At 39.1% G+C, this 56,115-nt stretch carries 55 protein-coding genes, 1 rRNA gene and 4 pseudogenes; 17 read left to right on the top strand and 43 right to left on the bottom strand.

Going from position 1 to position 56,115, the window contains the following annotated elements:
* Window positions 1–4: 4 nt before the first annotated feature.
* From GQR47_RS16680 to gmtY, 10 genes and pseudogenes are all read right to left on the bottom strand, one after another.
* The gene (locus GQR47_RS16680; RefSeq protein ID WP_165724175.1) at window positions 5–952 is read right to left on the bottom strand and encodes a hypothetical protein; all 948 of its coding nucleotides are present in this window, start codon (window positions 950–952) and stop codon (window positions 5–7) included.
* 358 nt (window positions 953–1,310) lie between these two features.
* Window positions 1,311–1,508: pseudogene (locus GQR47_RS20545) on the bottom strand (protein CapI); the annotation flags it as partial.
* Between the two features lie 15 nt (window positions 1,509–1,523).
* Window positions 1,524–1,682: pseudogene (locus tag GQR47_RS20540) on the bottom strand (UDP-glucose 6-dehydrogenase); the annotation flags it as partial.
* Window positions 1,682–3,403 (bottom strand): glycosyltransferase family 39 protein, encoded by a 1,722-nt coding sequence (locus GQR47_RS16670; RefSeq protein ID WP_024603946.1) that lies wholly within the window; start codon window positions 3,401–3,403, stop codon window positions 1,682–1,684. The pseudogene GQR47_RS20540 and the gene GQR47_RS16670, both read right to left, overlap by 1 nt.
* Before the next feature lie 12 nt (window positions 3,404–3,415).
* A complete protein-coding gene (locus GQR47_RS16665) occupies window positions 3,416–4,099 on the bottom strand; it encodes a VTT domain-containing protein (RefSeq protein ID WP_033011230.1) in 684 nt (227 codons plus the stop codon).
* A complete protein-coding gene (locus tag GQR47_RS16660; RefSeq protein WP_024603948.1) occupies window positions 4,065–4,802 on the bottom strand; it encodes a glycosyltransferase family 2 protein in 738 nt (245 codons plus the stop codon). Before GQR47_RS16660 ends, GQR47_RS16665 begins: the two co-directional genes overlap by 35 nt.
* Before the next feature lie 452 nt (window positions 4,803–5,254).
* Window positions 5,255–5,725, bottom strand: a complete 471-nt coding sequence (greB, locus tag GQR47_RS16655; protein ID WP_039489102.1) for a transcription elongation factor GreB — start codon at window positions 5,723–5,725, stop codon at window positions 5,255–5,257.
* Between the two features lie 435 nt (window positions 5,726–6,160).
* Window positions 6,161–6,766 carry a gamma-mobile-trio protein GmtX gene (gmtX, locus tag GQR47_RS16650; protein WP_039489168.1) on the bottom strand — a complete coding sequence of 202 codons (606 nt, stop codon included), beginning with the start codon at window positions 6,764–6,766 and terminating at the stop codon, window positions 6,161–6,163.
* 2 nt (window positions 6,767–6,768) lie between these two features.
* Window positions 6,769–9,501: a VPA1269 family protein gene (locus tag GQR47_RS16645; RefSeq protein ID WP_039489104.1), complete on the bottom strand. Its 2,733-nt coding sequence runs from the start codon at window positions 9,499–9,501 to the stop codon at window positions 6,769–6,771.
* Window positions 9,498–10,817, bottom strand: coding sequence for a gamma-mobile-trio recombinase GmtY (gene gmtY / locus GQR47_RS16640; RefSeq protein ID WP_039489106.1), 1,320 nt, complete (start codon window positions 10,815–10,817; stop codon window positions 9,498–9,500). The genes GQR47_RS16645 and gmtY overlap by 4 nt, the downstream gene beginning before the upstream one ends.
* Window positions 10,818–10,923: 106 nt before the next feature.
* On the opposite strand from gmtY, the pseudogene GQR47_RS16635 reads away from it, so the two are divergent.
* The 4 genes and pseudogenes from GQR47_RS16635 to GQR47_RS16620 form a co-directional block, all read left to right on the top strand.
* Window positions 10,924–11,262 (top strand): annotated as a pseudogene (locus tag GQR47_RS16635) (GreA/GreB family elongation factor); the annotation flags it as partial.
* Between the two features lie 116 nt (window positions 11,263–11,378).
* Window positions 11,379–11,690: a hypothetical protein gene (locus GQR47_RS16630; protein ID WP_024595748.1), complete on the top strand. Its 312-nt coding sequence runs from the start codon at window positions 11,379–11,381 to the stop codon at window positions 11,688–11,690.
* 50 nt (window positions 11,691–11,740) lie between these two features.
* The gene (locus tag GQR47_RS16625) at window positions 11,741–12,322 is read left to right on the top strand and encodes a CBS domain-containing protein (RefSeq protein WP_024595749.1); all 582 of its coding nucleotides are present in this window, start codon (window positions 11,741–11,743) and stop codon (window positions 12,320–12,322) included.
* A gap of 168 nt (window positions 12,323–12,490) precedes the next feature.
* Window positions 12,491–14,818 (top strand): Tex family protein, encoded by a 2,328-nt coding sequence (locus GQR47_RS16620; RefSeq protein ID WP_165724173.1) that lies wholly within the window; start codon window positions 12,491–12,493, stop codon window positions 14,816–14,818.
* A gap of 72 nt (window positions 14,819–14,890) precedes the next feature.
* On the opposite strand, the gene GQR47_RS16615 is transcribed toward GQR47_RS16620, so the two are convergent.
* From GQR47_RS16615 to bioH, 3 genes are all read right to left on the bottom strand, one after another.
* Window positions 14,891–15,745, bottom strand: a complete 855-nt coding sequence (locus GQR47_RS16615) for a putative metalloprotease CJM1_0395 family protein (RefSeq protein ID WP_024596112.1) — start codon at window positions 15,743–15,745, stop codon at window positions 14,891–14,893.
* A 4-nt stretch (window positions 15,746–15,749) separates the two neighbouring features.
* Entirely contained in the window at window positions 15,750–16,058 is a 309-nt protein-coding gene (locus GQR47_RS16610; protein ID WP_002959563.1) for a hypothetical protein, read from the bottom strand.
* 90 nt (window positions 16,059–16,148) lie between these two features.
* Window positions 16,149–16,886, bottom strand: coding sequence for a pimeloyl-ACP methyl ester esterase BioH (bioH, locus tag GQR47_RS16605; RefSeq protein WP_154904137.1), 738 nt, complete (start codon window positions 16,884–16,886; stop codon window positions 16,149–16,151).
* Window positions 16,887–16,960: 74 nt separating this feature from the next.
* On the opposite strand from bioH, the gene GQR47_RS16600 reads away from it, so the two are divergent.
* Window positions 16,961–17,638: a phosphoribosyltransferase family protein gene (locus GQR47_RS16600; RefSeq protein ID WP_154904136.1), complete on the top strand. Its 678-nt coding sequence runs from the start codon at window positions 16,961–16,963 to the stop codon at window positions 17,636–17,638.
* A 223-nt stretch (window positions 17,639–17,861) separates the two neighbouring features.
* Here GQR47_RS16600 and GQR47_RS16595 read toward each other — a convergent pair whose 3' ends face one another.
* Complete coding sequence (locus GQR47_RS16595) at window positions 17,862–20,417, bottom strand: M14 family zinc carboxypeptidase (RefSeq protein WP_154904135.1); 2,556 nt, start codon at window positions 20,415–20,417, stop codon at window positions 17,862–17,864.
* Window positions 20,418–20,563: 146 nt separating this feature from the next.
* On the opposite strand from GQR47_RS16595, the gene nfuA reads away from it, so the two are divergent.
* Window positions 20,564–21,139 carry a Fe-S biogenesis protein NfuA gene (gene nfuA, locus GQR47_RS16590; RefSeq protein WP_002959571.1) on the top strand — a complete coding sequence of 192 codons (576 nt, stop codon included), beginning with the start codon at window positions 20,564–20,566 and terminating at the stop codon, window positions 21,137–21,139.
* A gap of 9 nt (window positions 21,140–21,148) precedes the next feature.
* Entirely contained in the window at window positions 21,149–21,418 is a 270-nt protein-coding gene (locus GQR47_RS16585; RefSeq protein WP_002959572.1) for a hypothetical protein, read from the top strand.
* Between the two features lie 9 nt (window positions 21,419–21,427).
* Here GQR47_RS16585 and GQR47_RS16580 read toward each other — a convergent pair whose 3' ends face one another.
* A complete protein-coding gene (locus GQR47_RS16580; RefSeq protein ID WP_154904134.1) occupies window positions 21,428–22,699 on the bottom strand; it encodes an MATE family efflux transporter in 1,272 nt (423 codons plus the stop codon).
* Window positions 22,700–22,741: 42 nt separating this feature from the next.
* Between GQR47_RS16580 and GQR47_RS16575 the strand changes: the two genes are divergently transcribed.
* Complete coding sequence (locus GQR47_RS16575; protein ID WP_165724171.1) at window positions 22,742–23,779, top strand: polysaccharide deacetylase family protein; 1,038 nt, start codon at window positions 22,742–22,744, stop codon at window positions 23,777–23,779.
* On the opposite strand, the gene GQR47_RS16570 is transcribed toward GQR47_RS16575, so the two are convergent.
* The 13 genes from GQR47_RS16570 to GQR47_RS16510 form a co-directional block, all read right to left on the bottom strand.
* Complete coding sequence (locus GQR47_RS16570) at window positions 23,769–24,800, bottom strand: chemotaxis response regulator protein-glutamate methylesterase (RefSeq protein ID WP_024596107.1); 1,032 nt, start codon at window positions 24,798–24,800, stop codon at window positions 23,769–23,771. The two genes, GQR47_RS16575 and GQR47_RS16570, sit on opposite strands and share 11 nt — an antisense overlap.
* A gap of 8 nt (window positions 24,801–24,808) precedes the next feature.
* Entirely contained in the window at window positions 24,809–25,426 is a 618-nt protein-coding gene (gene cheD / locus GQR47_RS16565) for a chemoreceptor glutamine deamidase CheD (RefSeq protein WP_039489124.1), read from the bottom strand.
* On the bottom strand, window positions 25,416–26,240 hold the full coding sequence (locus GQR47_RS16560; RefSeq protein WP_033020851.1) for a protein-glutamate O-methyltransferase CheR: 825 nt from the start codon (window positions 26,238–26,240) through the stop codon (window positions 25,416–25,418). Before GQR47_RS16560 ends, cheD begins: the two co-directional genes overlap by 11 nt.
* Before the next feature lie 83 nt (window positions 26,241–26,323).
* On the bottom strand, window positions 26,324–28,630 hold the full coding sequence (locus tag GQR47_RS16555; protein WP_154904132.1) for a methyl-accepting chemotaxis protein: 2,307 nt from the start codon (window positions 28,628–28,630) through the stop codon (window positions 26,324–26,326).
* Window positions 28,631–28,675: 45 nt separating this feature from the next.
* Window positions 28,676–29,161, bottom strand: a complete 486-nt coding sequence (locus GQR47_RS16550; protein ID WP_002959588.1) for a chemotaxis protein CheW — start codon at window positions 29,159–29,161, stop codon at window positions 28,676–28,678.
* Window positions 29,158–31,248 (bottom strand): chemotaxis protein CheA, encoded by a 2,091-nt coding sequence (locus tag GQR47_RS16545; RefSeq protein WP_165724169.1) that lies wholly within the window; start codon window positions 31,246–31,248, stop codon window positions 29,158–29,160. The genes GQR47_RS16550 and GQR47_RS16545 overlap by 4 nt, the downstream gene beginning before the upstream one ends.
* Before the next feature lie 10 nt (window positions 31,249–31,258).
* Entirely contained in the window at window positions 31,259–31,621 is a 363-nt protein-coding gene (locus GQR47_RS16540; protein ID WP_002959593.1) for a response regulator, read from the bottom strand.
* A gap of 8 nt (window positions 31,622–31,629) precedes the next feature.
* Window positions 31,630–31,902 carry an STAS domain-containing protein gene (locus GQR47_RS16535; RefSeq protein ID WP_002959595.1) on the bottom strand — a complete coding sequence of 91 codons (273 nt, stop codon included), beginning with the start codon at window positions 31,900–31,902 and terminating at the stop codon, window positions 31,630–31,632.
* Window positions 31,903–32,053: 151 nt separating this feature from the next.
* Entirely contained in the window at window positions 32,054–32,671 is a 618-nt protein-coding gene (locus GQR47_RS16530; RefSeq protein ID WP_165724167.1) for an SCO family protein, read from the bottom strand.
* Window positions 32,668–33,597, bottom strand: coding sequence for a heme o synthase (gene cyoE, locus GQR47_RS16525; protein WP_165724165.1), 930 nt, complete (start codon window positions 33,595–33,597; stop codon window positions 32,668–32,670). The genes GQR47_RS16530 and cyoE overlap by 4 nt, the downstream gene beginning before the upstream one ends.
* A gap of 12 nt (window positions 33,598–33,609) precedes the next feature.
* A complete protein-coding gene (locus GQR47_RS16520; RefSeq protein WP_165724163.1) occupies window positions 33,610–34,599 on the bottom strand; it encodes a COX15/CtaA family protein in 990 nt (329 codons plus the stop codon).
* Window positions 34,600–34,627: 28 nt separating this feature from the next.
* Window positions 34,628–35,122 (bottom strand): hypothetical protein, encoded by a 495-nt coding sequence (locus tag GQR47_RS16515; RefSeq protein WP_002959602.1) that lies wholly within the window; start codon window positions 35,120–35,122, stop codon window positions 34,628–34,630.
* Complete coding sequence (locus GQR47_RS16510; protein ID WP_165724162.1) at window positions 35,112–35,852, bottom strand: SURF1 family protein; 741 nt, start codon at window positions 35,850–35,852, stop codon at window positions 35,112–35,114. The genes GQR47_RS16515 and GQR47_RS16510 overlap by 11 nt, the downstream gene beginning before the upstream one ends.
* Before the next feature lie 14 nt (window positions 35,853–35,866).
* Between GQR47_RS16510 and GQR47_RS20655 the strand changes: the two genes are divergently transcribed.
* Window positions 35,867–36,175 carry a DUF2909 family protein gene (locus GQR47_RS20655; RefSeq protein ID WP_076915320.1) on the top strand — a complete coding sequence of 103 codons (309 nt, stop codon included), beginning with the start codon at window positions 35,867–35,869 and terminating at the stop codon, window positions 36,173–36,175.
* On the opposite strand, the gene GQR47_RS16500 is transcribed toward GQR47_RS20655, so the two are convergent.
* From GQR47_RS16500 to lexA, 5 genes are all read right to left on the bottom strand, one after another.
* Window positions 36,078–36,953, bottom strand: a complete 876-nt coding sequence (locus tag GQR47_RS16500) for a cytochrome c oxidase subunit 3 (protein ID WP_002959610.1) — start codon at window positions 36,951–36,953, stop codon at window positions 36,078–36,080. The genes GQR47_RS20655 and GQR47_RS16500 overlap by 98 nt on opposite strands.
* 35 nt (window positions 36,954–36,988) lie before the next feature.
* Window positions 36,989–37,519 (bottom strand): cytochrome c oxidase assembly protein, encoded by a 531-nt coding sequence (locus tag GQR47_RS16495; RefSeq protein ID WP_002959612.1) that lies wholly within the window; start codon window positions 37,517–37,519, stop codon window positions 36,989–36,991.
* Window positions 37,519–39,111, bottom strand: coding sequence for a cytochrome c oxidase subunit I (gene ctaD, locus GQR47_RS16490; protein WP_007584944.1), 1,593 nt, complete (start codon window positions 39,109–39,111; stop codon window positions 37,519–37,521). Before ctaD ends, GQR47_RS16495 begins: the two co-directional genes overlap by 1 nt.
* A complete protein-coding gene (gene coxB, locus GQR47_RS16485; RefSeq protein ID WP_024595092.1) occupies window positions 39,111–40,253 on the bottom strand; it encodes a cytochrome c oxidase subunit II in 1,143 nt (380 codons plus the stop codon). The genes ctaD and coxB overlap by 1 nt, the downstream gene beginning before the upstream one ends.
* Window positions 40,254–40,737: 484 nt before the next feature.
* Window positions 40,738–41,355, bottom strand: coding sequence for a transcriptional repressor LexA (gene lexA / locus GQR47_RS16480; RefSeq protein WP_024595093.1), 618 nt, complete (start codon window positions 41,353–41,355; stop codon window positions 40,738–40,740).
* 167 nt (window positions 41,356–41,522) lie between these two features.
* Between lexA and GQR47_RS16475 the strand changes: the two genes are divergently transcribed.
* Entirely contained in the window at window positions 41,523–41,963 is a 441-nt protein-coding gene (locus tag GQR47_RS16475; protein ID WP_002959621.1) for a PaaI family thioesterase, read from the top strand.
* Here GQR47_RS16475 and GQR47_RS16470 read toward each other — a convergent pair whose 3' ends face one another.
* Window positions 41,964–42,344 (bottom strand): hypothetical protein, encoded by a 381-nt coding sequence (locus GQR47_RS16470; protein ID WP_024595094.1) that lies wholly within the window; start codon window positions 42,342–42,344, stop codon window positions 41,964–41,966.
* A gap of 313 nt (window positions 42,345–42,657) precedes the next feature.
* Between GQR47_RS16470 and GQR47_RS16465 the strand changes: the two genes are divergently transcribed.
* Window positions 42,658–43,383, top strand: coding sequence for a membrane protein (locus GQR47_RS16465; protein ID WP_024595095.1), 726 nt, complete (start codon window positions 42,658–42,660; stop codon window positions 43,381–43,383).
* Between the two features lie 62 nt (window positions 43,384–43,445).
* Here the strand turns inward: GQR47_RS16465 and GQR47_RS16460 are convergent, their stop codons facing one another.
* Entirely contained in the window at window positions 43,446–43,766 is a 321-nt protein-coding gene (locus tag GQR47_RS16460) for a chaperone modulator CbpM (protein WP_002959626.1), read from the bottom strand.
* Window positions 43,766–44,734 (bottom strand): annotated as a pseudogene (locus GQR47_RS16455) (DnaJ C-terminal domain-containing protein). Before GQR47_RS16455 ends, GQR47_RS16460 begins: the two are co-directional and overlap by 1 nt.
* 231 nt (window positions 44,735–44,965) lie before the next feature.
* On the opposite strand from GQR47_RS16455, the gene GQR47_RS16450 reads away from it, so the two are divergent.
* The 3 genes from GQR47_RS16450 to GQR47_RS16440 all read left to right on the top strand — a co-directional run bounded on the left by GQR47_RS16450 (window position 44,966) and on the right by GQR47_RS16440 (window position 47,698).
* Window positions 44,966–45,619 (top strand): endonuclease, encoded by a 654-nt coding sequence (locus tag GQR47_RS16450; RefSeq protein ID WP_029753119.1) that lies wholly within the window; start codon window positions 44,966–44,968, stop codon window positions 45,617–45,619.
* 100 nt (window positions 45,620–45,719) lie between these two features.
* Window positions 45,720–47,327 (top strand): S41 family peptidase, encoded by a 1,608-nt coding sequence (locus GQR47_RS16445; RefSeq protein ID WP_165724160.1) that lies wholly within the window; start codon window positions 45,720–45,722, stop codon window positions 47,325–47,327.
* Window positions 47,327–47,698 carry a hypothetical protein gene (locus GQR47_RS16440; protein ID WP_024594713.1) on the top strand — a complete coding sequence of 124 codons (372 nt, stop codon included), beginning with the start codon at window positions 47,327–47,329 and terminating at the stop codon, window positions 47,696–47,698. The genes GQR47_RS16445 and GQR47_RS16440 overlap by 1 nt, the downstream gene beginning before the upstream one ends.
* 69 nt (window positions 47,699–47,767) lie before the next feature.
* Here GQR47_RS16440 and hmpA read toward each other — a convergent pair whose 3' ends face one another.
* The 3 genes from hmpA to GQR47_RS16425 are packed head-to-tail and all read right to left on the bottom strand — an operon-like array spanning window position 47,768 to window position 50,471.
* On the bottom strand, window positions 47,768–48,949 hold the full coding sequence (hmpA, locus tag GQR47_RS16435; RefSeq protein WP_024594712.1) for an NO-inducible flavohemoprotein: 1,182 nt from the start codon (window positions 48,947–48,949) through the stop codon (window positions 47,768–47,770).
* Window positions 48,950–48,969: 20 nt separating this feature from the next.
* A complete protein-coding gene (locus tag GQR47_RS16430; protein ID WP_024594711.1) occupies window positions 48,970–50,202 on the bottom strand; it encodes an NnrS family protein in 1,233 nt (410 codons plus the stop codon).
* Entirely contained in the window at window positions 50,202–50,471 is a 270-nt protein-coding gene (locus GQR47_RS16425) for a hypothetical protein (protein WP_007584928.1), read from the bottom strand. The genes GQR47_RS16430 and GQR47_RS16425 overlap by 1 nt, the downstream gene beginning before the upstream one ends.
* Before the next feature lie 160 nt (window positions 50,472–50,631).
* On the opposite strand from GQR47_RS16425, the gene norR reads away from it, so the two are divergent.
* Window positions 50,632–52,188, top strand: coding sequence for a nitric oxide reductase transcriptional regulator NorR (gene norR / locus GQR47_RS16420; protein WP_024594710.1), 1,557 nt, complete (start codon window positions 50,632–50,634; stop codon window positions 52,186–52,188).
* A gap of 21 nt (window positions 52,189–52,209) precedes the next feature.
* Here norR and GQR47_RS16415 read toward each other — a convergent pair whose 3' ends face one another.
* Window positions 52,210–53,109, bottom strand: a complete 900-nt coding sequence (locus tag GQR47_RS16415; protein ID WP_024594709.1) for a LysR family transcriptional regulator — start codon at window positions 53,107–53,109, stop codon at window positions 52,210–52,212.
* Window positions 53,110–53,228: 119 nt separating this feature from the next.
* Here GQR47_RS16415 and GQR47_RS16410 point away from each other — a divergent pair, with 119 nt between their 5' ends.
* Window positions 53,229–53,795, top strand: a complete 567-nt coding sequence (locus tag GQR47_RS16410; protein WP_002959643.1) for an NAD(P)H-dependent oxidoreductase — start codon at window positions 53,229–53,231, stop codon at window positions 53,793–53,795.
* Between the two features lie 17 nt (window positions 53,796–53,812).
* Here the strand turns inward: GQR47_RS16410 and GQR47_RS16405 are convergent, their stop codons facing one another.
* Window positions 53,813–54,253: a TerB family tellurite resistance protein gene (locus GQR47_RS16405; protein ID WP_024594708.1), complete on the bottom strand. Its 441-nt coding sequence runs from the start codon at window positions 54,251–54,253 to the stop codon at window positions 53,813–53,815.
* Window positions 54,254–54,352: 99 nt separating this feature from the next.
* Here GQR47_RS16405 and GQR47_RS16400 point away from each other — a divergent pair, with 99 nt between their 5' ends.
* A complete protein-coding gene (locus GQR47_RS16400) occupies window positions 54,353–54,733 on the top strand; it encodes a hypothetical protein (RefSeq protein WP_002959647.1) in 381 nt (126 codons plus the stop codon).
* A 2-nt stretch (window positions 54,734–54,735) separates the two neighbouring features.
* Here GQR47_RS16400 and GQR47_RS16395 read toward each other — a convergent pair whose 3' ends face one another.
* Window positions 54,736–55,329 (bottom strand): hypothetical protein, encoded by a 594-nt coding sequence (locus GQR47_RS16395; protein WP_024594707.1) that lies wholly within the window; start codon window positions 55,327–55,329, stop codon window positions 54,736–54,738.
* A gap of 504 nt (window positions 55,330–55,833) precedes the next feature.
* Window positions 55,834–55,948, bottom strand: a 5S ribosomal RNA gene (gene rrf, locus GQR47_RS16390).
* Window positions 55,949–56,115 lie beyond the last annotated feature (167 nt).

The raw sequence follows: 56,115 nt of genomic DNA, 5'->3' as shown, positions 1-56,115 counted from the left end.
CAAGTTAGATTTTACTGAGGTCTACTGACAGACAAAAAAGTGATCGGCTTGAATGGTATTGAGCGATCGGCATCATGGTATTACGCAACACTGTTGATAAAAGAGGTAAGCATCCTTCATTTATATTCATTGTTACTAAACCTATTAAACAATCTCTTTTTTCGCTTGTGCCCGGCACTAGTAACTTTTCAGTAAAAGGATAAGCCTCAACGTTTTTCCACCCTTCATCAGAAATATCCCAATTCATACCATCTCCGCATTCCCTGTGTTGGTATCTTCTAAGCGCGACGCACGCTAGCTTCTCCCACTCCGGCGATGAAATCGTTATTTTTGAACTATACTCAGCCCCTTTTGGGGCGGGAATAGGACGGATTATGCATGCATTACATTCATCAAATAGTAAATTAGAAGCTTCAGTCGCATCTGATACCTTAATCTTTTCACCAAATGCGACTAGGTCAAATAACCCTGAAAGGTAGTCGTCAGCGCCATATTCATCCACGTACTTTTTCTGTGGAACATCCCCTTTTCTAGTATTCTTGTATCGCGTAACGTTCTTGTATTCAATGTCTACAATATGAAATAAGCCTGATGGTAAGTTTTCAAACGAAGTAGGGCTATCAGCTAAATAAATATAGCTTTGCTCATATCTACGCATATTTCTTATCAATGAATCACATGTACTTTCAAAATCAGTGCCGAAGAGAAAGAGGTTATGAGCCTTGAAAGAAATACCAGAATTTGGATAAATTTTCTCGCAAAAGCTCGTCAAGAGGTGAGAAATTTGATCCTTGCAAATATCATCATAGCTAGTTAAAACGATCGGCAGATCCTGACCTTCAGATTCGTTGTCAATTACACAATCGATGGCAAGGCTAAGCGCCCTTTTGTGCAGTTCATTTATGTCTATTAACTCATTTAAATAAGTTTCTTTTGATTCAATTAAGTTCATGCAACCTCCTATTGCCAACGTTAATAATATTATGCCGCCGCACGATACATAATCCTATTAAAAGTGTAGTATTTCCATTAGATTTGTTGTTCGCTATTCGCTCAATGCTGCCCGTCAACATTCAAGTTTGTAAATTGTTTCGGGGCAATGGCGAGTAAGAGGTTAACTCGCCAATGGACAAAAATGAGTTAGAGACTGAGGTCGGTTTTGTGCCATGAACGGACCTTGATGAATAGTATTGGATAATATTCCATTATCAAAGTGTCCTGTTTGATTACAGCAGATAATTACTGATATTAGAAATATAGGCGGACATCTCTAGATGTCACTATTATGCAAAAATGGATAGATAAATCACTTAACCATAAAATTCACGATACCAGTCAACAAAGTTATTAACGCCCTGTTCAACACTCATTTTAGGCTTATAGCCAGTAACATTAAATAAGTCATCAATATCTGCAAAGGTTTGGTAAACATCGCCCGCTTGCATCGGCATAAAATTTTTCTTGGCTTTAATTCCTAACGCGCTTTCAAGTGACTGAACAAAATCGAGATCATCTTTAAATAAAAAAGCTTCTATTTCTTTATCGACAAAGGGAGATTTACGACTATTAATTAAATCTACTTTCGCTGGAACGATATCGTAGATAACCACCTTATTATGCTGAGCAAGTAAAATGGCATTAGACAAACCAACAAAACCTGCTCCTACTACAGCTATTTTCATTAATACGCTTCTCTAGGAACACTAAAACGCTTAATAACTTTTGGCGCTTGGCAGTTTTCTGCCATTTGCTTAGCACTTAATAATAACCAGTGCTGCCTGTGAGCGTAGCCCATATCTTGCCCGTTAGACACATCGAAACACGTTAAGTTGGCATCATCTGGCACTAAAATAAATCGACCCGCCTTCTCGCCCATCCATAGCCATGCGTTACGCTCTTCTTCTTCATCCGTTGCTAGGTAACTAAAATGCGTTATTGGTAATTGTGAAAACAATAAAAATTGCTCTTTAAATTTCACTAACCCAAGTTCACCGCGCTCACCATGCTGACCTAAGGTGTTTTCCACTTCTTCAATAACATGTTTGGGTGTGCGCAGGGGCTCGGCTAGCCAATATCCTAAGGTACTCACTATTAACCAAGAAGCGACAATTACCATTCCTAAATTAAAAAAGGCGTTTTTCGACCGTAATCGCCATAAACTAACTAACCATATCGCTGCTAAAATAAACGCTAAACCTGCCGCCCACGGGATCATTTCAGGGTATGCGGTTAATGGTTTCACTAATTTTTTATGACCCGTTAATAAACCAATGCAAGCGACAACAAGCACAATAGCAATTAACCATAAAATGCTTTTGCTGATGCGGTTAAACCATAACGGTAGTTTAACTTCATGGTAAGCAATGGTGGTAAACAGCGACAACATCGGCAATGCAGGTAACACATAAACCCCGCGCTTGCCCGGACTAATACTGAAAAAACACACCACAAGCACAACCCAAGCAAACAATATCATCAATACTGGATCTGTTTTTAATTTGTGATAAACATGCTTTAGCGAGCTCAACAATAAAATTGGTAATGGAAACCACATCACGGGAATTACACTAACAATAAAATAATACCAAGGCTCAAGGTGATGCCAGGCATTGGCGTACCGTTCGCCCGTTTGCTTGAACAGAATATTGTTTTTGTACTGAATTAATTCAGGGGTCGCTTGCTCTGCCACCGTAATCATCATCGGTACAAACCAAGCCGCCAACACCAAGAAAAAGGGCACAAAACCTAACCAACAAGCGAAGGTGAGCCTGCCTTTAAAATAGTCTTTATTCGCCAAGCGATAAGCAATGATGGGAATAAACATGAGTACAGGTAAAAAACCTACCCCTTTAGTAATAATGCCGAGCGCCATAAATGCCCACGAAATAAAATACCAGCGCCAATTGGGCCCTAAAATGAAATGACGGATAAAGCCATAACAACCAATCGTTATCCAACACATCACCATCGCATCAATTTGGGCAGCTTTAGCTTGGATCAAAAATTGTGGTGTAATTAATAAAAGTAAAGCGGCATTGCGACCCACGCGAACACTATGGAGTTTTGCCCCAAGATCATACACCAAAAATAAAGTGATCAAGCCACAGATGGCGTTTGGCAGTAAAAATGCCAGTTTTAGGTTGCCAATAAGTGAATAAAAAAGAGCGATTGACCACATAAAAACTGGTGGTTTATCAGGATAAAATTCACCGCCACGCATTGGAAATAGCCAATTGCCAGTGGCAACCATTTCTCTGGCTACTTCAACAAATCGAGGTTCATCAGCAGGCCACGGTGAACGAATACCAATACCTAATAAAATAATAACAGCGGCAAAGGCCAGTAAGATTTTTAAGACGGCGTAATAATCATCTTGTTCGAAGGTTTTTATTATATTTTTCATAACCTAACTTCTTTATAGTTCTTGTACTTTACGACGAAATTGACTGCGATAAAGCAGTGAGCCAATTACCGATGAAACAATAAACAGCGCAATACTGATGAGTATTTTTTCGTGCTCTGATAAACCAATTCCAGCGCCAGCGTAGGCAAAAATTAAGGTTTGTGGAATGTAGCCAATAAAGCTACCAAGAAAAAACCCCTGAGCCGGTACTGTAGTTGCTCCAGCTGCGACATTAGTAAACAAGTTACTGCCGATAGGTAACAACCGAATCATCAATACCTTTAAGGTGGTATTGTCTTTAACCAAGCGTTCAAATTTCATTAAACTTTTATTAAATTTGCGTTGCAAGCTTGAGCGAAACAACCATTTGGCGGCGTAAAATGACAAAATACAACCGAGCTCTGTTGCTACTAACGCTAAAAGTGCCCCTTCAACAGCCCCAAAAGCAAAACCAAACGCAAACGCTAACAATTGGCGTGGCGCACCAAGAGCGGCATAGGCAGCCCCCATCGCCATCAATACAACAACGGCTTGTTTGCCTTGTTCTTTAACAAACTTAGCGACCCAGTTACTGTCAGCGATATGTTCAAAAAAACCTTGTTGAACTGCAAACGCTATCGCAATAAATAACGACAAACTAACAATAAATTTAGCGAGCCTGTTAATCGTCACTAGTGTTACTCGTTTGAATTTCATTAACCATTGGCACTTTGCCACGACGAATAAGCCACATCATGCCTAATACATCAACAATACCGACCCAAGCTCGATTCCAAGCCGTGTATTTTGATAGACCATGTTCACGATCGCGGTGGTTCACTTCTTGCACTTGCACTTCGCCTCCCATACGTTTGACCAAAGCAGGAATATAACGGTGCATATGGTTAAAGTGTGGTAGCCTTAGGTATGTGGCTGTGGGCACTACTTTCAAACCACAGCCGGTATCTGGCACACCATCATGTAAAATAGCATCGCGGAATTTATTAGCAAAACGCGACTGAAAACGTTTCCAAGGCGTGTCTTTTCGGTTTTTACGGTAGCCAATTACGCAAAAATTAGCGGCTTCTATTTGTTGAGCGCGCTCAACTAATTTAGGCAAATCAGCCGGATCGTTTTGTCCGTCGGCATCAAGGGTCGCCATCAAGGTGTATTTCGCCTGTAACACACCCGACACAATCGCTGTGCTTTGTCCGACACTGTAGGCATGTTTGATAGCTTTTACATCACAGCCTAATGTTCTTCCAGTTTCGAGGGCGGTTTCAAAGGTACTATCACTACAGCCATCATCGACAACGATAATCTCAAACGGGTATAAATCAGCAAGGCTGGTATGAATTTCTTCAATAAGATGGCCAATATTTTCGGCTTCGTCTTTGGCAGGAAGTACAACTGATAACATATATAAATCCCTGTTTTTTAGTTATTAGCGATAATAAATTTGCAAATTAATCACCGATAAGTCAAGCAATTAAAGAAACCTATCGGCTAAATAAAAAGTGTCTTAATAAAATATCAGGCAAACCTTAAGATTTACTTAAGAAAAACTGAAAAAATGATTTACAGCACTACACGCAATATTACTCTGAATATTAGGACTCTTTTCTCGGGTAGATTTCATCATACTTTAATGGCTACAAGTCCATTAGTTTTGTTGAGACATTTTTTTTTAACTGTAAAATATTAGAATATCCACGTTCACCAGCATATGTTCAATGTCCGTAACTCGCTCTAAGCAGACTAACCGTCTTTATACCAAAAGAGATTTTGATGACTAAAGCTCAGAAGGCTGAAATATAAATACTCTCTTTCGGAGTTTTTCAAGTTAGTTGTTGCATAAGCTGTACTAGCTCTTTACTTGTACTCAATTTTGTTAATAAACCACTCTTTTATCCCTACTGGCGTTTTAACTTGAAAATCATCATCAACTTCCTTTTTTAGCATCGCTCTGGCCATAGGAGAGTCAATAGAAATGTAATCGTTACGACCATAGATCTCATCAGGGCCAACTATGCGAAAAGCTTTTGTTTCACCATTATCATTTTCAACCTCTACCCATGCCCCAAAGAAAACCTTGCCGACTTGTTGAGGAGAGTAGTCAATAACTTTGACTGCTTCGATGCGCTTTCTAAGGAACCTAATTCGAGAATCTATCTGTCTAAGTAATCTTTTATTTTCTTTATAATCGGCATTATCTGAACGATCGCCAAGGCTAGCAGCCCAAGCTACTTTTTTTGTTATTTCAGGTCTGTAGTCGCGCCAAAGGTAATTAAGCTCTTTATTTAGCTTGTCTAATCCTTCACGCGTTATTAGATTGGTATACAATTAGTTTGCCCCATCCCAATATTACAAATACTGCAATGCTTTTTTAACAGCATCTAAAGTTGCAACCGGGAGAAAGTTATCTTTATCATTACTTGATAATATACTACCGTTTGGCCCCACTTCCAAACCTGCTCGGCGCATAAACTCTTTAGATATGAGGTATTCAAGATCTTCTACTTCTAAGTCAGTCTATTTTGAGTTTGGTGACGAAGACTACCCACCTCCATAAAATTCTATGACTGGACCAATCGGTACTATATCTCCTTTGCTAGTTTTTCAGCTGCTAATGCTTGAGAGGAGAAAATGTTATCTTGAAGCCTAACTATAGGGTCTTTTAATTTTTCTATCCAAATGAAGCTTTCCTTTATTGAAACTACAAAGATTATAATAACCAGACAGCAAATTAAATTTTAGCGTGTGTTATAGATATTACGGCTATAAAAAATCTAAAGCTTTTTTTATAGCGTCAAGGGTAGCCGCTTTAAAAACAGCATGCTTATTTTCATCAATAAGCTCCCCATAATCCGTTGGCGTTAATTTCCATTTGCTTTGAAAGCTATTTGATAATAAATATTCTAATGCTCTGCGCTCTTGATTCGATAGTTTATGCTCAGAACCAAGCCCAGTAGACTTGTAGTCATAAATATCAATTTGAAGGTTTGGTGGAATAATTTCTTGTAGCTTTTTTCGAGTCGCAATTAGCTCGGAAGCTTGAATTTTTGCTAGTAATCGATGCTTTGGATTGTTTATTTCATCTATCCAGTCTAACCCTTGATGCTTTTGCTTACCAAGATCTTTTACTGGGCTGTTCTCTGCAAATGATGCAATAAGTGCTCTATACTTTTCACCCGATTTATTACGAATACTTTGTGCTTTTGGAACCCCTCGTTGAGTGCCTAACTTTGATATTGTAGAAATAGAATAGTCATCAACACCTCTTTTTCTTTGCTCCATACAAACCCTATAGATTGCTTCGAGGGTTTCACTAATCTTAGTAGAGCAACCTTTTTGTAATTCAGTTAGTAGATCTTCAGGTGACATACTCATAACTCACTATTAATTAACGTATTATTTTTATTAATAAATTCGATTTCAGACTTTGAAATCTGTTCATCACCAAGAAGGTCGGAGAGCTTAATATCACAATTAATTACACGACTAACTTTTGACCATGTTTTTAAACGAGACTTTAAAAGGCGCGCTAATTGATTTCCAGCGTGCAATTGTTGCTCTTCTGTGAGTAAGAATAAGCCGGGAGATATTTCATTGAATACAGCCATTTTATCCAACTGTTGAGATCTTGGAATTATGGCATGCGATGCATTGGCCGACTCATAAATCGTTGCATTCTCACAAACCTCTTGAAGTTGCTCAAATGAAGATGTCTCTTCTAAAGATATTTCTATTTCTGAATCACTCATTTTAACGAGGGACAAGCTGTCTTTTTGATTAGCTATTGATTGTGTCATTTTAATTAGCTTGTAGGACGACTGTAAGTCACATAAGAGCATATCCATTTTTTTTGCTGCACTTTCATATTCTGACTCAGTTTTTCTTATTTTTAACTCAAGAATTTTACGCTCTGATAAGTCAATTTTTTCATTTTTTAAATTAGCTACGTATTCTCGGCGATCTAATTCGTCTAAACTTTTCTCAAGCATAGTAATTTTACTTTGTAACTTTGTGCATTGAGATGACTGGGTGTTAGAGTGAAATAATATTTCGTTAGTGATGGATAGCAACCCACCAATAAATGCGGGGCCTGTAATAAAATGACGACAGCGAAGACAATTTTGCGTCCCTAGATAACCAGATGGAGCCGGTACACGTAATGATGTACCACTACCATTAAGTTCTCCGCCATCTTCACAGCGAGTTGCGGCATATGGGCAGATACCATAATCCCTGAAAATGAAGTTCCCTGCTGGAATAGAGTTTGTTAATGAATTTAGTAACTCTTCATTATTTGATACCAATTCATTTTTTACTTTCTCTATTTTATTTTGTTCAATTAAACTCTGAGTAGCGTCAACCCTCGTTTTTAATGCTTCTTTCTCGCCCTGCTCTAATCGCTTTCTAATATCGCCTTGCGTAATTTTGCAGTAATAAATAGACATTACAATTGATGAGTGCCCCACAACTTTCATAACTATTTCAATAGGCATCCCCATTTCCATTATATAAGCCGTTATAAGGCTCACACGCATTGAGTGAGGGGTATACTTAGACTTATACTGATTTAACGTTGCTTCCTTCCCTGATAGCGTTGCAAGCTCTAAATTTGATGGTTGAACATTATAAAGTGCGGCAGCTAACCTTGGTGTTAGGGAATTACCAACACTTTGTGGCTCAATATCCTGATACGCCCTAAATAAAAAACAATTTATTCCTTTAGCCTTAAGTTGCAACTCATTTAAATTTGTTCTTTTACAACTAGACCAGTTCGTAGGGTTATCTATAGGATTATATTTTTGCTGCCACTTACGAAGTTTTACTAACCAATAAATAAGGTCTTCAGGTATCCAAGGTATTGAATAACCTTGACCATTATTACTTGTTTTGTTTGTAGTGATAAACATCCCTGCGTTTTCGTCAGGCATTCTTTTAATAAACGCTTGGTTTTTTGTTAACCCCGAAAAAATAGATTTATTTTTTTCCCAAATTATTTTTCCATTTTGATCAACATTAGCTATTACATCATCTGCTTCACCTGAATCATTATATGCAATCTGACGACCCCGCAATGGAACTTTTGTTAAAGTGAACGTATGCAACCAATTTATTGGAGACCACATATAAAGCTGATCTCCAATCTTTTTTATCACGCAATCAGGGTCACTTCGATCTACTTCCTTCGATGATACTTTCAGCCAATCAGCATCAAATTTTTGCAAATGCTTTAGGTCTTTAAAAGTTTTTGCATTAGCTGGAATTATCCACTCTTGGGCCTTTTTAACAAAGTAATACTGCAAGCAAGGTTTAGTTGACTCAGCGCGTTGCGGAGACATCACACTTGCTGAATTTGATAGCAGCGATAAAGGATTTCTAGCATCCATTACACGAATGATCTCTCCAGTCTCCTCATCTTCACTAGTTAGATCGTTGGTAATTACAAAGTCTAAAAATTCATTCACTGCAATTATCAAGTTACGCCGCATATTATCGGTATTCAACTTTTCTAATTCTTGCTTTAAGGGTCTAATATTAACCTTTTGCTTTGTAAGAAATGCTTCTGGAGTTAAGCTTTTATCGTGTTTTTCTATATAAATTCGAACGAATCGACAAAGCAAAGAGTTTTTAGAACCTCCGCCTAATGCTTGGGTCATAAATTCTTCTATTTTTACAGCCCAAGCTATATATGGTTTTGCAATAAATTTTAAATTGTAAGGCTCTTTTTTACCTAAAAATTTAAACCAATTTTCCCATTCACTTTCCCATACCCCCTGTGGGTCATTTGGTATTTGAGGGTCATCTTGCTTTTTAACAAATGCCCTGTATTCCTTTTGTGATTTAAGAGCTAATGGCTTAATAATACTCTTTAACTTTTTATAGGAATAAAAATCAGGGACATCAAATGTATCTTTATAGCTCACCCACTCATCCTTAAAAACCCTCTCTGGATGTGCAATTAGGCCTGGTATGCTTTTGTAATTTTCTAAATGTAATCTTGAGTTAGTAATACCGTTTTTTTTGCATATTGCTTTGTATTCACCCAATGTTTTTATTGATACAGGTATATTTAATGGAAGGCTCGAGTCACCTTTAAGTTTGCTCATTTAATCTCTCTCATCTTACTACGAATATCTTCTGAGGTTGGTTGTATATATACCAAGCAGGATAGAGAGCTCTTATGATGCATTGCTTTTTGAATTTCAACTTGGCTTAAACCAAGTTGTCGTGCGCGATAACCATATGCATGCCTGTGTCCATGCTCTGTAGTTCCAAGCTCTTTTTGAACTTCCAACCCAATTTTTTTTACTGCTCTTTTATGAATTCGCTGAAAGTTTTTTATCGTTTCAGGCGCTCCTGTGGAGTTGGTAAATGCAAATGGGTGAGTGTCTGTTTTTGCCGGCTCTACCCGTTGATATTTAAGATAGTTAACCCAAGATATTAAAAATTCTTTTGCTTTTTCAGGCGGGTTAAATATCACTTCAAAATAGCCGTCTTTATTTGTGAGTAAAGGTGACTTCCAACCCGCATATAGTCTTTCTGATAATCGGTATGTATTTCTTGGTTTATAGAAAGTGCTTTCGAGTAAGTATTCTCGCCTATTTGCAAAACTACTGTCAGGTGAGCGGCCTATTTCTGGATGATAGACCCTAACTAATGCTTCATCTCGATATATTGGGTGTAAAGTTATATCTGAAACATAAAGGTGAAATAGCTCACTTTTACGTAATCCACCATAATTTAATAACATGGTCATAGCTTGAGATTTATAGTCTGGTGTTGAGCCTTTTACCATTCCAATATAAAGAAGCTTTTCAAAGTGCTCATCGGGGAATTTCATCGCTTTTTCATTATTTATTTTAGGCTCTAATAACCGATCAATGAATCTTACTCTCTTCGCATTAAAGGCAGCGTCATTTTGATTAGATAAATGATTTAGGAACACATTTGCGTGCTTATGATAATATGCACACCAATTTAATCTCTCTTCATAACTGGTTGCTTTTCTGAAGGGGTTTATCCTTGATGAGTCAAACCCTTCCTGTAAAGCTAAAAAATCAGAGTAATGCGTTATATGAAATAATATATTATTTGCATCTCTAGGCTTTCTTGCCTTCCAATACAATCCAAGTTCGTCATCCATTTTATCGTAATCGATTGTTCCTACTAATAGTGCTTTAGTAAAACCTTTTAATAATAAAGTTGAGTTTTCAAAGTTTGGTACGACATCAATATATGTGAGTAGGAGCTTTAAAGAAAATATAGAGCGCTCTTTCCATGACTCACTTTTAGAGCTGTACCAAGCAAGATATCTTATATGTGATATCACGACACCTTTCTCTGTATAAAGAGCTGGTAACTCACAAATACTACCAGCCTCTTTATCATGATACTTTACGTTTATTTTTTGGATGTATGCCATACTTTTTATTATATAGTATATTTACTTTTCCTTAATACTAACTCTTTTCTATCATCTAACAAGTATTAAAGTAGTGATTTTAGTATATATTTGGGTGGGGTTATAATATCAGTATAATAAGCGTTTACTGCGCCAAATTGACCGCCGGGTACGCTACTTACGCAAGCGCATACCTGATTTAAAAATTATTGACTACTCTCCCGTGCAAGATGGAAAAGTATTTTTTGGTGCATGGGTTGAAATTGAAAACGAAGAAGGTGAAGTTAAAAAGTTCAGAATTGTAGGTCCTGATGAAATTTACGACCGTAAAGATTACATATCAATAGACTCACCTATGGCGCGTGCGTTGATTAAAAAACAAGTGGACGACGAATTTGAAGTGACCACTCCTCAGGGAAAAAAGCAGTGGTATGTAAACAGTATCGATTACCAAAAAAAGAAATAAAAAGTTTTGATTCAGATCATGTTAACTTTTGATTGTGTAAATTAAAGCAATAAGCTATAACTGAATTATTCAAGTTGATTTGTTTAATTTGAAAGCAGTTAATTAAGGTCGTGATTATGTCAAACATAGTACAGCGCATATTTAGTAATGCCGTATTGTTTGCACTTTTAATGAGTGTAAGTTTGACCCTGCATGCCAGCAACACTGACGTAAACCTTGATAACGCTAAACTATCTAATCACTTTATTACTTGTGATATTCCTGACCAAGCAAACCTCGATTTTGACGTGGACTCTCACGTTAACACTATTACCTATAGGTCGCCTCAACCACTTCCTAATGTCGTAGATTCTTTTTATAAGAGCACTAATCTAAACAGACCTTTTAGCACTGCATACCAACGCGGACCACCTAGCTATTTAATTTAATTCATTATTTTACAACTTAATTAAATTTTATAACTACTAAGGTGACTACTATGTCTAACTTTAAAGAATTACGTACCCAAAATATTTCTCATGGCGTTATTGCTAGCACATTTGCAGATGATCAACCATTAATCGATTTATCTTCTCCAGCGCTAAAAATGGTGAATAACTTTACTCAAAAAACACCTATTCGTGCAGAGCATGGAACAACGATTACAGATGCGCTTAAACAAGTAAGTGCACAACAATCTGACTTTGTTTTAGTAACAGACGAACACCAAAAATTAATTGGCCTAGTTTCTAGCGCCGATTTACAAAGCTCTAAAATTACTATTATTGCAGAGCGCTTAAATATGCAACGAAGCGAAGTAAGCTTACGTGACATTATGACACCAGTTAGCCGCCTTACAGGTGTAAGTATGCAAAGCTTAAGCTACGCATGCATTGGTGATGCGCTGCAAACGATGGAGCATCAGGGCACAATGTTTTTATTAGTTACAACAGCGAGTAACGAAATTTGTGGTTTAATTTCAGCTCGCCAAATAGCTAAAACATTACATATTCCTGTACATATCTCACCTATTGCTCACTCTTTCAGTGAGGTATTAGAAAACATTGAGCACCCTCACTAGGGCGCTCTTTTAGTTGAATTGATTTGCTCCCGACCCAACCATCTTAAAGCAAGTAAAATAGCTTGCTTTAAGAGCTTTTCATTACTACCTCCTGTGATATTATTCAAGCAATTAACAGCGCCAGTAACACGCTTCTGGTCTTATTTTATTGTATAAAAAGGTTTTTGCATGAGCGATATCTCTGCACGTTTAGCCGGTGAGTTAAACGCACAGCAGCAACAGGTTGTTGCTGCAACAAAGTTACTTGATGAAGGCGCAACTGTTCCTTTTATTGCCCGCTACAGAAAAGAAGTTACAGGCGGCCTAGACGACACCCAATTACGCCTTTTAGAGCAGCGTTTATCGTATTTACGTGAACTAGAAGAGCGCCGTAGTTTTATTTTATCGACAATCGAATCGCAAAATAAACTAACGCCAGAGCTAAGTGCCGATATAACTAATGCACAAAGTAAAACAGAACTTGAAGATTTATACCTACCATATAAAGCTAAGCGCCGCACTAAAGGCCAAATAGCAATTGAAGCTGGTTTAGAGCCTCTTGCAGATGCACTATTTAAAGATGCTAACCTTGACCCAGAGCAACAAGCACAGCAGTTTGTAAGTGCTGAAAAAGGTTTTGCAGATACAAAAGCGGTACTTGAAGGCGCTAAATTCATCTTAATGGAACGCTTTGCTGAAGACGCAAAATTACTTGCTAAATTTAGAAGCCACATTAGCCAAAATGGCGCAATTGAAAGTACTGTGATTAAAGGCCAAGAGCAAGCCGGTGCAAAATACCGTGATTACTTTGAGCATCAAGAACTTCTTAAAAAAGTACCTTCTCACCGTGCGCTTGCAATGCTTAGAGCCCGAAATGAAGGTGTACTTCAGTTAAATATAAACCCAGAGCCTAGTGCTGAAAATTCAGCACAATTATGTGCAAACATGATTGCTGAGCATTACCGTTTAGATATTAAATATAAAGCGGCAAGTCCTTGGTTATTAAACGTTGTTCAATGGGCGTGGAAAGTTAAGCTAGGGTTACACCTAGAGAATGAGTTTTTTGCAGCAATGCGCGAAAAAGCAGAAGCCGGTGCAATCGATGTATTTGCTAAAAACTTAAAAGATTTATTAATGGCTGCACCTGCAGGCCCTCGTACTACTTTAGGTCTTGATCCAGGCCTTCGTACTGGCTGTAAGATTGCCGTTGTTGATAGCACAGGTAAATTACTAGCTACACAAACTATTTTCCCTCATGCACCACAAAATCATTGGGATAAATCAGTGCGTACGTTAGAGCAACTTTGCCGTCAGCATAAAGTTGAGCTAATTGCGATTGGTAACGGTACTGCATCACGCGAATCAGATAAGTTGGTTGCTGAGCTTATCAAAGCAAACAGCGAACTTAAACTTAGTAAAATTATGGTTAGCGAAGCAGGTGCATCGGTTTACTCAGCTTCTGAATTTGCAGCTAATGAATTTCCAGATTTAGATGTTTCTATACGAGGGGCTGTCTCTATTGCGCGCCGCCTCCAAGATCCACTTGCTGAACTTGTTAAAATTGAGCCAAAATCAATTGGTGTTGGCCAATACCAACATGATGTATCGCAAAGCCAATTAGGCCAGAGCCTTATTTCAGTAGTTGAAGACTGTGTAAACTCAGTAGGCGTAGATTTAAATATGGCCTCGGTACCGTTACTTACACGCGTATCTGGTTTAAACAAAACATTAGCGCAAAATATCGTTAATTATCGCGATGCTAACGGCACATTTACTAAACGTAGTGAGCTTAAAAAGGTTGAGCGTTTAGGGCCAAAAGCATTTGAACAAGCGGCTGGTTTTTTACGTATTAACAATGGTAGCGATCCACTAGATAACTCATCAGTACACCCTGAAGCTTATCCTGTTGTTAAACGCATTTGTGAACGCAATAGCTTAGATGTCAGTAACCTAATTGGTAACAGCGACTTTTTAACTAAACTTGCTGCTAACGATTACACTGACGAAAAGTTTGGCTTACCAACCGTTACCGACATTATTACTGAGCTTGATAAACCTGGTCGAGATCCTCGACCTGAATTTAAAACAGCTGAGTTTAAAGCCGGTGTTGAAAAAATTAGTGACCTAAAGCCAGGTATGATTTTAGAAGGTGTGGTTTCAAACGTTGCTAATTTTGGTGCGTTTGTTGATGTAGGTGTTCACCAAGATGGTTTAGTGCATATTTCAGCAATCACGAATAAATTTATATCAGATCCGCGTGAAGTTGTTAAAGCTGGTGATATTGTAAAGGTTAAAGTTGTTGAAGTAGACGCTGCACGTAAACGCATAAGCTTTACTATGCGCTTAGATGACGATATTGACACAAGTAATAAGTCAGCAGCTCCAGCTACGCAAAAGCCACAAGCACGTGCTAATAATTCGCAACCTCGCGCTGCAAAGCCTAAACGTGACAACGGTAATGCGTTAATGGGCAATGCATTTGCCGATGCGTTCGCTAATGCTAAAGTAAAAAAATAATACTTGTACAACTAAGCTAAAACGAAAAAAACCGCGTAAGCGGTTTTTTTGTGGTTATGTTTTGCTAAATTATTAACTTAACGCTGAAAAACTACTTTGGCTCGCTGGCGATGTAGCCATTTGATAAAAGTTAGCAATACGCCCCGCCCGTGCCTCAACATCGGCATCACGTGTTTGCTCATCACTTTTAGCTGTTTTTGTATCGCTGCTTTCATCGCTAGAGAATGACGCTTCAAGTTTACTTTTTGCGTCTTCGTCGTCTTCTTTTTCAGGTTGTGCAAGCTCAGCTTGAGCCGCTGCTAGCTTTTGCGTAGCATCTGCAGCAATAGAGCGATCAGCTCCTGAAGGCTCTGCAGGCGCTAATGCGGCAGCGCGTACCGTTTGCATTTTGTCTATAGTCGCTTGCGGGTCACCCGGAATTTCTGATACATCTATTTGTACTTCTCCGCCAACTGCGTAGTTAGTACCATCTGGGCCACGTTGGTATTCATAGCTTGGCGAGCCAGCATATTGCCCGCCTACAGAAGCGTGTGCTTGTTCGTGTATTCGTACTTCAGTATCCCGTGCTTTTAGCTCTGTAATTTGTTGTTGTTCTTGTTCTAATTGCAGCTCTTCTTGCTCAGATTCTTTTTTCTCGATTGCTTCACTTTCTTGCTCAGTGCCCTCTGGATTTTCTGGGTTTCCATCGCGCTGCTGAACTGACTTTTCGTCTGCTATTTTTCCCGTTGCGTTATACGTCGCACCATCGCTACTGCCTGGCAATTTTGCTTTTTCAGCATCACTTTGCGCTTTGGTTTCTGTATTACTTGCGCTACTAGATGCGGGAGCCGGAATAACTTCGCGTAGTTGGTTGTCACGCCGTGCGGTTTCCGTATAAACATTTGCGGTGTTTATATTGATAGACGGAAATGGCGTGACAATATTCATAATACTAAACTTTAATATCGATTAACGTGCCAAGTACATCATCGGCCGTTTGAATTGATTGCGTGTTTGCCTTGGCATTAAATTCTTCAACTTTTAAGTTAACAAGCGCTTCATCAACACGAGCTGGTTGTGCTACTGGTGCAGTAATCGCCTCTTCAGGGCGTGCTGCCGTAAGCTGACGTTGCTGCGCTAATTGCGCGTCATCTTGTTGTTCTATACTGGCACGGTTAATCTCAGCACTGGCTTTTTCAATACCTTGGCTAGCTCGGTTAAACCCTTCTATACCACTATTAAATACTGATCCGATTGGCATATTAAAACCTCCACCAAATAAACATTGTTTAATTATCGCTCAGGTTCTGCTCAAAATAAAGCTTTAAACAGCGCTATTCTTAGCTCTATTTTAAAGCATTGATTTAACGACAGATAAAAACTCACTTTTATGAGAAATAAATGGTGCATGAGATGCTTTATCTAGTACTTCATATTCAAACTCAGTATTTAGTGCTGACATTTTGCTAATTGCTTTATAAGGTACTAAAGCATCAAGCCGGCCAAATACTCCTCTAATAGGGACTGGGCAATGAGTAAATAAGTCACGTAAATCGTCGTTTTGTAAAATATCTAAACCAGCACTCAGGGCATCGCTTTGGGGTGCGCGGTACTGATTTAGCAATTGTTTAAGCTGCTTTATATCATCGCGCGCCGACTCGCTACCCATTGCTTGAATAGCTAAGAAGCGCTCTATTGTTTTTTCTCGATGATTAACTAACTGCTCTTTAAACTGCGCCAATACATTCGCTTTTATTCCAGGCCAGTTATCTGCCTCAGCAAAAAAAGGAGTCGATGCTATTAAAATAACCTTAGATACTTTTTCAGGCCAATGCTTAGCAATATAAAGTGCAAGTAAACCACCTAACGACCACCCCATTAAAATGCTCTTCGGCTTTAATTGCTTACTTAAAATTTCTGCTGCATCATGCAAAGTATAAGGGCTTGGGCATACATCGCTATTACCAAACCCAGGTAGGTCAAGGCTACGTACATTTCCTGAATATAAAAACTCAAGTTCTGGCTGTACTAACTGCCATACGCCCTGATTCATTCCCCAACCATGTAATAACACTAACTCATTTTGCATATTTGCTTAACCTTTACCAAACTTAGGCTCATCATAACGTTTAGAAAGGCGATTGCAATGCAAGGAGCGAGTCAGTGAAACAAGCCGTTTTAAATTGGTTATTTCCCTCTTATTGCGTGCAGTGTCAAAGCTCGATTACGACCTCTTTAGGGCTATGTGATTATTGCCTTGAAGATTTACCATTGTTTGATTTTAGTAAGCATACGAGTTTATTGCATCGACCTGATATTATTGAGATGTTTCCTAATTGCGAGTTTGATAAATTATTTGCATGCGCTTTTTATCAACCTCCCTTTGAGCATTGGCTTAAAAGGCTAAAATTTAATAATCAAATTCATTATAAAAAGGCATTGCAGCAAATTATACAAAAACAGTTAACGCAGTTTTTTGAGCAAAGCCCTAACTTGCCAGATACCTTTATTATTTTACCTCTTCATAAAAGCCGCTTTATTACTCGCGGATTTAATCAGGTAAGCCAAGTATGGCAACCCTGTTTAGCTAATTACGCCCCACTAAGTAATGTTCTTATTCGCGATAAAAAAACACAAGCTCAGTCGGAGCTATCCCAAGCAAAGCGTATAAGAAACTTAAAAAATGCCTTTATTTGTACACAAGACATGGCAGGTAAAACAGTCGCTATTGTTGATGATGTGATGACGACAGGGGCAACATTAAACGCAGCTACTAGTGCACTAAAACAAGCAGGCGCTAAACAAGTGTGGGCTTTTACAACTTGCTTAACGCCTATTTAATTATTAAAAAGTATTAAACCAATCCGCAATAATACTTAATCATTTTGCGGGGCTAAACGTGTCGCTACCTGTGTTAAAAAATTCTCATTTACGACTGCATGGATGCAGAAGGTAGAGCAATCCAGGAGCAATTGCCGAGAACAACTAATTAGCGAATTTTTTGCCTAGCTATCAACACGTTTTTCCATCCTCAAAATAGATTACTTAATTAAGCTAATTGGTATTATTCGCCATTTGCACGAAACGTATGACCAAAAAATAACGCATTGCTTAGTAGTCGACTAGTCCCATACCAGTAACCCCTAAATACAGGATCGTCGGTCATGCCTATTACTGTACCTAGTCCATATGAGTGCGCAATTAAGCCAGCACCACCAGCAACTTGCTCAACATTAACAGCATCGGTAAAACCCGCTAACAATGGCTTTTTAGTATAGGTAAGTACATTTACAAACGGTGCATCGGAAGCTTCTAGCAACCAAGTACTGTTTTTGAATACGGGCAATGTATTGCGTTTAAGTGAAAATGTAAGTGGGTGAGTTAAATCTACATTAGTATTAAAAATAGCTCCTGCAATGCGTTGACGTCCTGCTAAATGGTCCTTATCGCCATAACTTAAACCTGTCGTTTTAAATGCACTCGCTACATCTTGTCTTGATAGATAGCTTGCTTTGAGTAATTGCTGATCAGCTAAAAATTTAGCTCCGCCTTTGTGACCCCAAATAACGCCGCCTTTTCTTACCCAGCTTTTTATAGCCACTTTGTCGGTATCAGATAAGCTGTTGTAGTTACCATGAGCAAGTACTATATGGCTGTAATTACTGAGTTCAATAGAGTTTAAACGCTCCATTTCAACAATTGTTGGCGCAACACCTACAAAGCGATCGAGGTAATACCATACTTCCCCAGCTTCGTACTGGCTTACGCCTTTACCACCTACCAATAATACTTTTGGCTCGCTAACAACCGCCATTGTACGAGACCCTAAATCGGCTCCTTTGCTTGTAAGACCTGAGTTAATAGGCTTGATTGCAATTCCAAACTCGTTTTGTGCTTTATTTAATATTCCAACCCAATCATTATTCGTTTGTAAGCCTGCTGGCACAATAATACTACCAGCATCAAAGCTTACTTCACTTGAGTTTGATTTGGCTGTTAATGGGCTTAGCGCTACACGCGCTTTAATACCTTGCTTTAAAAGGCTGTTTAGCATTTTAGGTGCTAGGTAATCATCCCACGAAAAGCCAAACGCATAGCCTTGCTCAAGTGAAGCAAAAGAAGGTTTTACCGCTTTTTGCCACGGTGTACTTGCAACCTCTAAACCCCAACTGCTTTTTACTTTTGCAAAAGGTAAGTTAAACGCATGCGCTAAAGTCCAGCCAGATACGTCATAAAAGGTGTTATCAGCAAAATTTTTTTGCTCGCTAAAAATAGCTTTTATTAGGCGGTACTGTGGCTGGGCTAAGGGCACAAAGTAGCTATTGGTTGTATAGTTGTTGCCATTTGCCTTGAGTGATTTAGTAAGCGAAAAAGCATCTATTTGATGCTGTTTCAACAACCCTAAAAAATCTTTAATACGAGTGTTGTCATCCGCGCCCTCAATAACATAACCTTCAAAGCTTTCATCACTGGCTAAATCAGTAGCTTGATTATAAAACTTAGCTTGGTAATCAAGTAATGCTTGGCGGTTATCAACAGCGGCTTTAAAGGTAGATAAACTCGTTAATAGTTGATTTTTAATAGTAAAGGGAAAGCTCAAAGGTCCATTTATAGTGTCTTGGATATGCCCGCGAGAACTTGCTTGCTCAAATAAAATACCTACACCACCATTTACATCGGGATAGGTTGAACCTTTACCGTAATAGAAGTCGTCAAAGCTTTCTTCAGTAAAGTACAGTGCGTTGTTTTCATCTAACGTTTTTGCGTGATAGTTAGCAATCGCTTTAGTTAACGTTACATTTTCATCCGGTGTTATAGGATGCTTACGACTAGGAATACCTGGCTGAAAAAAGTAACTGCTGTTTGGTCCCATTTCATGAAAATCGGTTAAGACATTTGGTTTCCACTGATGAAATTTAGCAATACGCGCGCGCGATTCAGGGTGTTGTAGTAATAACCAGTCACGATTTAAATCAAACCAGTAATGATTGGTACGACTACTTGGCCAGCTTTCAACATGTTCACGGGTTTTAGGGTCGCTTGATAAGTTCATACCTCGGTTACTGTTTGCCCAATTAGCAAAGCGCGCTAAGCCATCTGGGTTAAGTGAAGGATCGAGTAAAATAACCGTGTTGTTTAATAGCTCATCTATTTCAGCACCTTGTGCAGCAGCTAAGTAATATGCCACCAGCAAAGATGAGTTACTACCTGATGACTCATTACCATGCACACTATACCCCATCCATACAACGGCAGGCTGCTTTGTAGAATTAGCATCTGATCCATCGTTACTTAAGCGTGCTAAGTGAGCTTGGCGTGTCTGCTCTATGCTTGATAACTTATCAGCTGCTGTAATTGTTAGCATGACAAGGGGGCGTTGTTCATGTGTGCGGCCAATCACTTCAAAATTTATACGGTCGCTTTTATCAGCAAGTATTTCCATATAACGTACGAGCTGATCGTGTCTCACGTGCCACTCTCCTACTTCGTAACCGAGTACTTGCTCAGGAGTAGGAATTGAAGGGTCAAATTTTACATCTTGTTCAAAATAATACGAAAGTGGCTTAGCTACACTTGAAAAGCTAAGCAACACCACCATTAATGTTAATACCAAACGCATATAAATCACTCAAAAAATGTTCGTTGTTTGCACGCTACCATTGCTTAAAATAGATGCCAACTTTTTACGCTCAACACTAGCCGCAACACGATGAGCGGAGTATGATACGCAGTATCCGAGTAATTTAGTCAAGTATAGATGGTTTTATGATTTCTATTTCCGAAACAGCGCAAGCGCATTTTGCTAAACTATTAGCAGATCAATCACAACAAACCAATATTCGTGTGTTTGTTGTAAACCCTGGTTCATCACAAGCGGAATGTGGTGTGTCTTATTGTCCAGAAGACGCTGTAGAAGCGAGCGATATTCGCCTAAACTTTAACGGTTTTGATGCCGTTGTAGATGCAGAAAGTGCTCCATTTTTAGAAGAAGCTGAAATCGATTTTGTTACCGACAAAATGGGTACTCAGTTAACGCTAAAAGCACCAAATGCAAAGGCGCGTAAAATAGGTGACGATGCATCGTTAAACGAACGTGTACAGCACATGCTAGAAACCGAAGTAAATCCACAACTTGCTAACCACGGTGGTCAAGTAAGCCTTGTTGAGATTACAGCTGCAGGTATAGCTATACTTCAGTTTGGTGGTGGTTGTAATGGTTGTTCTATGATCGATGTAACACTAAAAGAAGGCATTGAAAAAGAAATGATAGCTAAGTTTGAAGAAATCACCGGTGTTGCTGATATAACAGAACACGAAGCGGGCGATCACTCTTACTATTAGGCCTTGTAAATGCTAAAGCAGCTTATCTATCGCTTAGGGAGCAATCCTAAGCTGAGCTTAAAGCGCTTTTTTCGCGGCTTAGCACTGTTTGTGCTAGCCGTGATATTCATATCTATTGGGTATTACACCCACTACAGCTTACAAATAATTGGCGTTATAATTTTACTCCCCGCATTATTTTTTGCCGGTTGGGGCTACTGCGGTATTTTTGCCAATCGTTTTTCACAAGTTTTAAAAGATATGGGCCCTAAACACCATGACCCCGATCTCTGGAAATAAACCATTTATTTAATCTAATAGCTGATTATTTATTTTTAAGTGGTGATATTTAATTATTAATGTAACCCCGCGCATTAACATAAAACAGCTCATAGCCAGCCATAACCCGTTATTTTGCAAGTCTATAAACACCCAAAACACACCAAAAAAGCCAACTCCAGCTGAAAGTATCATACTGTTACGCATGTTCTTTGCTCGCGTAAGCCCTACAAAAACACCATCAAACAAAAAGCAACTCATGGCCAAAATTGGTAATACTACTATCCATGGTAAATAATGCGTTGCCTCTTGAATAACCTCTGGCACATTGGTTAAAAGCTTGATTATGGTGTTGCCAAATAATGCAAAAAATAGGCTATATAACACACCAAAAAGCATACCCCAAAATACGCTTATTTTAACCCACAGCTCTATGCTTTTAACACTTCCTTGGCCTTTCGCTTGCCCTACTTTTGCCTCAGAGGCGTAAGCAACGCCATCAAGAGCAAAGCTCACCAACATTAAAAAATTAAGTAAGACAGCATTAGCAGCTAATGTGGTTTCGCCTATACGCGCCGCGTAAAATGTCATAAAACTAAAGCATAATTGCAGTATTAAAGAGCGAATAAATATATCTCTATTCAAACTCAATAATTCAGCCATTTTGCTAATACTCAACCAATTCGGTACATTTAGATCAATGTCTTGTTTTTTAGCTAGTTTAGCCACTAAAAACAGTGCAAATACTAGTGCTGTATAGTCAGCAATAAGTGACGCCCATGCAGCGCCTGCAACTGCCCAATCTAAATAAACAACAAAATAAATATCGAGCACTATATTAACGATATTAGTGACGAGTAATAAATAAAATGGACCTCGACCATAATGCACACCAAGCATCCAACCCAGTAACACTAAATTACATAATGCTGCTGGAGCACTAAAAATACGAATGCTAAAATACTGATAAGCTTGGTTAAGTACGTCGCCATTGGCTGCGGAGAGGTAAGCAATAGCGTGCTTTATTAATGGGGATAACACAATTAATAGCACGGCCACTGCGCTTGCAAGCAATAGGCTTCGTTTAAGTAAAGCGGCAAGTTGGGTTAAATCGTTTTTTCCGTATGCTTGTGCCACGAGTCCCGTGGTGCTCATTCTTAAAAAACCAGCAAGCCAAAATAAAATAGATATAACTGCAGAGCCAAGGGCAATTCCAGCTAAGTAATGAGCGCTTCCTAAGTGCCCAATTACAGCAGTATCAACAATTCCTAACAACGGCACTGTGATATTTGATAGTATCATCGGACCCGCTAACAACAGCAAGCTTTTATGGTGTGCCTTATTATGTATAAGAAATTGTTTCATTTAGTGTTATTTATCCTCATTAGTGTATCTGTACGGGCTCAAGCAGCCATTATTTTACAGTATCATCATGTTAGTGAAACCCTACCCGCTGTCACGAGCGTTAGCGCCAATACATTTACGGAGCACTTAAGCTATTTAAAAGAGCACAACTTTAACGTTATTCCTCTTAATGAGTTAATTAGCGCGCTTCAACAAGGTGAAACTTTACCTGATAAAACTCTCGCCATCACCTTTGATGATGGCTATAACAATAACTATGAACAAGCCGCACCTATTTTAGAAAAGTTTGGCTACCCATACACTATCTTTGTAAATCCTAAATTAATAGACGAAGGTATGAGTTACGTAATGGGGTGGGATAAGCTCAAAGAATTATCTAAAAAAGGGGCATTAATAGCCAATCATAGCGGACAACATGATTACTTACACCTTAAGCTTGAAAACGAAACCGATGCACAATGGCAATCACGTATTAAGCAAGATATTCTTAACTCTCAAAAGCGCATAAAAGAAGAAATAGGCCACGACTATAAATACTTAGCATACCCGTATGGTGAGTTTAATAACGAGCTGCAAGCACTCGTGACAGAGCTTGGTTTTGTGGGTATTGGCCAGCACTCAGGCGCTGTAAATAAAGATTCTAATTTTAGCCGCTTGCCGCGTTTTCCTGCATCAGGCTTTTACAGCAAGCTAGAAACCCTTATTACTAAGCTCAACTCACGCGCGTTTAATATCACCAATTTAACTTATCAAGATAGCGTTACACAGCAAAATCCACCCACGCTCACAATGGAATTTAAGATGGGTGATTTTCATAAGAGCCAATTTGCCTGTTATGTATCAAGCGTAGGCCAAGCAGATTTAAAATGGATAACTAAAAATACTGTCGAAATCACCTCACCAAAGGTGCTTAATAAAGGGCGTTCTCGTTTTAATTGCACGGCCCCTTCTATTTCAAGCCCTGGTGATTACTTTTGGTTTTCGCAGCCTTGGGTAATTGAAGCATCTAAACCTTAACGGCCTGATGTAAAAGCCGCTGGGTTATTTTATCCAGCGCAACTATCTCGTCAGCTGCATTTAGCTCAGCAGCTGCTTTAGGCATACCCCATACCACAGACGAATACTCATCTTGAGCCAAGGTATGTGCTCCGTTTTGTTTTAGTGCAAGTAAACCTTTTGCGCCATCACTCCCCATTCCTGTTAGTATGGCTGCAACTACGTTTTTAGCCCCAGTTTCAACTAATGAGTTAAACAACACATCTACCGCAGGTTTATGTCTGTTCACCGGCTCGCCATCATCAAGCTGGCAATACAAGCTAACACCTCGTTTTTTAATACTTAAATGAAACCCACCCGGTGCTATATAAGCCCAGCCTGCGCTAAGCTTATCGCCATGTTCAGCTTCTTTCACATTTATCGTGCATGTACGATTCATTCGCTCAGCAAATGAAGCGCTAAACACAGGAGGAATATGCTGAGTAATTACAATTGGCGGGCAATTTTGTGGCATTTTAATAAGCACTTCTTTTATAGCCTCAGTCCCCCCCGTTGAAGCACCTATCGCTATTACTTTATTAAGTAAAAACTGAGAATGAGTATTAATAGGCTCATTTGTGACGACCGTTTTTTTATAGCTTCTTACTCTTGCTCCAGCAGCTATTCGCACCTTTTGTTGGACAAGTGATGCATATTGGCTCAATTGCTCTCTTACGTTATTAGTAGGCTTAGCTATAAAATCAACAGCCCCTAATTCGAGCGCTTCTAGTGTGATAGGAGAGCCTTTTTGTGTCAGTGTTGAAATCATCACTACTGGCATTGGTCTTAATCGCATTAAGTTTTTTAAAAAACTAATACCATCCATTTTTGGCATTTCTACGTCGAGCGTTAATACATCAGGACTGAGTTTTTTTATCATTTCGCGAGCTTCGTAGGGATCCTCAGCACTCCCCACTACTGTAATGTCTTTAGCTTGTTGTAATATTTCAGTGAGTAAACGCCTAATTAAAGGGGAGTCGTCAATTATTAATACTTTAATCATGCATACTCCTAAAACAGCTCTATATCGGTTACTACTTCTTGCTTTTTAAGGTTTTGTAAGTAACGGACTTCGCGTTTTTCAATCGTATTATTATGTAGGTTTTTAAGTTTTTTCATATGAACTTTACCAGTGTTCGGGTGAAAAAATATTTTTCGCGGCCACGGCCCCCCCATATCATGGGCAACTAGATTTAATGCCTCTTCTTTAATATACGCTGCTGCAAAACTAATATTACCCAGCCCTATATCAGTCATCGCACTAATAATTTTCCCCCCGCCAAAAAGTTTTACTTTTAGGTTACACCGAGACGCGCCATTTTTTAAAACTTCGTTTATAAGATACTCCATAGCCCAATTACCGTACCGACAACTTAAACTATGCGCATTTTTAAGTTCTACTCCCTTTTGAATTGGTAACATAAAGTGATTCATCCCGCCAATACCAAGTACTTCATCGTATACACAAGCCGCAATACACGAACCCAGAACTGTAGAGATCAGTTCATTATTTTTAGAAACATAAAACTCACCCGGAAGTACTTTAGCAACAACGCTACCTCGGCCCGAATCCCAATATCGTTTAATATGTTCAAAGTTAGGTAATACCGGCCTGAACTCAGCGTGCATTTTGTCCCTTTTGGTACATAGTTTTCCCTAAGTTTTTGAATTGCGAATGCTCTTTACCCATACTTTCTGAGTGACCTAAAAACAAATAACCTTGTTCATTTAATATATTGGCGTAACGCTTAAAAAGCTGATCTTTTGTTTCTTTATCAAAGTAAATAACAACATTACGACATAAAATAAGATCAAATGATCCTTTCATTGGCCAGTCTTGTAATAAGTTTAAACGCTTGAAAGAAATAGACTCTTTTAGTTTATCTCTAACTTTATAATTTTCACCGTCTTTGCTTTTTAAAAACCAACGCTTAAGTTGCACGTCATCTAAGCCATTAACATTCGCTGCGGTGTAAATACCTTTTTGTGCTTTTGCCAATACATTAGAATCTAAATCGGTTGCTAGTATTTTTACATCCCAATTGCTCGGAAATGCGTTATTTAAAGTCATCGCCAAACTGTAAGGCTCTTCCCCTGTGGAGCAACCTGCAGACCATATTCTTACTCGCTTACTGTTTTTATTTGCCTTTAAAAGAGCAGGTACAAGCTCAGATTTTATAAATTCAAAGTGATGTATTTCACGAAAAAAAGACGTTAAGTTCGTTGTTATTGCATTAATAAAGGCATCAAATTCCTGATCTTTATGGCTATTTAAATACTCTAAGTAAGCTTTAAAATCAGTTAATTTACGCTCCCTAATACGTCTTGCTAAGCGTGAATAAACCATCTCTCGCTTATGATCCCCTAATACAATTCCACATGCGCTGTAAACTAAACTGGCAATTTCCTTAAAGTCGCGGTCGGTACACAAAAACTCTTTCATTGTCCGCTCCCAATTAAACCTAACGCTAACAAGTAGTGCCTCGCTGTAACTATTTATTAGACGAGGCATAAAAAGGCTAAATATTAAAACTCTTCCCACTCATCAGCTGAGTCTACAAAGTTATCGCCCCTTGGCTTATTACTCACAAAACGACTTTGCGGCTTATGAGATAGTTCAGGGGTTCGCATAGTTGATGACATCATTGTCATCTCTTGCTGATCTACTGAGAAAAAGTTAAGTAATCGGCGCATCTCATTAGCTTGCTCAGCCATAGACTCACCAGCAGCAGAGGCTTGCTCTACTAGAGCGGCATTTTGTTGCGTCATTTCGTCCATTTGAGAAATAGCTTTGTTAACTTGCTCAATACCCGCACTTTGTTCTTCAGATGCCTCCGTAATATCAGAAATCATTTGCGTCACTCTTTGCACCGACACAACAATCTCTTTAAGTGTAGCGCCCGACTCATTAACTAATTGAGAGCCATCAGCTACTTTGCCTACACTATCTCGTATTAACTCTTTAATTTCTTTCGCTGCGCCCGCAGAGCGCTGCGCTAAGTTACGAACCTCACCTGCAACAACCGCAAAGCCTCGACCTTGCTCACCCGCTCTTGCTGCCTCTACAGCGGCATTAAGCGCTAATAAATTCGTTTGAAACGCGATTTCATCTATTACACCGATAATATCTGCAATTTTTTTGCTCGACTCATTAATTGCCGACATGCTCGTAACTGCTCTATTAACAACTTCACCACCTTGAATCGCTTTTTCACAGGTTTCTTCTGCCAAGTCGTTTGCTACTTTTGCGTTATCAGCATTTTGACGAACGGTACTGGTCATTTCCTCCATACTTGAAGCTGTTTCTTCAAGTGACGAGGCTTGCTCTTCTGTACGTTGGCTTAAATCAGCATTACCTTGAGAAATTTCTTCTGCACCACTGGCTACTAACGTTGCCGATGAATTTATGCGATTAATCACTTCTGTTAATTTATCTGCCGTAGCATTTGCGTCGCGTTTAAGTTTATCAAATGAACCTTTGTATTCTTTTTCAATACGTTTTGATAAATCACCACTTGCCATCGCATCGAGCATATTGCCAGTGTCGGCAACGGCATCATCAACTATTTTAACTAAGCTATTTAATCCTTGAGCCAAACGTAAAAAGAACCCTTCCTTCCCGTCTTCTGCAACTCTTGTATCTAATTCGCCATTACCTGCAGCACCAATAAGCTCAGCGATTTCTTTTTCAAGCGCAACTTCATTGGTTCTATCTTCCCACTCAACAATGGTGCCTAAATGCTTTCCGTCTTGACTGATCCAAGGTGAAGCAATCAAGGTAAAAGTGACACCTGCTAACAGTAGCTCGGCTTTATAGGGCTTATCTAGGTTTTTTAATAAATCACGTTGATGATTAGGGTGCTTATGAAAATCATCAACACAGGTGCCAATTAAATTATCAACAGAAAAGCTTGGCAATACGGTTTGTAATTCTTTTTCGCGGACTTTTAGCATTTGCTGAACACGGTCGTTCACAAATACTATTTTAAGGTTTTCATCAGCAATCATTACGTTTGCTTGGCAAACTTTAAGCGCATTTGCTAAATCGGCTGCTTTGCGAGATGCCTTTTCAAGCTCTTTTTGTTCAGTTATATCAGATGCATATTTAATCACTTTAAACGGCTTGCCGTTCATATCATAAATTGGATTATAAGATGCTTGAATCCAAACCTCCTGACCCTGCTTTCCTATTCTTAAATATTCCCCTGAATCAAATTCACCGCGACCTAGTTTGGCCCAAAATTCTTTATATTCGATACTATTTGCATGTTCGGGATCAATAAAAAGCCTATGGTGCTGGCCTTTAATCTCGCTAAGTTGATAGCCAAGCGCATTTAAAAAGTTAGCATTGGCATCAATAATAGTGCCATCTAAATTAAATTCGATAACCGCTTGAGATTTACTTATAGCACTAATTTGCCCTGAAGCTTCTGCTGTTATTAACTTTTGCTCAGTCACGTCGGTGGCAAACTTAACTACTTTTAATACTTGCCCTTGCTCATCAACAATTGGGTTATAAGTTGCTTGGATCCATACCTCAGTTCCACCATTAGCATTACGCTTAAACTCATCTGAGATAAACTCGCCATTACGCAGGCGTTGCCAAAAGTTTTTATAATCGTTGCCCTGAGCTTCATCTGGGTCAACAAACATCGAGTGATGCTGACCTTGAACCTCCTCAAGACGATAGCCCATCGCGTTTAGAAAATTCATATTTGCAGTAATTATTTTTCCGTTAGGTTCAAATTCAATCACCGCTAATGATTTATTCAATGCGTCTACAATTAAATCATTACTTGATTTTGACTGCTTTGGATTACTAAACCATCCCATGCTCATCACCACCTTTAAGTTTATTATTCATTTAGTTTCTATTTGCTAAATATTCATTGTTTTTTGCAGGTCAATTAGCGCTACCATTTTTTCACCAACATTCACCAACCCAGCTACATATTCACAATTACTCGATTCAGACAAACTAGGAACCGCTTTCGCATCTTGCTCCGCAATACTGTAAACATCAGAGACGGCATCAACAGCAACACCTATAATTTTACTACCTAGTTCAAATTCTATTTTGACAACGATAACCACCGTTAATGGTCCATAGTCGACACTTGGTAATCCAAAACGCAACCGTAAATCAATAATTGGCACTATTGTTCCGCGTAAATTAATAACGCCTTTTACAAATTCAGGTGCATTGGGCAGTACTGTAATTTCTTCCCAACTGCGAATTTCTTGTACTGTTAAAATATCAACGCCATATTCTTCATCAGCCATAATAAAAGTTAAAAACTGTTTTACACCTTGCTGTTGCTGAAGATTTAATTGGTTACTTAACTGGCTTTGATCTGAGCTCATAACGCCTCCAAAGTGGCTTGCGTTTCAATAGTTAGTTCTTGGCTACCTGGCTTTTTTAAGCCTGAGAGCTTTATTAAGCCGCTAATGTCCACAATCAGCGATACACGCCCATCTCCTAAAATGGTAGCACCCGATACGCCATCCACTTTATGGTAGTTTGCCTCTAAACTTTTAATAACAACCTGCTGTTGAGACAGTAAATCATCAACTAATAAACCCACCTTTTGGTTATCTGTTTCTACAACAACAAGCAGCGTTTTATCGAGTGATTCAATAGCATTTTTATGATTAAAAATATCGTAGAGTCTTAATATAGGAATGTATTCGTCTCGAAGCCTCAATACATCAAGGCTTTTACCCACTCGACTCACTTTTGCAATATCAATTTGCAGTGACTCCACAATAGAAATGAGCGGAATAATATAAGTATGCTGAGCCACCTTAACTAATTGCCCATCTAAAATAGCGAGAGTAAGGGGTAATCTAATAGTAAACGTAGAACCAACACCGGGCGCTGAGGTTACTTCCACTGAGCCATTTAATGATTGGATATTTCGCTTAACAACATCCATCCCAACTCCACGACCAGATAAGTCACTTACCTCATCCATTGTCGAAAAGCCGGGCATAAAAATAAGCTCATTTATTTCATCGTCACTGAGATGGTTATCAGCTGAGATTAATTCGTTAGCGATGGCTTTTTCTTTTATTTTTTTTGTATTTAACCCTTGCCCATCATCCATTATTTCAATAACGATGTTTCCACCCTGATGAAATGCATTTAAGGTTACTGTGCCAACGGGATCTTTACCTGCCGCCAGTCTTTGCTCAACAGTCTCTAACCCATGATCAAGTGAGTTTCTTACTAAATGCACCATAGGGTCAGATATTTTTTCCATTACTGTTTTATCAAGCTCGGTTTGCTCTCCGATCAGCTTTAGCTCAACCTGCTTATTTAGCTTTTGCGCTATATCTCGCACTAATCGAGGAAAACGACTAAATACAAAATTAATTGGGAGCATACGAATACGCATCACATTTTCTTGTAAATCACGCGTATTATGTGCAAGTTGTGCTAAGCCTTCTTGTAGTAAAGTGATTGTGGCTGGTGTGATTTCTTGTTCGCTGAGTTGATTTAGCATGGCTTGTGTAATAACAAGTTCACCTACCATATTTATTAACGAATCAACTTTATCAATACCAACTCGAATGGAGGTAGACTCTGGTGTACTTGCAGGTTTTTTATCTTTATTAGCAACGGGTTGCTTTGGCTTACTAGGTAGCTCAGCTACTTTTATTAAATCGGATGTTTCAAGCTCAACAGCTTTAGATATCTCATCTTGATTAGGTTGTATTGGCTCATCATTGCCAAATAAGCCGCCACATAATTCAACTTTTATATCGGCATCGTCTTCAACCCATTCAAACACTTCTTTTATGGCTTTTTCATCATGGCTAGTGCTTAAAAAAAAGCGCCAATGTAAAAAACATTCATCACTACTTAAATCGGTGATTTCTGGAACTTCATCGTAAAATACTGTGGTTTCTAACTCACCTAGCTCTTCAAGCTCACTGATCATATACAGTGGCTCGTTTCCTGTTTTAAATAAATGATGATGAGGTTTAAAGTCTATTTGATAGGTATTACTACTTGTTTGTTCTTCACAGCTTTGAGGTTTATTCTCATGTGTTTCATTTTTCATTCCAAGTACATGTTCAAATTGTACTTTTAACAAATCTGCTTCGGTTAAATCTGGCTCTTGTTCACCTTGAAGTGCAGCAAGTAAAGCGCGTAAGCAATCCACAGCTTTGAGTAATAAATTAACATGCTCGGTACTAAGTTCTCGTTCACCTTGGCGAATTTGATCTAGTAATGTTTCAAGTACATGAGTAAAGTCAGCAACGGAGCTAAAACCAAATGTCCCACTGCCTCCTTTTATTGAGTGAGCAGCTCTAAAAATAGTGTTGATAGTTTCTAAATCTTCCTCACCTGGCACTAAGTTTAATAGCTCAGCCTCCATGGTATCTAGGCCTTCAAAACTCTCTTCAAAGAAAACTTCAAAAAATTGACTTAAATCTATACTCACACTACGCTCCTTAGCGAATAACTTTTTTAATTACCGCTAGTAGCTGATCGGGATTAAATGGTTTAACAATCCAGCCTGTTGCCCCAGCAGCTTTACCTTCTACTTTTTTTTCTAAACCCGACTCAGTTGTAAGCATCAGTAATGGTGTAAATTTATAACTAGGCAAAGTACGCAGCTCTCGTATTAATGTAATTCCATCCATTATTGGCATGTTTACATCTGAGATCACGGCATCAAAGTCTTGCTGCTTGGCAATAGCGAGAGCTTCACTGCCATCTTTAGCTTCGGTTACATCAAACCCTGCGGTTTTTAATGTAAAGCTCACCATTTGACGCATCGATGCTGAGTCATCAACCGCTAAAATTCTTTTCATATATACCCCTAACTTTTACTTTCGGTTGTTAAGTATTGGCTTAAGCCAAGTTTATTAATTGTATGTGTTAATGCCTCACTACTGCCTACCCAAATGATTTTGTGCTGTATGGTAAGTAGGTGTTTTTGTAAGGCGCATAAAAGTTGAATTGAGGCAGTATCAGCAGAAATTACATCGTTAATATCAAGACAGATATCATCGTTGCTATTGAGTTCGTGCAGTAAATCTTGATGTAGTGTTTCAACTTGCGTAATAGCAAGTTCGCTCGGAAGTTTTAGCATTTAGTAGGTGCATTCCCTGTCAATTCAATTCATAACAAAAGCTTAGCCCTAGTTATTAAAATTGCCATAAAATGCTTAATTAAATTTAAATTGTCGTTAAAAAACAAAAAAAGGAGCCTAAAGCTCCTTTCAAATTGGTAAAAAGTAAAAACTAGTTTTTGTAGTAATCGGCTATTTTTTTAAACTCTTGCGTTAAAATCGTCGCGTTAATTAATGGCACACTACCTTGTTTAAATTCTGGTTTAAAAATAGCTCTAACGGCTCCATTTTGATCAACCATAGCGACCGAAGCACTATGATCAACTGCATATTCTGATTCACTACTATCGCTAATCGCGTAAATTAAACCAAGCTCTCTAACAACAGGAAAAAGGTGTTTATGTTCCCCTGATACAGCTAAAAAGTCAGGATTAAAGTAATCTATATATTGCTTTCGTTTAGCTGGTGTATCGCGTTTTGGATCAACCGATAAAAACCAAATTTGTAGCGGATAATCTGCCTGTAAGTTTTTATAAACAGCATTTAACTTAGCAAGTGTTAATGGACAAATATCTGGACAGCTTGTATAGCCTAAAAATACTAAATTCCACTGTCCTAAAAATTGTTGCTTAGTCACTAATTCACCACGCTGATCATTTAACGTAAAATCAGACAGTGGCTTTGCATTTTCGTAAACTAATGCATCTACATCTGGCGGACTATTTTCATTTGAGCATGCTGATAAAAACAAAACTAAAACAACAATTAATCCAAGCCATAACTGCTTCATAAAGGGAGCCATTTATCTATAAATAAGATTACAAAGAGTACCATTAAATGAATAATCGAAAAACGAAATAAGTCCATTGCAGTCTCATCATTTTCAGCAATTTTTAATTTGACGGCTTTATATATAAACACTGCATTTAATACACACACACCTATTAAATATATTAATCCAGACATACCAATTAAATAAGGCAATACGCAAACAACAGCGAGTAAAACAGAGTAGGCAACGACGCACGTTTTACAAAAGTCGATTCCATGGGTTACTGGTAACATAGGAATTTTAGCGCGTTCATAATCACTTTTTCGTGCTATAGCCAGCGCCCAAAAGTGTGGCGGAGTCCAGGTAAATATTATCATTACAAGTAACCAAGGGGCTGCTGCCATTTGGTTTGTTTCTGACACCCAACCTAATAATGGAGGCATTGCGCCAGCCAACCCACCTATAACAATATTTTGCGGTGTAGCACGCTTTAAAAATGATGTATAAACAAATGCATAACCTACCAATGCAAATAACGTTAATATAGCGGTTAAGGTATTAGCCCACACCATCAGCATAATAAAACCCGCAACCCCAATAACAGCTGCAAAACTAAGCGCATGTGTTTTACTTAAACGCCCTTTAGCCACAGGGCGATGACGAGTCCTTGCCATTTTTGAGTCTATCTCACTATCAACCACATGATTAATAACCGCTGCAGCAGCAGAAAGTAGCCCTATACCTAACAAGCTAATAAACTGTACAGCCATGCCTCGCCCTACATCAGGAGCCAGCGCTAAACCAACCCAAGCTGTTAGTACCAGCATAGCTACCACTTTAAATTTACTAATTGCTAAGTAGTCTTGTAGCAAATTATGAGTACGCGAAATTAGCGATTGAGCATTAACGGGTAGCAGTATTTTTTTATCAATTACAAGTGCCATTATATTTCCCCTTTATGTGCGTGATTTTAGGTAATAACACAACCTAACCATGCTTAATAATAGTATGGCAGCCATCAAGTTATGCGCCAGTGCAACTCCCAACGGAATATGCCAATGTACTAAAATAAGCCCTAAGCTAATTTGGCAAAGCAGGGTAAGCAATACGCTCACCACGCAATTTTTAATTTTTTTAGAGTGCGCTTGGCTGTATATTTTCCACATAATTAGCGCCAGAACGATGCAAGTAACCAGTGCCCAAATGCGGTGTAATAAATGAATAGACATACGCGCTTGCTGCGATAACACACCAAATTCATAATTACTGTGCTCAAGTGGTAATTGAAATACGCTACTCAATGAAAACGGTTGTGCGTAATTACACAATGGCAAACCACTACAATGAGGAGCGGCGTAATTTGCAGCCAGCCAACCACCAAGTGCAATTTGGATAATCAATACACTGAGCGCTACTAAACTTAAACCAAAATAGCGTTTTTCGCCGCTATCACCACCCATAATAGGTTTTGCGGTTAGCCGTAAATATAAAAGCGTTATAAGTGACAAAATACTAAAGCCACCTAATAAGTGCCCCATTACAATAAGCGGCTGAAGGTTCATGGTTACTGTCCACATACCAAGGGCAGCCTGAAACACCACGAGTAGAAGTAAAGCCAAAGGCAATTTAACTGGCGTAGTTGGATATTGGCGCTTTAAAAAAGCCAACACAAATAAACCTAAAATAAGTAAACCTAAAGCACCTGCAAAGTAGCGATGAATCATTTCTTTCCACGCTTTTGCGGTTTCGAACATCATATCGGGGTAGCTTTGAGCTGCTAAGGCTATGTCAGCCTCATGCTTAGGTACCGTTAAAAAGCCATAACAACCAGGCCAATCGGGGCACCCTAATCCTGCATCACTTAATCGGGTGTACGCACCTAAAGCAACTACAATCAAAGCGAGTAATCCTGTTATTAATACTAAGTTTTTATAATTTTTATACATCAGATACTCCAACTTAAGCTCAACTTAGTTAGCTAGAACGAGAATAGTTAAGTAATTTTTTTAGATCTTTTAATAGCCCTTTTTGTACTAAACGGTTTTCTTGTGGCTCGACCTTAAAGGGATATTCAAGTACCACTAACCCCATATGATCAATTAAATATAAACTTGCAGGATTTAAACTCTGTTGTTCGGTAATAATTTTCCATGGTAGATTTTTATTGTCGGGGCTTCCCATTACAGCCATATCAACCTTGCCTTGGTTTTTACCAAGTGCCACATATAAGTTATTAAGTGCATTGAGCTGTTCGCTGCATGGGGTGTTACATTCGTTTGAATAATTAAGTGCGATAGTCCATTGTTTGGGATTATTTTGCGGCCAATTTTTAAGTTTTATTTCTTGGCTTAAAAACTCACCATTATTAGTAATTGCAGTAGGCAACCAATCAAACTTTAATGCGCCATATGCCAAAACTAATGGGATTGCACAGCAACCCACAAACAACAAAAGGGGATTATTTTTCATTATGTGTCCTTTTTTTACTCGCAAAAATAGCCACAACAGCACATGCAATAGCAATTAAAAACCATTGCAAAGCGTAGGCATTATGCTTTTGAGGGCTCATAACAACGGCCTCATAATGAGGTGTTGCAATCTCATCACCAGTACCTTGTCTGTAAGCCATAAAATTAATTAATGATTGCTGGCTTTGGGTGCTCAGCATATTCAAGTCGATAGATTGGATTCTTGTAGGTAAGTCGTTATTTGTAGTTTTATCTTCAAGCGTAAAGCTACTTAAGTTATTTTCTTTTATTTGCGCTTTAAGAATAAAAACACCTGTAGGCAGAGCAACCTTTGGCAGTGCATCTCTAGATATAGGCGCTTTTACCCATCCTAAATTAACTAAAATCACTTTCTCTTCGGTGTCTGGCTTTAGTAAAGCAAGTAAGTCGTACCCTACTTGTCCGTTATAAACTTGATTATCTAAAAGCCAATATTGGTTTTGTACAAACCGCCCTTTTAACTCAACCAATACACCAGTTTTGTTCCAGCTATCAGGCAAGTTAAGTAATTGAGACCAGCTCATCACACCACGAGTCTGTTGCTTAGCTATGGCGGTTAGTTGTTGCTGCTTTTGCTCACCTCGCTCCAACTGCCAAAACCCTAATCGCACACACACAAGTACAACAACCACAACCATACAAAGTGTGATTAGTGAGCTAAGCTTTTGTTTGTGCCATAAAACTAACTGCATAAAGGGTCAACTCAGTGATTATTAAAATTATTATCGTACTGTTGTTAATATTTATACTTTTTAACTTATTTAGAGCATTGTTTATTATGGTGTCAGGGAAAACAGGGGGACGACCTATGTCTCACTTTTTAGGTCGTCGCGTATTGTTTTCGGTAGTTGTTTTAGTTGTTGTTATTGCAGCGCTTAAACTTGGTTTTATTAAAGCAAATAATTCGCCAATAAACGCTACAGCACATATACAAATACAAACAAACACAGCCACACCACATCAACAAAGTGCCAATACCAAGCAGCTGCTTGAAAAGCAAAGTGCTTATCTTTAGTAAAGTGCCCTTTTAATATCCGTAAAAATATTACAAATAAAAGTACGGTTCCTAGCGTTACATGCATGCCATGAAAACCAGTCAATAAAAAAAACGTATTACCGTAAATACCCGCATCTAGCGTTAGATTAAGGTCATTATATGCATGCATGTACTCCTCAACTTGCAACCCTAAAAAGCAAACGCCCAATAAAATAGTAGCGCCTAAAAAAACCTTAAGTGGAGTGCGTTTATTGTTTTCCATCGCTACGTGGGCAAAATGTAAAGTAACTGAGGAAGTAAGCAGTATTAAGGTATTTATAAGTGGTAAGCCTTGCCAGCCCATAGCTTGAGTAGTTTCGCCAGCAGGTGTTGAAACAAGCGGCCAAACGGCTTCAAAAGTAGGCCATAATACCTCGTTAGTCATTGCATTATTGCCTGCACCTCCAAGCCAAGGTACCGACAATACGCGTGCATAAAAAAGCGCACCAAAAAAGGCCATAAAAAACATAACTTCAGAAAAAATAAACCAGCTCATACCTTGTCTAAAAGAGCGATCCATTTGTGCTGAGTACAAACCTTGGTCCGATTCACTAATTACATTTTTAAACCAGCTAAACAACATATACACAAGCACAGCAATACCGGCATAAAGCAGATAAACCCCGCTACCACCTTCTTTACCTACACTCATAACAGTCAAGCCCGCCCCTACTGCAATAAAAAACAATGCAACAGCACCTACAATAGGCCACGGGCTTTGCTCTGGTACGTAATAATGCTCATATTCTTGATTCATTTTATTTACTCCTAGTTTCACACTAGTTTAAAAAGCTAGTTATTACTTGCCACCAGCTGTTCACTAATATCAAATACGGTATAAGATAAAGTTAATTCTTCAATGTCGCTTGGCAATGCGGTATCAACATAAAAAAGTAATTTAAATTCAAGCTCTTCCCCTGCTTTTAGAGGTTGCTGATCAAAGCAAAAACAAGCTATTTTATGTAAATACTTTGCCGCTTTACCTGGCGAGACTGATGGTACAGCCTGCATTACTTTATCCAGATTGCTATTATTTTTAGCACTAAACATTACTTCACGCATTGCACCGGGTTTTACCACTACACTGTATTCTTTTGATTTAACTTCAAACGGTGCACCACTTTGTGCGTGAGTAGTAAAGCTAACGCCAACTTCTCGGTTTTGTACTATTTGTGTACTTTGCTCTGCTTGCTCAAGCGAAGGCTTCCCATTAAGCCCTGTTACATCACAAAACACGTCATATAAAGGTACTAAAGCAAAGGCAAAGGCAAACATGCCTATGCAAATAAGTACCAAACGTTTGAGTAGCGGTGCGTGTGTCATTACTTAATAACCGGCGGCGTAGAAAAAGTATGATATGGCGCTGGAGAGTCAACTTCCCACTCAAGGCCTTCTGCCCCTTCCCATACTTTTGCAGGCACTTTATCACCGCCACGCGCGCATTTAATTACCACAGCTACAAACAACAATTGCGATAAGCCAAAGGCAAACCCACCAATACTTATGATTGCGTTAAAGTCGGCAAATTGAAGAGCGTAATCGGGAATTCGACGCGGCATACCGGCAAGCCCCACAAAATGCATAGGAAAAAACAGTACGTTCACACTCACCAGCGATAGCCAAAAATGCCATTTAGCTAACGTGATATTAAACATGTTGCCTGTCCATTTGGGCAGCCAGTAATAAGCCCCTGCCATTATCGAAAATACAGCCCCTGTTACTAATACATAATGAAAATGCGCCACTACAAAATAAGTATCGTGATATTGAAAATCAGCAGGTGTAATTGCCAGCATCAATCCCGAAAAGCCACCTAAGGTAAACAGCACAATAAACGCAATACTAAAAAGCATTGGCACCTCAAAAGTTATTGAGCCTTTCCACATTGTGGCAACCCAATTAAATACTTTTACTCCAGTAGGTACCGATATAAGCATGGTCGCGTACATAAAAAACAACTCGCCAGCGACCGGCATCCCAGTGGTAAACATATGATGAGCCCAAACAATAAAGCTCAATAGTGCTATAGAGGATGTGGCGTATACCATTGAGGCATAGCCAAAAAGTTTTTTACGAGAAAAGGTAGGTACTATTGTAGATATAATGCCAAAGGCAGGAAGAATCATTATGTATACTTCAGGGTGACCAAAAAACCAAAAAATGTGTTGGAACATCACCGGGTCGCCACCGCCTGCAGCATCAAAAAAGCTGGTAGCAAAATACTTATCGGTAAGTACCATAGTGACAGCCCCTGCAAGCACTGGCATTACGGCTATTAATAAAAAGGCAGTAATTAACCACGTCCATACAAATAAGGGCAACTTCATCCATGTCATGCCGGGGGCACGTAAGTTCACTATGGTTACAATCACATTGATTGCGCCCATTATTGAGCTAATTCCCATAATATGTACGGCAAATACAAACAATGCAGTATTATCATTACTGTATGTTGTGGACAGTGGTGCATAAAAAGTCCAACCAAATGCAGGCCCCCCACCAGGCATAAATAACGATGCCAATAGGATTAAAAACGCAAACGGTAAAATCCAAAAGCTCCAGTTATTCATTCTTGGCAATGCCATATCTGGCGCGCCAATCATGAGTGGTATCATCCAGTTAGCAAGGCCTGTAAAGGCGGGCATAACCGCACCAAACACCATAATTAAACCATGCACTGTGGTCATTTGATTAAAAAAGTGAGGATCGACCAACTGTAAACCTGGTTGAAATAATTCAGCCCTGATCACCATGGCCATTCCACCACCAATTAAGAACATGGTCAGCGAAAAAATTAAATATAAACTACCTATATCTTTATGATTAGTTGTGTAAAGCCAGCGTTTAAAACCTTTAGCTGGGTGATGAGCATGATGAGCTTCATTGGCGTTAGGTTGTTCTACTATGCTACTCATTAGTTCGCCTCCACTTTGGCATCAAGTGCTGCCTGTATTTGACTCGGTTGAATAACATCACCCGTATCATTACCCCACGCATTACGTTTATAAGTAATAACCGCAGCTAATTGCTTTATAGATAACTGTTTGGCAAATGCTTGCATTGCCGTACCGGGTCGTCCATGGATAACTACATCAATGTGATCTTTTATATCGCCAAGCACTATCGGGCTACCTTTAAGTGCAGGAAATACACCCGGTAACCCCATGCCAGTAGGTTGATGACATGCAGCACAATTAGCCATATATACTTGTTCGCCTAAAGTCATTAATTCTTCTTTTGGGAGGGTTTTATCAAGTAATGCGGCATCTGCTAATGCTGCTTTTTGTTTAGCCTGCTTTGCATCTGCAAGCCATGTTTTAAAATCAGCTTCAGATTTAGCGATCACCACAACGGGCATAAAGCCATGGTCTTTACCACACAACTCAGCACATTGGCCTCGGTAAGTACCTTCTTCGTTTATGTTCGTCCATGTTTCGTTTATAAAGCCGGGGTTCGCATCTTTTTTAACTGCAAAATCAGGTACCCACCAAGAGTGAATAACATCATCAGAAGTCATTAAAAATCGTACTTTTTGATTTATTGGCAGTACAAGAGGCTTATCAACCTCAAGTAAGTAGTTAGGGTTTTTATCTGCAAGATTCGCTATTTCATCTTGCGGGGTAGATAAAATAGAGTAGAACTCTACATCTTCGCCCATATATTCATAATGCCATTTCCATTGCGAACCCGTAATTTTAATAGTGAGATCAGCTTTGCTGGCATCTTCCATTGCAATAAGGGTTTTAGTGGCTGGTACTGCCATAGCAATTAAAATAACAAACGGAATTGCAGTCCAAAGTATTTCTACTTTAGTGCTTTCGTGAAATTGGGCAGGTACAGCCCCTTTAGATTTACGGTGATGAATAAGTGCCCAAAACATAATTGCGAACACTATCACCCCAATCACACAACATATTATAAATATGGTCATGTGCAGCTGATATACATTATTGCTTATATCGGTTACGCCTTTGCGCATATTGTATTGGCTGTTAGCCAAAACTGGGTGCGAAAAAACACATAATATAAGCCACAAGGTAGAGGTCAGTTTACCCATGTGACGGCTCCTTTGATGCTATTGCGAATGCAAAGCGAAGAGGCATACGGCTTAAACGCCAATTCGTTATTTTTATTTTTTTAGCCAATCTTATTTAATATTGATTGGTTTTGCTGCGCCAACAACGAGTTTGTGTATATTGTGTGTTCTCAAAACTAAAAAGCTGTGAGTTATTATTAGCTCAGCACATTAACAATTAGCTAAAAAACGAACAACAAGCAAGTTTTAGTATAAAAAACAATCAGGTGATATTGAATAATTAATAAAAAATCGGTAATCAACTGGGCAACAGAAAGTTCAAAATATGAGCAAAACAAAGGGGTTTAACGCATTCGGAGGGGGAAAATATAAGTGCAAAAAAGTTTACAGCTTAAATAGTCAGTGGGCTGTTTACGCCCTATTTTTTAGTACAAATTTTAAAACAAAAATGCGTACTAATTAGTACGCATTTATAAAGCTGCTTGTTTAAAAGCTATTTTTAAAGTCACATCCAATCAGCGTTTCTTATAACGCCAACGGCTAAGCCTTCAATATTAAAAGACTCATTCTCAAGATCTACTTCAATAGAGTCAAAATCGTCGTTTTCAGCATGAAGTAATACTTTACGACCCGCTTTCTCAAGACGTTTTACAGTTACGTCTTCGTCTAGGCGAGCAACAACAACTTGTCCATTTTCAGCGGTTTGAGTACGATGTACAGCAAGTAAATCACCATCCATAATACCAATATCTTTCATGCTCATACCGTTAACGCGTAGTAAAAAATCTGCAGCCGGTTTAAACATTAATGGATCGATTTTGCAGTGACTTTCAACGTGCTCTTGCGCCAAAATAGGTGAACCAGCAGCAACACGCCCTATAAGCGGTAAACCTAATTGTTCTGGCTCTTCTTCTTCAATTAATTGAATACCACGGCTTGCACCTGGTTTCATTTTAATTGCGCCTTTTTTAGCAAGTGCTTTTAAATGTTCTTCAGCAGCATTGGCACTTTTAAAACCTAATGTTTGCGCTATTTCAGCACGTGTAGGAGGCATACCAGTGTCTTTAATAAAAACTTTAATTAGTTCGAGTATTTGAGCTTGGCGGTTCGTTAATGGTCGCATACAACTGGTTTTCCATACAGTACATTTAACTGTGAGTATATACAGTTAAATAAAAATCGCAAATTTAAATTAAGCCTTAAAATAGCTAAAGTAATTTCACTTGTGTACATTTTAGGGATATAACTAAAGCTGAGTTTATAAATGATTAAAAATGCAAAGGAGACATTATGAGTATTTGGTACCAGCCCATCACCTTAGAGCTGTGCAAGCAGTTAGAGCAAGGCGTTAATGGCCAAGGAACATTAATGAAAACTATGGGGATAGAAGTCACAGAAATTGGCGATGATTATTTGGTTGCCACAATGCCGGCAATTCCTGAGCATCATAACCCAATGGGGATGGTTCACGGCGGTGCTAACGTTGTACTTGCCGAAACAGTTGCCAGCTATGCCGCTAACTTTGTTGTCGATTTTACTAAATTTTACTGTGTAGGGCAGGAAATTAGCGCAAGTCATTTAAAAGCATCTCGCAACGGCACTTTAACAGCAACGGCTAGAGCGTTTCATATTGGCAAACGTAGTTCAGTATGGGAAATAAAAATTACAAATAGCCGCAATGAGCTGTGCTGCGTATCAAAAATGACCGCAGCAGTCGTAGAGCGAAGATAGTTACTTTTCGATTGGGTAAATGGTAATTTCCATACCCGCACCAATCGCAGATATACGCAATAATGTATCTGCATCTAAGGCTTGATTAAAGCACTTAGGAGAAGTCCCTGATTCAAAACCAATATCAAACGTTCTACGTGAACAACTTAACCATTGCTTTAGCGCGTTACGCGAACACGATTCAATAAGCTCACATATATGGTTTATGGCTTTATCAGGTGTGCTCACCTCACCTGTAGCTTCAATACGTGCTAGTTGACGGTATTCGTCTTTGTCATAATGTAAAATCGTCGCGACTTTTTTCAAGTCCGCCACTAGCAAACTAATATCTTGCTTTGATTCAAGCTCAAGATCTACATTTAAAAATTGAATTTCCGACATCGTTTCGTATTTATCCTCTAATAATTTCATTGCAAACTTTAACGCAGTTTTACCGTTATACCAAATCAACTATGCTCTATTAACCACTTTATATGGATATTTCGTAGCTTTTAAGTATTTTTTAGCATTTAAAGCTAGCTGGATATCAAACATCTAGCTCAATTAAACAGATAAGTCATGTTAGGAATTTAAGTGTAATCTTTTTTATTTTTAAATGATTACAGTAAGCTATAGTTTAAACTGCGACAAAATGTCGCAGTAACTTATCCTATTAATGTAATAAACTAGCCTCTAAAAATAATAAGACTAAAACATGAATAAAAAAATATTTAAGCATGCTCGCAAGTTACATAAATGGTTAGGTTATTTATTAGCACTACAAATTTTAGCATGGTTACTAGGTGGTTTAATTATGAGTGCAATCCCTCTTGATAAAGTTCATGGGAAGCATCTTGCAACACGCACTCTTAATAATCCATTTACGCAGGCTGATTATATTGCTTCCCTTGACGATATTGCCTCTCAGGTGGTTAATCCAACACAAATAATTTTTGAGAACTTCTTAACTACACCACTTATTACTGTCTTTAGTAATAACGAGCAGCAAAGCTTCAATGGCATAACAGGCCGACCATTTGAACCGCCAACTAAAATACAAATTACCGCAAATGCTAAAGCACACTTACTTATTGATGCTCAAGTAACAAGCGCTGTACTACTAAAGCAAGGTATGCGAGAAGTTGGATATAAAACCAATGTTTGGCAGGTACAATTTGACGACACATTTAACACAACACTGTACTTGTCAGAAAATAACGGCAAAGTTGTCACCGTTCGCAGCACGCTATGGCGAATATTCGACTTTTTTTGGATGTTACATATTATGGATTACGATGAGCGAGAGGATTTTAATAATCCGCTGCTTATTAGCTTTTCAGCAACCAGCGTACTTTTTTGTTTAAGTGGAATATTATTACTTATACAAAATATACGACTAAAACGATTTATCCGAATTAAAAATAAGAATAAATCAAAGTAGTCATATTGGTTTTTGAGAGCTAGCGCCCACTTATCAAAGAGTAAATAAGCCTAGGGCTTGTTTTATTCCAAGTGCTTAAATCGACTCAAATGTCGCTTTAACATTTCGTTTTCGAAAATCAACTCATCACGCTCATCCAGCAATTGTAAAACTAAAGCTATTGCCGACCAATCTAACGAAAAGTCATGCTGGATACGGGCCGCTTTTTTAACTAAGGTCACTGCAGATACCGTAAATTGCCACTGCGTAACATGCTCCCCCTCAATTGGAACCGCAATATTATGCTCAACTAGCTCATATAAAATTGCTTCGCTAATATCACTGCTCAAACATAGCTCTTTGCTAGTAAGTAAATCGTCTTTTTGTGTCACGATAATTTGCATTATGGTTTGCTCCAGTTATTACGGGGATCAAAGTGAGCTTTTTCGGCTAATTCTTCCCACAGTTTTTTACTGGCATCATCAATAGATGTTGGATTAACAATTTTAAGCACAGCAAATAAATCACCTTTGGCTTTTTTACTCATTAATCCCTTACCTTTAATACGTAAGCGTTGACCAGACTGACTATTAGAAGGAATAGTTAATTGGATATTACCTGTCAACGTAGGTAAATTTAGCTTTGTACCAAGAGCCGCTTCCCATGGTGCAAGAGGGACAACTATATTTAGGTTATGACCCTCAACATCAAATAATGGGTGAGGCACTAAACTAATTTGTAAATACAAGTCGCCATTTTGCCCATTCGCTGACCCTAACCCGCCTTGCCCTTTTAGTCGAATTCGCTCGCCATTTACTGAGCCTGCAGGAATTTTCACTTTAAGTGATTTTTTAATTTCAGTAACACGGCCACTGCTGTCTCGCTGCGGTAACATAAACTCAACAGGCTTCACGGTATCAACTAAAGTCTCTTCAAGAAAAATTAGGAACTCTATTTCCACATCTTGTCCTTTTTGCGCGCGAGCGGCGTTACTTCTGCTTTGCCCGGAACGATCGAATCCACCAGCTCCGCCAAACATTGAATTAATAAAGTCAGAAAACTCTTGGTCGGTTTGAGGATCGCTTTGCTGGTAATTACTTTGCGAAGAGGCATTGTTACCACCATAATGGCCTTGCTGTTGACGAGCACGATTTTGTTGGTGACGACGTAACTCGTCGTATTTTACACGTTATTCTTTGTTATGAATGACTTCGTAAGCTTCTGCTATTTCTTTAAACTTATCTTCTGCTTGAGGCTCTTTGCTTACATCTGGGTGATATTTTCTGGCTAACTTTTTATAAGCTACTTTAACCGCTTTATCATCTGCATCAGGCGATATTCCAAGCACTGCATAATAATCAACAAATTTCATTTGCAATCCAAATCCTCATATTGAGTAAGCTTTAAGCATACTCCTTAACGGGTAACCTTGTGTGGTTAAAATACGATAAATAGTGAGAAATAAATGAATAGTGAAAATAACTTTGAGTAAAAAATTAATCAGGCACTTTTTAGTAATATAAGCGTAGGCCTTAAGTTAACTTTATCTTTTATCTTCAAGGCTTTAAACTGCCTATTCCTGTAGTTCACATTTGTGATGGATATGACTCGATTTATTCTGGCCTTATTGGCTTGTTGTGTGTGCGCTTCGGTATCAGCCGAACAATTTACCCGTTTTTCAACGGCTAAAAGACATTTAATTAAAACCCTACCTGACAACGCCAAAAGCATTTACTGCGGTTGCGACATTAAAAAAGAAGGCAAAAAACTCGTTCCTGATCCGTCTAACTGTGGTTACATTCCTCGAAATACCCTTACCCGCTCAGGCAAAGTAAATGTGCGAGCACTACGCATTGAGTGGGAGCACATTGTTCCGGCGTGGGAATTTGGTCACCAGCTACAATGCTGGCAAGATGGCGGGCGTAAAAACTGCCGTAAAGTAAGTGCTAAATTTAGAAAAATGGAAGCTGATATAAATAACTTAGCGCCAGCTATTGGCGAAATTAATGCCGATCGCTCTAATTATCGTTTTGGTATGCTTAGCGAAAACGCCACACAATATGGTCGTTGCGAAGTAAAAGTAAACTTTAAGCAACGTGTAGTTGAACCGCCTGTTTATGCACGAAAACGTATAGCTGACACCTACGCTTACATGCAAAAAACATACGGTTTAAAAATCTCTGATAAACAGCAAAAGTTATTTAATGCATGGCAAAAGCAAGCATTCGCAGATACAAGTAGTGCGAGTAAGCTCTAAGCTTTAACACTCATTTACATAAATCAAAGTTATAAATGTTGAATAAACGAGCGAGTGTTGTAATATTTTAAACAACTTATTTACAAAAAAGCCCTTACCTATGTTTAAAAATAATAAAACCTCGCTTGCCATTTTCACTGCATTTGCGGGCTTTGCTTTGACCGGTTGTGGCGGCGGTGGTAGCGGCATCGACTCAGCCCCTGTAGTTACAACACCTGTTAGTAGCAGTCCAACATGGACTGCGGGTGTATTTGAACCCTCTAACGATTTAAAAAACTTTTGCGAAACCCCGCGTACGGGTAACGATCCCTTTAATAACAACGAGCCTTACCCAGATCAAGCCGGTTCTGCCCTTTACGAAAAACTCTGGCTTCGCTCTTGGAGCGACGAAACCTACCTTTGGTATGATGAGATTGCCGATAACGATCCTGAAAGCTTTGCCACAGTAGCCGATTATTTTGCCCAATTAAAAACAGAGCAGCTTACCGACTCAGGGGCAAAAAAAGATAACTTTCATTTTTCAGAACCTACTGAAGATTACTTTCAAGAAGCGCAATCGGGCGTTACTTCTGGTTACGGTATAAATTGGGCGTTTATTGGCGATACAGCCGACCGTATTTTACGCGTCGCTTATCTTGAAGATGATTCACCTGCAAGCCAAATAGGCTTTCAACGTGGTGATACTGTACTTTCAGTTGACGGTGTTAGCATTAATACCAATACACAGTCGGGTGTAGATACGCTTAACGAAGGCTTATTTAGTCCTACTAACGGCGACTCACATACTATTGTTGTACGCAGTAACGATGGCGCCGAAAAAACATTTAATGTAACCGCTGGCAATATTGAACAAACACCGGTTCAAAATGTTAAAACGATTACAACCGCAAATGGTTCAAGCGTGGGTTACATGCAATTTAATAGTCATATAAGCATTGCCCAAGAAGGGCTTATTGATGCAGTAAATAAGTTTAAAACCGATGGTATTGATGAGCTTGTAATCGACTTTAGATATAACGGTGGTGGTTTATTAGCACTGTCGGCACAATTGGCTTATATGGTTGCCGGTAATGCCAACGTTAACAACCGCTTTTATTATCAAACTCAACAAAACGATAAACAACCCGTTGATTCGCCTTTTCCATTTATTGATGAAGAAATAGATTACTCTACTTTTTTTAGCACAGGTGAAAACCTACCTGATTTAAACTTATCGAAGGTTTATGTATTAAGCACATCAGGCACCTGTTCGGCATCAGAAGCTTTTATTAATGGTTTAAAAGGTATAGACGCAGAAGTTATTTTAATTGGCGATACAACCTGCGGTAAGCCCTATGGCTTTACCCCAACTCATAACTGCGCAACAACCTATTACACTATTCAATTTAGTGGGGTAAATAGCAAAGGATTTGGCGAATACGCTGCGGGTTTTACACCAACCCCTACGCCACAATTTGATGCTGATGTTCAAGGTTGTGAAATTGAGGACGACTTTGATCATCAGTTAGGCGACAGTGACGAGGCCGTTTTAGCCACCGCATTGTTTCATGTTGAAAATGGCAGTTGCCCAATTAGAACGGCTGCTGCAAAAGCAGAGCCAGCTACTTTTTCAAGCTCTCGTGAATCTCTCATTCCTTTAAATATGCCTGAGCAATTTACCCAGCGTAATATGGACTTAACTTGGCCAACACTGAGTGAGGAAAGATAATGGCTAAATTATTACTCCCATTAGCTACCTTATTCGCTTTGGGAGGATGCCAAAGTGTAAATAGTGAGCCCGCTAAACCCGCTATATTAACGAGCGTTAATCCCAGCGTTATTGCAACACTACAACAGGCAATTCAACAAGCTAAGGGAGGCGCATTAGTAACACTTGCCGATTCCGTATTTACTAAACGTAGCGAACTGCTAATTGATCATGCAATGAGTAAAGGGTCTGATGGCAGAGTAATTATGGGCGCGCATAATATAAAATCTGAGAAGTTTATTTTGCAACTACGTAATAACCAATGCGAGCTTTACTATCCTAAAAAAGAGCTTACTACAGTACTTAAAGGTGTGACCTGTAAAGAATTATAAGGCACTTTAAAGTTTATAAAAAAGGCGTGCAGCATATCGCTGCACGCCTTTTTCTATTTTAAAGCGTTATTACAAGTCTTCATGCGGGCCAAACACTTCATAATGAATCTGCTCGTCTTTAACACCTAGTTCAAGTAACTGGTTTTTTATAAATGCCATAAAACCGACAGGACCACATAAATAAAAGTCGCCATTACTTAATGGTAGCTGTGTTTCTATTACGCTTAAGTTCATTAACCCAGTAAAGTCAGCGCCCCCTGCCGCTTGGTTAAACCACGTTATTGTTTTCAAGCGGTTATTCTGTGCTGTTAGATCATATAAATATTTTGAAAACGAGTGCTGCTGATTATTTTCGCAGGCATGTAAATACATAATCTCTTGATTAGAGTTGTCACTTAATAACGTTTCAAGCATAGCCAGCATTGGTGTTTGCCCAACACCTGCTGAAATGAGTACCGCTGGGTTTGTGTTATTGCGTAAAAAGAAGTCTCCTGCCGGCGGGTATAACTCAACAATAGTGCCTTGCTCTAATGAGTGTAAATAATTAGACACCATACCAGGCTTTGGCTGTAGCTCTTTTTTAACACTAATACGGTAGTTTTTAGCGTTACTTTTTTGCGAAATAGAATACTGGCGAATTTCTTCATATTCAGCGCCCTCTGGCTTAACTTTAATACCTAAATACTGTCCTGGTTTATGTGTAATAACAGCTTCGCCATCAACTGGCGTAAGTGTAAAGCTTGTTACTAGTTCTGATTCAGCCTGTTTGTTGGTTATTTTAAATTGGCGAGTTCCCGCCCAACCACCGTGTTTATTTTTACTGTGCTCATACAAAGCAGCTTCTTCGGTTATACAGATATCAGCAAGTACGCCGTAAGCTTCGCGCCAAGCGTATTCAACATCGGGAGTAAATTGCTCCGGAAGAAGCTCTTTAAGCGTACCAATTAAGTGTGCACCTACAATAGGGTAATGCTCAGGTAAAATATTCAAGCTTGTATGCTTATGATTAATACGTGTTAGCGCTTCTTTTAATACAGCTAAATTATCAATATTTTGTGCATACGCAGCCAATGCATTAAAAAGTGCAAATTGCTGACGACCTGTATCTTGGTTCGCCATATTAAAAATATTTTTAAGCTCAGGATTATGACTAAATAAACGCTTATAAAAATGATTGGTAACAACCGTACCCGCCTGCGCTAATAACGGAACAGTACTTTTTACGATCTCAATGGTTTTATCAGATAACATATGTGTTTCCTATGGATGAACTAACCACGACGCCCATCAACACGACGCCGCGTTAATATAGGTGTGCAGTGAATTAAAAATAATGAAAAAGCTACTAACCACAGCAAAGCACTTATTTGCCAAGCAAGGTGAGGCCTAATAACATAAGGGAGTAATGAGCGAGTAATAGCGGCTACTAACACAAGTGCAAAAGCAACTGCCATGTAATGAGGAATAGCGAGTGTACGCCCTGTATGACCATGCGATACACGCGTCATCATTGCTAAAATCATCATACCTATTGTGCCAATAGTGATTAAGTGCAGCGCATCTTTAAATTGTATTGCACTGCTATAAAAGCTAAATGCAACCATCATTAACCCTACGCCTAACGCTAAGTAGGAAAAATGTAAAGACCATAACAACGGCACTCTCAATACCTTGCTATCCCACCAACAACCAGCCCTAAGCAGGTGAAGCGCAGCAACAGTTGCAACAACTAACGCAGGATTAATCGTGTTCAAAAACAACTTGTTGATGAAAAATAAAGTGATAGCCACAATAGATAAATACATCACCGCTTTATCTATTTTAGGAGTGCGAACTTGTGCGGCTAAACCTAGACCTTTAGCGGTAAAAAATGGTAAAACGCGGCCCGCAACAATGCCAACTAGTAAAGTAATTACCAGTACTGCGGTATCAACCACACCAAGTGCAAGCTGCATGTTTTGTTGTAAAACAAGTATTAAATACAATACATTGAGCCCACAAAGCACAGCTAAAATAGCTAAAAACGGATAGTTACTTTTGCTATTGGCTTTTAATAACATATTAGCCAACGCGGTTATGGCGCCTAGCCACCAAATAACTTGTAATGTAAGTGCAGCATATAAATTAAAATGAGTAATATCTGGCAGTGCTACAAAAAATGCTAAGCGCGCTGCAAGCCATATAAACGTAAGCCACATAAGGGCTTTGCCACTTATGCTCGGCACGCCTGTCCACGTTTGTGCTGCGGTAAGTAAAAAGCCAACAGCTACAACTCCTGCAAAGCCAAACAGCATTTCGTGCGCGTGCCATAATGTCGCAGGTATCGATAAGTGCCAACTTGTATGGCCTGTTAAAATAAGTAGCCAATACCCCACTGACAAAAATGCCAATAAGCCACCGCCTAAAAAGAAAGGCCTAAAAGCTAGCATCCATAACGGCCGTCGAGATACTTGATGAATAGCAACGCGTGCTGGCATTGGCTCAGTTAAGTTTATAGGGCGCATTATCGTACCTCCTGCCCTAAACCATGTTGTGCAACACAGCGCAGTACGTAACTTACTTTTAAAATAGCAGCAATAACAATAGTCCCAATATGAGCTGATACTTGCACCGCCATGGAAAAGTACTCAGCAAACGGGTAGCTAATTAAAATACTTGCCGTAATACACACTAAACTCACAGCCAATGCAGTATTGGCAGCAAATAATACTGTTTCGTATAGTGAACTAAACTGTGTTTGATTATTTAAATTATTCAGCATTAGTGTGTTCATAGCGATCTCTGTAACTAACTACGTTACTTAGCTATTACACATACTGTGCCAACAAATTTAATTAATTAAATTCAATAAGTTAAATTAAATCACTTTACAGTATGAGTCTTTATGACCTACTATAAATTAACTCATAAGAACACAAACAGGTCATTTTGACGTGAACCAGCAATTCAACCTTACACAAGTTGCTCTAGAGCTTGCTCAAAGTACACTACACGAGCATAGCTTTGATCAATTACTAGCAACGGTTGAGCGGGTTATTCCTAGTGATGCAAGTGCGTTATTAGTGCTTCAGGGCGAACAATTAAAACCCCTGGCAATTAAAGGGTTAATGCCCGACAGTTTAGGCAGACGATTTAAAATAGTAGAACACCCTCGCCTAGAAGCTATTTGCAAAAGCACACTCGCGCTTCAATTTGCGCACGACTGCCCACTACCCGATCCATACGATGGATTGCTATTAGCTAAAACCGGCGACATACCGGTACATGCATGTTTAGGTTTACCTCTTTATGATAAAAACGCGCTACTTGGCGTACTTACGTTTGATAGCCTTAACGCCAATGCATTTAACAGCATAAGCGCTGATACACTCAATACCTTACAAACGCTGTGTAGTGCGCATTTTAAAACAGCTTTAGAGCTTGCCCATTACAAACAGCATGCACAGCACTCAAGTGCATTAGTGCAAGAACTAAATCGTGAAGCGTTAACACGGGACGGCGGCGAAATTATTGGCCAAAGCCCGCTAATGCAAACACTTAAAAACGACATTAAACTCGTTGCAGCATCTAACTTTAGCGTGCTTATATTAGGTGAAACAGGGGTAGGGAAAGAGCTTGTTGCGCGTAATATTCACTTAAATTCAGCTCGAAAAGATCAACCGCTTATTCACTTAAATTGCGCCTCACTTCCCGAAAGCCTTGCTGAAAGTGAATTTTTTGGTCATGCGAAAGGGGCTTTTACAGGCGCACAAAATTCGCGCCAAGGTAAATTTCAATTAGCTGATGGCGGCACGTTATTTTTAGATGAAATTGGCGAACTGCCCCTGGCCATGCAAAGTAAACTATTACGAGTGCTACAAAGTGGCGAAATACAAACGGTAGGAGAAGACACGCCAAAGTACGTAGATGTACGCGTCGTTGCTGCAACCAACAGAAATTTAAAAGAAGAAGTAGCTCAAGGTCGCTTTAGAGCCGATTTATACCATCGCCTCAGTGTCTACCCTATTACTGTGCCACCACTTAGTAAACGCGAGCACGACATAACACTCTTAGCTGGTTATTTTATTGAGCAAACAGCCCGTAAATTAGGGATAAAACAATTAAAACTAAGCCCCGAAGCGCAAGCATTGCTTAATCAGTACAACTGGCCAGGTAACGTTCGCGAGCTTGAACATGTCATTAGCCGCAGCGCCCTAAAAGCAAAACAAAGCCAATGGCAAAATCCAATAATAACCATTACAAGCGAGCACTGTGATTTAACACCGAGTGCGCTGCAACCCCCTATAGCAGAGAGCCGAAGTACAGCGAACGCCTTAATCAACCAACCTTTAAAACAAGCTGTAGAATCGTTGCAATACAACATAATTACCGAGCAATTAAAACAGCATAACTACAACTGGTCGGCAGCAGCAAGAGTACTTGAATTAGATAGAGCAAACTTAGTACGCTTGGCTAAACGCCTAGGAATAGAAGTAAAAAAAATACTATAATCATTTAAAATACAGCTAAAACTATTGGTTAGCAGCTAACTTACTAAAGTGTGTTTTTAACAACCCTGCAAAAGCTTGTACTTTAGCAGTACGATGCACTAAGTGATGCGTGACTAACCATACATCGGTAGGCCAGCTTAACTCACTGTGCAATATAGGCACTAAATCAGGATATTGCGCCGCTACGTCATGTTGTAATCCGCCAATGCCTAGCCCTTTAATGATTGCACGAGTCGCTTCTGCAGTTTCAGATACTCGCAGCTTTATTTGCGATGCAGGAATATGTTCATCAGCCCATGCAAAATAAGGCACGCGGGCATTAAAACCTGCCACGCCCGATACAAAGTTATGTTGTTGTAAATCAATTAATAATTTAGGCATACCGTATTTATTAATGTAACGTTTATTAGCGTATAAACCCGATGAAAGCTGCGCCAAATGCTGAGCAATATAATCGCCTTCATCAGGTCTTGGGCCTGCACGCACTGCAATATGTGCTTGTCCGTGATCGAGCCTTAGCCTTTTTTGTTCTAAAATAACCTCAAGCTGCACTTGTGGATGTAGCGCCTGAAATTGCTCACATACATCACCAAGGACATCCATGAAGCCACTTACCGTCGTTAGCAACAAACTACCTCTAAGGGTGCTATCGGCCGCTACTATATCGTTATGTAACTGCTCTAAGGAGCTATGGATTGTTTGTGCTGTTGCAAATAACTTAGTGCCAATTTCAGTAACCTTGTAGCCACGAGCATGGCGATGAAAAAGCCGTGCATTTAAGTTTTCTTCAAGATTATTAATTCGCCTAAGCACTGTGCTGTGGTGCACATTAAGCTCCTCGGCCGCTGCTGTTAGCGTGCCTAACCGTGCCACTTCAAACGCAACTTTAACGTCTTGCCAATCTTCAAATTTTATCGCCATGCTGCCTACCTTTTACTTATGTGCATATACGCACACAAGTGTTGCGTTTATTAGGGTTTTCTACAAGTGAAATTTTGCTACATTAGTCATGTAACTTAAAACATTAAAAGGCCACTACCATGTCAGCACCAAAAATTATCGCCCTAGCTGGAAGCCTTCGCCAAGAAAGCTTTAATCAAAAAATTATTAATGAGGCAGCACGCTTTGCTCTACAAACAGGTGCTGAAGTAGAAGTAATAAAACTAAACGAATTAAACATCCCACTATTTAACGAAGATATTGAAGCGCAAGGTACACCAAGCGATGTACAGCTTTTAAAAGATAAGCTACGTACAGCCGACGGTATTTTACTAGCAAGCCCAGAGTACAACGGCTCTATTACCGCAGCACTAAAAAATGCGATTGATTGGGCATCGCGCACAGAACAAGGTGCTGTTCCTGCTTTTCGTAATAAAGTGGTTGCTTTGTTTGCAGCATCGCCTGGTGGGCTTGGCGGCTTACGCGGTTTAAATCATGTGCGTGATATATTAAGCGGCATTGGATCGTTAGTACTTGCCGATCAACTTGCAGTACCCGCTGTGCATACATTGTTTAATGAAAATGGGCAAATAAATGAACCTGTAACGGCTGAAAAAATATCAGCCCTCGCTCATCAGTTAGTAAGCGTTGCAAGTAAGTTAAAATAACTTGCACGCACGCCTACTTACTTTGTCGCTGCTATTTTGGCGGCGATAAAGTCGGTATGCGTTACATATAAAAGCCCTGCTACTTTACGTATAACGTAGTCTTCTTGGGGATCTATTTCTCCATCGGCATACGCTAAGCGCCATAATAACTCTATTATTTCTATTCGCTGCGCCGCGCTACAATGCTCATTAATCTGCTTTGAAAACTGAAAGTAATCTATCGAATCATCTAAGCTACTTGCCGCATTATTAGTAAGCTCATTAACCTCAGTGTCTGTTAAATTAAAGTACTTTTTTAAGGTTACAGTCAGGGTTCGTTGTTCATCATGTTCAAGCTTGGTATCTGCGCGCATAACTTCAATTAATAATGCAGCAACCGCTGTTTTTAAATCGTGCTCTTGCATACTTGGCTGCTGTTTATCGAATACAGCAAAAAGTTGTTTTATTTGTTTGAACATCACACTTTCCCTTTTTGGGTGTTAGACTAATACGTAAAGAAATCGACCTTATTACTCTTATTAATGGGTATAAAGTTCGCAAATTAAAGGATACATTTTATGAAAGGAATAAACACACCACGCTTATTTATAGGCGCTACGCTGGTGGCCCTTTCGAGTGCAAATACTGCACTTGCTGAAAAAGCCGAAACCGAGAAGCTCTACGACTTTGATAACAAAGTACATTACTACCAAACACAAATTGGCGAAGACAACTATAAAATAGAAATCCAGTCAGACGATTACAAACACTTTACCAACCAAAGTGTATTTTTGTTACGTCATGCTGACCGTCTATGCCGCGGCAATACCTTTATGTTGAAAGTACTTGAAGGCGTGCAAGAGTACGAACGCTTTCCAACAAAACCACGCGCTTACCAACCAGATTTAAGTGTTTTACTCCAATGCGAAACTAAAGAAAATACAAGTAAGGGTAAGTAACCTTAGTCTTTATAACCCCAAGGTGCTGATGGTGGAGTAATCGGTTTAGTTAAATCAAAATCCACCTTAAACTCACGTCCTTGGCGAATTAATCGATAAGTAAATACTTCTGGGTAAATATACATTTGCCATGTATTACCTACAGACTGCGCAAGACCTTGTTTTACAAATAACTCTTTAGAGTATTGGTCTGCTGGAAACGACTGTATCTGCGCAGACCCTGCATCAAGCGTATGGCCACCATACATAGTTGATGCGTCGTCTGTTCCATCTTTATGACGATGATCGTGCTTTAAACTCAAGCCGCTACCCGTTTTAGTTATGATCCACGTACGTGATGCATCGTCTCCTACATGAAACGGTACTTGTAACTCAGTCTCACTACATTTACGTACATGCATAACCAGTTTTTTATCTGTAAATGAGCTTGGGCCTTTCGCGTTATCTACCGCTACTTCACCTTCAAAAGCTTTACCGCAATGCGCTGCAATACTATTAAAAAAGGCATCATGAGTAGGAATAGACACTAACGGTGCAGGGCGTGCAAAAGCTGTCGATGAAGCAACTATTAAAGTTGCTGCAGTTAATAATTTCATTTGTTTCTCGTTATAATTATTTTAAAACACCTGTAATAGTACAGTTTTCTTAAGTACTTTATTAGAAGTATCTATATAAAAATGAGAGCGGGATAGCTAGATAAAATTTTAAGTAATGATTAACGACTAAATATCTCTGTACTCATTAACAATCCTACTTTTATAAATATTAATTACACACTCCTAGATGTGATTTTAACGTCGGGAGTCGCTAAGCTCACCCGACCTACATGATGGGTGTTGGTATGAGTGTGTGTTAACTGCGCACATTTTACTTTTCTGCAGACGTGAAAAAGCCCAACTATTTTTAGTCGGGCTCTCTAAAATTTGAAGTCGGTGCGCTACGCAGTAGGATGTCGTAGTGCCCACAGCGGTGGAGAGCCACAGTGAAATGCTACACTATCTTTGTGTCGCGATATGAGTGTGTGTTAATTGCGTACATTTCACTTTTCTGCAGACGTAAAAAAGCCCGACTATTTCTAGTCGGGCTCTCTACAATTTGAAGCCTGGTAATGTCCTACTTTCACATAGCAAATGCTACACTATCATCGGCGCTGTTTCGTTTCACTACTGAGTTCGGCATGGAATCAGGTGGGTCCAAAACGCTATTGTCACCAAGCAAATTTGGGCGTTAATTCGTATCTCTACGCACTAACTGAATTTGGAAAATATCTGATAATATTTTTTAAGTCTTTCTTAAGTAATATCTACTTTAGTTATATTAACTTCTGTCTAAACTGTCGCATAAAACGCGTTTGGCGTTGTATGGTTAAGCCTCACGGGTAA

Source organism: Pseudoalteromonas sp. Z1A2 (genome assembly GCF_011378755.1).
GTDB lineage: Bacteria > Pseudomonadota > Gammaproteobacteria > Enterobacterales > Alteromonadaceae > Pseudoalteromonas > Pseudoalteromonas distincta.
The sequence above is the reverse complement of the archived record's forward strand: the minus strand, read 5'-3'. Positions and strand labels throughout refer to the sequence as shown.

What these genes read in the sequence shown, in the direction of transcription:
- GQR47_RS16625 (WP_024595749.1), top strand. Translation starts at nt 11,741, where the DNA reads ATGTCTAACTTTAAAGAATTACGTACCCAAAATATTTCTCATGGCGTT.
- GQR47_RS16415 (WP_024594709.1), bottom strand. Translation starts at nt 53,109, where the DNA reads ATGGCGATAAAATTTGAAGATTGGCAAGACGTTAAAGTTGCGTTTGAA.
- cheD (WP_039489124.1), bottom strand. Translation starts at nt 25,426, where the DNA reads ATGCACGCTGAGTTCAGGCCGGTATTACCTAACTTTGAACATATTAAA.
- GQR47_RS16550 (WP_002959588.1), bottom strand. Translation starts at nt 29,161, where the DNA reads ATGAGCTCAGATCAAAGCCAGTTAAGTAACCAATTAAATCTTCAGCAA.
- GQR47_RS16580 (WP_154904134.1), bottom strand. Translation starts at nt 22,699, where the DNA reads ATGATACTATCAAATATCACAGTGCCGTTGTTAGGAATTGTTGATACT.
- GQR47_RS16585 (WP_002959572.1), top strand. Translation starts at nt 21,149, where the DNA reads ATGCTAAAGCAGCTTATCTATCGCTTAGGGAGCAATCCTAAGCTGAGC.
- GQR47_RS16510 (WP_165724162.1), bottom strand. Translation starts at nt 35,852, where the DNA reads ATGCAGTTAGTTTTATGGCACAAACAAAAGCTTAGCTCACTAATCACA.
- lexA (WP_024595093.1), bottom strand. Translation starts at nt 41,355, where the DNA reads ATGCGACCATTAACGAACCGCCAAGCTCAAATACTCGAACTAATTAAA.
- GQR47_RS16660 (WP_024603948.1), bottom strand. Translation starts at nt 4,802, where the DNA reads ATGTTATCAGTTGTACTTCCTGCCAAAGACGAAGCCGAAAATATTGGC.
- GQR47_RS16520 (WP_165724163.1), bottom strand. Translation starts at nt 34,599, where the DNA reads ATGTATAAAAATTATAAAAACTTAGTATTAATAACAGGATTACTCGCT.
- gmtX (WP_039489168.1), bottom strand. Translation starts at nt 6,766, where the DNA reads ATGTCACCTGAAGATCTACTAACTGAATTACAAAAAGGTTGCTCTACT.
- GQR47_RS16410 (WP_002959643.1), top strand. Translation starts at nt 53,229, where the DNA reads ATGTCAGCACCAAAAATTATCGCCCTAGCTGGAAGCCTTCGCCAAGAA.
- GQR47_RS16560 (WP_033020851.1), bottom strand. Translation starts at nt 26,240, where the DNA reads ATGAAAGAGTTTTTGTGTACCGACCGCGACTTTAAGGAAATTGCCAGT.
- GQR47_RS16575 (WP_165724171.1), top strand. Translation starts at nt 22,742, where the DNA reads ATGTATAAGAAATTGTTTCATTTAGTGTTATTTATCCTCATTAGTGTA.
- GQR47_RS16400 (WP_002959647.1), top strand. Translation starts at nt 54,353, where the DNA reads ATGAAAGGAATAAACACACCACGCTTATTTATAGGCGCTACGCTGGTG.
- cyoE (WP_165724165.1), bottom strand. Translation starts at nt 33,597, where the DNA reads ATGGCACTTGTAATTGATAAAAAAATACTGCTACCCGTTAATGCTCAA.
- GQR47_RS16450 (WP_029753119.1), top strand. Translation starts at nt 44,966, where the DNA reads ATGACTCGATTTATTCTGGCCTTATTGGCTTGTTGTGTGTGCGCTTCG.
- GQR47_RS16615 (WP_024596112.1), bottom strand. Translation starts at nt 15,745, where the DNA reads ATGAATATTGTCACGCCATTTCCGTCTATCAATATAAACACCGCAAAT.
- GQR47_RS16425 (WP_007584928.1), bottom strand. Translation starts at nt 50,471, where the DNA reads ATGAACACACTAATGCTGAATAATTTAAATAATCAAACACAGTTTAGT.
- GQR47_RS16495 (WP_002959612.1), bottom strand. Translation starts at nt 37,519, where the DNA reads ATGACACACGCACCGCTACTCAAACGTTTGGTACTTATTTGCATAGGC.
- GQR47_RS16475 (WP_002959621.1), top strand. Translation starts at nt 41,523, where the DNA reads ATGAGTATTTGGTACCAGCCCATCACCTTAGAGCTGTGCAAGCAGTTA.
- GQR47_RS16610 (WP_002959563.1), bottom strand. Translation starts at nt 16,058, where the DNA reads ATGCCAATCGGATCAGTATTTAATAGTGGTATAGAAGGGTTTAACCGA.
- GQR47_RS16670 (WP_024603946.1), bottom strand. Translation starts at nt 3,403, where the DNA reads ATGAAAAATATAATAAAAACCTTCGAACAAGATGATTATTACGCCGTC.
- GQR47_RS16500 (WP_002959610.1), bottom strand. Translation starts at nt 36,953, where the DNA reads ATGAATCAAGAATATGAGCATTATTACGTACCAGAGCAAAGCCCGTGG.
- GQR47_RS16680 (WP_165724175.1), bottom strand. Translation starts at nt 952, where the DNA reads ATGAACTTAATTGAATCAAAAGAAACTTATTTAAATGAGTTAATAGAC.
- coxB (WP_024595092.1), bottom strand. Translation starts at nt 40,253, where the DNA reads ATGGGTAAACTGACCTCTACCTTGTGGCTTATATTATGTGTTTTTTCG.
- gmtY (WP_039489106.1), bottom strand. Translation starts at nt 10,817, where the DNA reads ATGGCATACATCCAAAAAATAAACGTAAAGTATCATGATAAAGAGGCT.
- GQR47_RS16555 (WP_154904132.1), bottom strand. Translation starts at nt 28,630, where the DNA reads ATGGGATGGTTTAGTAATCCAAAGCAGTCAAAATCAAGTAATGATTTA.
- nfuA (WP_002959571.1), top strand. Translation starts at nt 20,564, where the DNA reads ATGATTTCTATTTCCGAAACAGCGCAAGCGCATTTTGCTAAACTATTA.
- GQR47_RS16620 (WP_165724173.1), top strand. Translation starts at nt 12,491, where the DNA reads ATGAGCGATATCTCTGCACGTTTAGCCGGTGAGTTAAACGCACAGCAG.
- GQR47_RS16645 (WP_039489104.1), bottom strand. Translation starts at nt 9,501, where the DNA reads ATGAGCAAACTTAAAGGTGACTCGAGCCTTCCATTAAATATACCTGTA.
- GQR47_RS16470 (WP_024595094.1), bottom strand. Translation starts at nt 42,344, where the DNA reads ATGTCGGAAATTCAATTTTTAAATGTAGATCTTGAGCTTGAATCAAAG.
- GQR47_RS16570 (WP_024596107.1), bottom strand. Translation starts at nt 24,800, where the DNA reads ATGATTAAAGTATTAATAATTGACGACTCCCCTTTAATTAGGCGTTTA.
- GQR47_RS16430 (WP_024594711.1), bottom strand. Translation starts at nt 50,202, where the DNA reads ATGCGCCCTATAAACTTAACTGAGCCAATGCCAGCACGCGTTGCTATT.
- GQR47_RS16445 (WP_165724160.1), top strand. Translation starts at nt 45,720, where the DNA reads ATGTTTAAAAATAATAAAACCTCGCTTGCCATTTTCACTGCATTTGCG.
- GQR47_RS16540 (WP_002959593.1), bottom strand. Translation starts at nt 31,621, where the DNA reads ATGAAAAGAATTTTAGCGGTTGATGACTCAGCATCGATGCGTCAAATG.
- GQR47_RS16630 (WP_024595748.1), top strand. Translation starts at nt 11,379, where the DNA reads ATGTCAAACATAGTACAGCGCATATTTAGTAATGCCGTATTGTTTGCA.
- GQR47_RS16460 (WP_002959626.1), bottom strand. Translation starts at nt 43,766, where the DNA reads ATGCAAATTATCGTGACACAAAAAGACGATTTACTTACTAGCAAAGAG.
- GQR47_RS16465 (WP_024595095.1), top strand. Translation starts at nt 42,658, where the DNA reads ATGAATAAAAAAATATTTAAGCATGCTCGCAAGTTACATAAATGGTTA.
- GQR47_RS16395 (WP_024594707.1), bottom strand. Translation starts at nt 55,329, where the DNA reads ATGAAATTATTAACTGCAGCAACTTTAATAGTTGCTTCATCGACAGCT.
- GQR47_RS16515 (WP_002959602.1), bottom strand. Translation starts at nt 35,122, where the DNA reads ATGAAAAATAATCCCCTTTTGTTGTTTGTGGGTTGCTGTGCAATCCCA.
- GQR47_RS16530 (WP_165724167.1), bottom strand. Translation starts at nt 32,671, where the DNA reads ATGAAGCAGTTATGGCTTGGATTAATTGTTGTTTTAGTTTTGTTTTTA.
- bioH (WP_154904137.1), bottom strand. Translation starts at nt 16,886, where the DNA reads ATGCAAAATGAGTTAGTGTTATTACATGGTTGGGGAATGAATCAGGGC.
- GQR47_RS16405 (WP_024594708.1), bottom strand. Translation starts at nt 54,253, where the DNA reads ATGTTCAAACAAATAAAACAACTTTTTGCTGTATTCGATAAACAGCAG.
- GQR47_RS16535 (WP_002959595.1), bottom strand. Translation starts at nt 31,902, where the DNA reads ATGCTAAAACTTCCGAGCGAACTTGCTATTACGCAAGTTGAAACACTA.
- GQR47_RS16665 (WP_033011230.1), bottom strand. Translation starts at nt 4,099, where the DNA reads ATGAAATTCAAACGAGTAACACTAGTGACGATTAACAGGCTCGCTAAA.
- hmpA (WP_024594712.1), bottom strand. Translation starts at nt 48,949, where the DNA reads ATGTTATCTGATAAAACCATTGAGATCGTAAAAAGTACTGTTCCGTTA.
- ctaD (WP_007584944.1), bottom strand. Translation starts at nt 39,111, where the DNA reads ATGAGTAGCATAGTAGAACAACCTAACGCCAATGAAGCTCATCATGCT.
- GQR47_RS16440 (WP_024594713.1), top strand. Translation starts at nt 47,327, where the DNA reads ATGGCTAAATTATTACTCCCATTAGCTACCTTATTCGCTTTGGGAGGA.
- GQR47_RS16595 (WP_154904135.1), bottom strand. Translation starts at nt 20,417, where the DNA reads ATGCGTTTGGTATTAACATTAATGGTGGTGTTGCTTAGCTTTTCAAGT.